General features: G+C 42.6%; 39 protein-coding genes, 1 tRNA gene and 1 rRNA gene (1 of these 41 cut by a window edge). 19 read left to right on the top strand and 22 right to left on the bottom strand.

The window, feature by feature from the left end; translation table 11 throughout:
• From GX654_18335 to GX654_18300, 8 genes are all read right to left on the bottom strand, one after another.
• Positions 1 to 1,120 (bottom strand): 16S ribosomal RNA (locus GX654_18335); the annotation flags it as partial.
• A gap of 206 nt (positions 1,121 to 1,326) precedes the next feature.
• The gene (locus GX654_18330; GenBank protein ID NLD38822.1) at positions 1,327 to 2,478 is read right to left on the bottom strand and encodes a DegT/DnrJ/EryC1/StrS family aminotransferase; all 1,152 of its coding nucleotides are present in this window, start codon (positions 2,476 to 2,478) and stop codon (positions 1,327 to 1,329) included.
• A gap of 297 nt (positions 2,479 to 2,775) precedes the next feature.
• Entirely contained in the window at positions 2,776 to 3,942 is a 1,167-nt protein-coding gene (locus tag GX654_18325) for a divergent polysaccharide deacetylase family protein (protein NLD38821.1), read from the bottom strand.
• An 18-nt stretch (positions 3,943 to 3,960) separates the two neighbouring features.
• Positions 3,961 to 5,427 carry a S41 family peptidase gene (locus GX654_18320; protein NLD38820.1) on the bottom strand — a complete coding sequence of 489 codons (1,467 nt, stop codon included), beginning with the start codon at positions 5,425 to 5,427 and terminating at the stop codon, positions 3,961 to 3,963.
• A 61-nt stretch (positions 5,428 to 5,488) separates the two neighbouring features.
• The gene (locus tag GX654_18315) at positions 5,489 to 6,568 is read right to left on the bottom strand and encodes a peptidoglycan DD-metalloendopeptidase family protein (GenBank protein NLD38819.1); all 1,080 of its coding nucleotides are present in this window, start codon (positions 6,566 to 6,568) and stop codon (positions 5,489 to 5,491) included.
• A 133-nt stretch (positions 6,569 to 6,701) separates the two neighbouring features.
• The gene (locus GX654_18310) at positions 6,702 to 7,595 is read right to left on the bottom strand and encodes an ABC transporter permease (protein ID NLD38818.1); all 894 of its coding nucleotides are present in this window, start codon (positions 7,593 to 7,595) and stop codon (positions 6,702 to 6,704) included.
• Entirely contained in the window at positions 7,596 to 8,255 is a 660-nt protein-coding gene (gene ftsE, locus GX654_18305; GenBank protein NLD38817.1) for a cell division ATP-binding protein FtsE, read from the bottom strand.
• A 228-nt stretch (positions 8,256 to 8,483) separates the two neighbouring features.
• The gene (locus tag GX654_18300; protein NLD38816.1) at positions 8,484 to 9,836 is read right to left on the bottom strand and encodes a TolC family protein; all 1,353 of its coding nucleotides are present in this window, start codon (positions 9,834 to 9,836) and stop codon (positions 8,484 to 8,486) included.
• A 249-nt stretch (positions 9,837 to 10,085) separates the two neighbouring features.
• Here GX654_18300 and GX654_18295 point away from each other — a divergent pair, with 249 nt between their 5' ends.
• The 8 genes from GX654_18295 (at position 10,086) to mtaB (ending at position 17,817) form a co-directional block, all read left to right on the top strand.
• Complete coding sequence (locus GX654_18295; protein ID NLD38815.1) at positions 10,086 to 11,249, top strand: trypsin-like serine protease; 1,164 nt, start codon at positions 10,086 to 10,088, stop codon at positions 11,247 to 11,249.
• A gap of 21 nt (positions 11,250 to 11,270) precedes the next feature.
• The gene (locus GX654_18290) at positions 11,271 to 12,179 is read left to right on the top strand and encodes a LysR family transcriptional regulator (protein ID NLD38814.1); all 909 of its coding nucleotides are present in this window, start codon (positions 11,271 to 11,273) and stop codon (positions 12,177 to 12,179) included.
• Positions 12,180 to 12,204: 25 nt separating this feature from the next.
• Positions 12,205 to 13,080 (top strand): HesA/MoeB/ThiF family protein, encoded by an 876-nt coding sequence (locus GX654_18285; GenBank protein NLD38813.1) that lies wholly within the window; start codon positions 12,205 to 12,207, stop codon positions 13,078 to 13,080.
• Positions 13,081 to 13,302: 222 nt separating this feature from the next.
• Positions 13,303 to 13,896, top strand: a complete 594-nt coding sequence (gene yedF, locus GX654_18280) for a sulfurtransferase-like selenium metabolism protein YedF (protein ID NLD38812.1) — start codon at positions 13,303 to 13,305, stop codon at positions 13,894 to 13,896.
• Between the two features lie 185 nt (positions 13,897 to 14,081).
• The gene (locus GX654_18275) at positions 14,082 to 14,615 is read left to right on the top strand and encodes a peptidylprolyl isomerase (GenBank protein ID NLD38811.1); all 534 of its coding nucleotides are present in this window, start codon (positions 14,082 to 14,084) and stop codon (positions 14,613 to 14,615) included.
• A gap of 274 nt (positions 14,616 to 14,889) precedes the next feature.
• A complete protein-coding gene (locus GX654_18270; protein ID NLD38810.1) occupies positions 14,890 to 16,071 on the top strand; it encodes a pyridoxal phosphate-dependent aminotransferase in 1,182 nt (393 codons plus the stop codon).
• A gap of 14 nt (positions 16,072 to 16,085) precedes the next feature.
• The gene (locus tag GX654_18265; protein ID NLD38809.1) at positions 16,086 to 16,511 is read left to right on the top strand and encodes a 4Fe-4S binding protein; all 426 of its coding nucleotides are present in this window, start codon (positions 16,086 to 16,088) and stop codon (positions 16,509 to 16,511) included.
• The gene (gene mtaB, locus GX654_18260) at positions 16,504 to 17,817 is read left to right on the top strand and encodes a tRNA (N(6)-L-threonylcarbamoyladenosine(37)-C(2))-methylthiotransferase MtaB (GenBank protein ID NLD38808.1); all 1,314 of its coding nucleotides are present in this window, start codon (positions 16,504 to 16,506) and stop codon (positions 17,815 to 17,817) included. Before GX654_18265 ends, mtaB begins: the two co-directional genes overlap by 8 nt.
• Before the next feature lie 65 nt (positions 17,818 to 17,882).
• Here mtaB and GX654_18255 read toward each other — a convergent pair whose 3' ends face one another.
• Both GX654_18255 and GX654_18250 read right to left on the bottom strand, forming a co-directional pair.
• Positions 17,883 to 18,575, bottom strand: a complete 693-nt coding sequence (locus GX654_18255) for a hypothetical protein (protein NLD38807.1) — start codon at positions 18,573 to 18,575, stop codon at positions 17,883 to 17,885.
• 109 nt (positions 18,576 to 18,684) lie between these two features.
• The gene (locus tag GX654_18250) at positions 18,685 to 19,587 is read right to left on the bottom strand and encodes an FHA domain-containing protein (GenBank protein ID NLD38806.1); all 903 of its coding nucleotides are present in this window, start codon (positions 19,585 to 19,587) and stop codon (positions 18,685 to 18,687) included.
• Between the two features lie 260 nt (positions 19,588 to 19,847).
• On the opposite strand from GX654_18250, the gene GX654_18245 reads away from it, so the two are divergent.
• The 3 genes from GX654_18245 to GX654_18235 all read left to right on the top strand — a co-directional run bounded on the left by GX654_18245 (position 19,848) and on the right by GX654_18235 (position 24,883).
• Entirely contained in the window at positions 19,848 to 20,807 is a 960-nt protein-coding gene (locus GX654_18245) for a peptidylprolyl isomerase (GenBank protein ID NLD38805.1), read from the top strand.
• Positions 20,808 to 20,819: 12 nt separating this feature from the next.
• Positions 20,820 to 24,566: a hypothetical protein gene (locus tag GX654_18240; protein NLD38804.1), complete on the top strand. Its 3,747-nt coding sequence runs from the start codon at positions 20,820 to 20,822 to the stop codon at positions 24,564 to 24,566.
• Positions 24,567 to 24,807: 241 nt separating this feature from the next.
• A tRNA-Thr gene (locus tag GX654_18235) sits at positions 24,808 to 24,883 on the top strand.
• Between the two features lie 14 nt (positions 24,884 to 24,897).
• Here GX654_18235 and GX654_18230 read toward each other — a convergent pair.
• Positions 24,898 to 26,034: a site-specific integrase gene (locus tag GX654_18230; protein NLD38803.1), complete on the bottom strand. Its 1,137-nt coding sequence runs from the start codon at positions 26,032 to 26,034 to the stop codon at positions 24,898 to 24,900.
• A gap of 138 nt (positions 26,035 to 26,172) precedes the next feature.
• Between GX654_18230 and GX654_18225 the strand changes: the two genes are divergently transcribed.
• The 3 genes from GX654_18225 (at position 26,173) to GX654_18215 (ending at position 28,619) form a co-directional block, all read left to right on the top strand.
• Positions 26,173 to 26,328: a ribbon-helix-helix protein, CopG family gene (locus GX654_18225; protein NLD38802.1), complete on the top strand. Its 156-nt coding sequence runs from the start codon at positions 26,173 to 26,175 to the stop codon at positions 26,326 to 26,328.
• 294 nt (positions 26,329 to 26,622) lie between these two features.
• Positions 26,623 to 27,828 carry an RDD family protein gene (locus GX654_18220; protein NLD38801.1) on the top strand — a complete coding sequence of 402 codons (1,206 nt, stop codon included), beginning with the start codon at positions 26,623 to 26,625 and terminating at the stop codon, positions 27,826 to 27,828.
• 68 nt (positions 27,829 to 27,896) lie between these two features.
• Positions 27,897 to 28,619, top strand: coding sequence for a DUF1566 domain-containing protein (locus GX654_18215; protein ID NLD38800.1), 723 nt, complete (start codon positions 27,897 to 27,899; stop codon positions 28,617 to 28,619).
• Between the two features lie 1,024 nt (positions 28,620 to 29,643).
• Here GX654_18215 and GX654_18210 read toward each other — a convergent pair.
• From GX654_18210 to arfB, 4 genes are all read right to left on the bottom strand, one after another.
• A complete protein-coding gene (locus GX654_18210) occupies positions 29,644 to 30,129 on the bottom strand; it encodes a hypothetical protein (GenBank protein ID NLD38799.1) in 486 nt (161 codons plus the stop codon).
• 310 nt (positions 30,130 to 30,439) lie between these two features.
• Positions 30,440 to 30,628: a helix-turn-helix domain-containing protein gene (locus GX654_18205; protein ID NLD38798.1), complete on the bottom strand. Its 189-nt coding sequence runs from the start codon at positions 30,626 to 30,628 to the stop codon at positions 30,440 to 30,442.
• Positions 30,629 to 30,851: 223 nt separating this feature from the next.
• Entirely contained in the window at positions 30,852 to 31,499 is a 648-nt protein-coding gene (locus GX654_18200; GenBank protein ID NLD38797.1) for a hypothetical protein, read from the bottom strand.
• A 255-nt stretch (positions 31,500 to 31,754) separates the two neighbouring features.
• A complete protein-coding gene (gene arfB, locus GX654_18195) occupies positions 31,755 to 32,183 on the bottom strand; it encodes an aminoacyl-tRNA hydrolase (protein NLD38796.1) in 429 nt (142 codons plus the stop codon).
• A 177-nt stretch (positions 32,184 to 32,360) separates the two neighbouring features.
• Here arfB and GX654_18190 point away from each other — a divergent pair, with 177 nt between their 5' ends.
• On the top strand, positions 32,361 to 33,461 hold the full coding sequence (locus GX654_18190; GenBank protein NLD38795.1) for an NAD(P)-dependent alcohol dehydrogenase: 1,101 nt from the start codon (positions 32,361 to 32,363) through the stop codon (positions 33,459 to 33,461).
• Between the two features lie 59 nt (positions 33,462 to 33,520).
• Here the strand turns inward: GX654_18190 and GX654_18185 are convergent, their stop codons facing one another.
• On the bottom strand, positions 33,521 to 33,748 hold the full coding sequence (locus tag GX654_18185) for a hypothetical protein (protein ID NLD38794.1): 228 nt from the start codon (positions 33,746 to 33,748) through the stop codon (positions 33,521 to 33,523).
• Positions 33,749 to 33,770: 22 nt separating this feature from the next.
• Complete coding sequence (locus GX654_18180) at positions 33,771 to 35,489, bottom strand: aldehyde ferredoxin oxidoreductase (GenBank protein ID NLD38793.1); 1,719 nt, start codon at positions 35,487 to 35,489, stop codon at positions 33,771 to 33,773.
• A 593-nt stretch (positions 35,490 to 36,082) separates the two neighbouring features.
• On the opposite strand from GX654_18180, the gene GX654_18175 reads away from it, so the two are divergent.
• Positions 36,083 to 38,746: a response regulator gene (locus GX654_18175; GenBank protein ID NLD38792.1), complete on the top strand. Its 2,664-nt coding sequence runs from the start codon at positions 36,083 to 36,085 to the stop codon at positions 38,744 to 38,746.
• A 52-nt stretch (positions 38,747 to 38,798) separates the two neighbouring features.
• Here the strand turns inward: GX654_18175 and GX654_18170 are convergent, their stop codons facing one another.
• Genes GX654_18170 through GX654_18160 form a run of 3 tightly spaced genes read right to left on the bottom strand, consistent with a single transcriptional unit; the run spans position 38,799 to position 40,786 of the window.
• Positions 38,799 to 39,458, bottom strand: coding sequence for a DUF3795 domain-containing protein (locus tag GX654_18170; GenBank protein NLD38791.1), 660 nt, complete (start codon positions 39,456 to 39,458; stop codon positions 38,799 to 38,801).
• A gap of 31 nt (positions 39,459 to 39,489) precedes the next feature.
• Complete coding sequence (locus GX654_18165) at positions 39,490 to 40,257, bottom strand: glucose 1-dehydrogenase (protein NLD38790.1); 768 nt, start codon at positions 40,255 to 40,257, stop codon at positions 39,490 to 39,492.
• Positions 40,258 to 40,285: 28 nt separating this feature from the next.
• Positions 40,286 to 40,786 carry a C_GCAxxG_C_C family protein gene (locus GX654_18160; GenBank protein ID NLD38789.1) on the bottom strand — a complete coding sequence of 167 codons (501 nt, stop codon included), beginning with the start codon at positions 40,784 to 40,786 and terminating at the stop codon, positions 40,286 to 40,288.
• 264 nt (positions 40,787 to 41,050) lie between these two features.
• Here GX654_18160 and GX654_18155 point away from each other — a divergent pair, with 264 nt between their 5' ends.
• The 3 genes from GX654_18155 (at position 41,051) to GX654_18145 (ending at position 44,195) form a co-directional block, all read left to right on the top strand.
• Positions 41,051 to 42,178, top strand: coding sequence for a (Fe-S)-binding protein (locus GX654_18155; GenBank protein ID NLD38788.1), 1,128 nt, complete (start codon positions 41,051 to 41,053; stop codon positions 42,176 to 42,178).
• Positions 42,179 to 42,349: 171 nt separating this feature from the next.
• On the top strand, positions 42,350 to 43,111 hold the full coding sequence (locus GX654_18150; GenBank protein ID NLD38787.1) for a hypothetical protein: 762 nt from the start codon (positions 42,350 to 42,352) through the stop codon (positions 43,109 to 43,111).
• Positions 43,112 to 43,175: 64 nt separating this feature from the next.
• Positions 43,176 to 44,195: a uroporphyrinogen decarboxylase (URO-D) gene (locus GX654_18145; GenBank protein ID NLD38786.1), complete on the top strand. Its 1,020-nt coding sequence runs from the start codon at positions 43,176 to 43,178 to the stop codon at positions 44,193 to 44,195.
• Positions 44,196 to 44,226: 31 nt separating this feature from the next.
• Here GX654_18145 and GX654_18140 read toward each other — a convergent pair whose 3' ends face one another.
• Both GX654_18140 and GX654_18135 read right to left on the bottom strand, forming a co-directional pair.
• Complete coding sequence (locus GX654_18140) at positions 44,227 to 46,254, bottom strand: PAS domain S-box protein (protein NLD38785.1); 2,028 nt, start codon at positions 46,252 to 46,254, stop codon at positions 44,227 to 44,229.
• A 183-nt stretch (positions 46,255 to 46,437) separates the two neighbouring features.
• Positions 46,438 to 46,716, bottom strand: the end of a protein-coding gene (locus tag GX654_18135) for a 4Fe-4S binding protein (GenBank protein NLD38784.1). Its footprint extends 732 nt past the window's final position; the window shows 279 of its 1,011 coding nt (coding positions 733–1,011); its start codon lies off the right edge, out of view; it ends in the stop codon at positions 46,438 to 46,440.

Here is a 46,716-nt window from a genome sequence, read left to right as displayed (position 1 = left end):
TGCGGGACTTAACCCAACATCTCACGACACGAGCTGACGACAGCCATGCAGCACCTTGTTTTGGGTCCGGTTGCCCGGACGGACGCTGTTAGACGCCCTTCCCTCACATTCTAGTCCAGGTAAGGTTCTTCGCGTTGCGTCGAATTAAACCACATGCTCCACCGCTTGTGCGGGTCCCCGTCAATTCCTTTGAGTTTTAGCCTTGCGGCCGTACTCCCCAGGCGGAGAACTTAATGCGTTAGCTTCGGCACAGCAGGGGTCAATACCCGCTACACCTAGTTCTCATAGTTTACAGCGTGGACTACCAGGGTATCTAATCCTGTTTGCTCCCCACGCTTTCGCGTCTCAGCGTCAGTATTGGTCCAGAGAGTCGCCTTCGCCACGGGTGTTCCTCCCAATATCTACGAATTTCACTTCTACACTGGGAATTCCACTCTCCTCTCCCATACTCAAGAATGATAGTTTCAAATGCACTTCCTAGGTTAAGCCCAGGGCTTTCACATCTGACTTATCATACCGCCTACACGCTCTTTACGCCCAATAATTCCGAACAACGCTTGCACCCTCCGTATTACCGCGGCTGCTGGCACGGAGTTAGCCGGTGCTTCCTCTGACGGTACCATCAGATTCATATACTATTAATAAATGAACTTTTTTCCCATCTGACAGAGCTTTACGACCCGAAAGCCTTCTTCACTCACGCGGCGTTGCTGCGTCAGGGTTTCCCCCATTGCGCAAAATTCCTCACTGCTGCCTCCCGTAGGAGTCTGGACCGTGTTTCAGTTCCAGTGTGGCTGATCATCCTCTCAGACCAGCTAACCATCGTAGCCTTGGTAGGCCATTACCCTACCAACTAGCTAATGGTGCGCGGGCCCATCCTTAAACGGCAACTTTCAAGAAGAGGTCACCTTTCATAATTTAAACCGGGGTTAAAATCATAATATTCGGTATTAGCGTCGCTTTCGCGAAGTTATCCCAAATTCAAGGGTAGGTTACCCACGTGTTACTCACCCGTGCGCCACTTTACTCTCTCCTGCAAGCAGGAAATTTCTCGTTCGACTTGCATGTGTTAGGCACGCCGCCAGCGTTCATTCTGAGCCAGGATCAAACTCTCCAATTATGTCGAGTTATATTATTTAAAGCCAAAACTTGGCTTTTACATCTATTTGACCCAAGCGGTTACACTATTTAGTTTTCAAAGAACAATCTGCCTGAATCTCTAGTCAGACACTGTTTTGGTCATTCCTCCAAAAGAAGAAAACGAACTTTACCTTTTTTATTTTTTACTGTCAAGCAATTTATTTTATTTTTTTAAGAATTTTTTTATTAATTCTTTTTAAAAAAATTGCTTACGATATCAACGATATATTCCTGTTCTTCTTTGTTCAACTCTGGGTAAACAGGGATTGCTAATGATGTTTTTGATGCTTTTACAGATACCGGAAAATCGTCTGATTTATAGCCAAGGTATGAAAAACATTTTTGTTCATGTAGCGGCACAGGATAATAGACCTCACAGCCTATTTCATTCTTTTGAAGATACTCTTTTAAGAAATCTCTTCTTTCTCCTGCGTTAATAACATATTGATGATATATGTGGCGCTCTTCCTTTTGAAAGGGCAACCTGATATCGTTTACGTTTTTTTCTTCAAAGAGCGTTTTGTAACTGGACGCGTTATATATTCTTCCATCGGTCCATTTGTCAAGATATTTTAATTTTATTTTTAATATTACCGCCTGCAGGGCGTCAAGCCGGAAATTACCCCCTACAAAATCATGGTAGTATCTTTTGACATCACCATGATTGCGATAAATCCTGAGCATTCTATTAAGGGCTTCATCATTACAGGTGATTAACCCTCCTTCACCAAAAGCCCCAAGGTTCTTTGTCGGATAAAAACTAAAACAGCCGTAATCACCCATTGTGCCGGCCCTTTTTACACTTCCATCACTGAACCTGTATTCAGCCCCTATGGCCTGGGCTGCATCTTCAATAACAATGAGGCCATATTCCTTCGCAATAGCTAAAATAGGCTCCATGTCTGCGCACTGTCCATAAAGATGGACAGGGATTATTCCTTTGAGATGCGACCTCTCTTCATCGGAGCAACCTGAAATATACTCCCTTATCTTATCCGGATCTATATTGTAGGTATCTTTATCAATATCTACAAAAACCGGCCTTGCGCCAACCCTGGCTATTGCGCCGGCAGTAGCAAAAAAGGTATATGGTGTAGTGATAACAGAATCACCCTGACCTATACCTGCCACCATCAGTGATAATATTAAGGCGTCACTCCCTGAGGAGACGCCTACCGCGTATTCGCAGCCACAGTAATCAGCAATTTTCCTTTCGAAATCTTCGACATTAGGACCGCCGATAAAGTACTGGGTTTCAAACACCTCTAAGGCAGCGGATACCACCTCATCTCTGATAGAGTCATACTGCTTCTGTAAATCCAGCAAGGGAACTTTCAATTAAAATTACCTCGAATTATTTTCCCGAAAGAACGAATGTACTAATCAGATGCATTCAGGAGCCGGGATATTTAACAGAGCGACATAAAATAGTCAATAGAAAAAACTATTAAAAACAAAAAAGAGAATACAGAAAAGAGGAAATTTAAATTGGAGATCATAAATCAGATATCAGAGATCAGCAGCTCAAGAGCCTGAGAGCTAACATGCCGGTAAAAGCCCTGCTGACTTCCAGCCTCTCACTTCTTATCTCTCGCTTTCCTCTTTCCTATTTCCTGTTTCCTGTTTTCTCTGTACTCATCTAACAAGCTCAGACACAGGGACTACTTCGAACTCTTTCATCAATTGCTCTGTATATTTTTTTAAAATATTCAGAGTTTTAAGATGCGGGTGACCTATGCCTATGGCCTCTCCTCTGTTTCTGGCTATGCCTAAAAGACGTTCCATCTGATAGACGAGTGTTTTTTCATTAAGATCATTATCTATAAAAAGACTTTTCTCGGCAGCTGGTATTCCTAATGCCTTTGCAACCTTGAAGGCCACTGTAAGGTTTGTTGTACGGCTGTCTATGTAGTAAAGATCGTGCTTCTTTATCTCATCAAGCACATATTTCATTCTGATATAATCCTCGGAAAAGAGAGACCCCATATGGTGATTTACCCCCTTTAAGCCAGGGAGTTTTTTTATATCTTCCCTTACTATTTTCTGAATGGTCTCCCTGTCCATATTAAGCATAAGCGCATCCTGCCCAGGATTAATACCTGGGTATCCTTTAGGCTCCATAGGGAGATGAAGAAGCATCTCCTTTTTTCTCTTTACTATATTTTGTGCAATCTCTTTTGAATAGGGCGTATCAGGCAACACAGAAAGGCATACAGGTATTTTAAGCCCCATAAAGGCATCTGCAATGGCACTATCATAACCGATATCATCTATAATAAAGGCTACCCTGGGCAGTTTAGCTATCTTCTTTGTTGTATTAGCAGTCCTGAGGTGCAACTTCAGCCTGTGTGTTGGAAGGTTAAAAACAGTTATACTTAAAACAGCCAGGTCACCAGAAGATTTTTCTGTCTTAAGGATGACATCATGACCCAGCATAACTATTTTTTTTGTTATTATTGTTTCAAGCCTGTTAATGAAATCCGGGTTATCTATAATAACTGAGAGTTCGGTAAAGTCCCAGTCAAGGTTGGTTTCATGCCTGGGAACAACCTTTGAAAATGAAATCGCCTCTTTTTTTATCCCAAGACTGTATACTGATTCATAGATTACATGATCGACCTTATCAATAGTCTGCTTTAACCGGCTTGATATAACATGCTCTTCTTCAAAAGCGGGGGGTGGGGATATTAACCTGCGAGCATGATTAAAAATAAAGAGGCCTGCTGCAATAACAAGAACCAGTAGAACCAGTATTACCTTTATTTTATTAACAGCAGAACCTTTTTCCCTCTTTTTTTTCATATTCAGGCAGATACTTAACTATGGTTTACCGGAAGGCCCACCAGATTCTATCTGTTGTATCACACCCCAGGATTTCAACACCTGCACTGCCATTCTTATCTGGTTATCCCTGTCAAGCCGTTCCATATAAAGGGTATCATCATCCTTTTCTTCTCTGGCATTAGCCGGGTCTTTTTCTTTAACACCTTCACCCTTTTCCTCTTCTTTACCTTTTCCAGGTGATTTTTCTATTTTCTGTTTCAGGCGGTCAGGGGCAGATTCCTTTTTTGTATCAATAGTGGCATCCTGCGTATCTTCATTTTCATTTATCATATGATTATCAAGATCCTCTTCTCTCATGAGAAGAGACACTTCATCTTCCTCTTTTTCTTCAACCGGGGCATACTCAAGCTCGATATCAGGGTCTATCCCGCTTACCTGTATTGATCTGCCGCTCGGGGTATAATATCGCGCACTGGTCAGCCTGAGGCCTGAGCCGTCTGACAGTGGCACAATGGTTTGAACAGAGCCCTTTCCGAATGTCTTTGTGCCCAGGATTAACGCCCTTTTGTTATCCTGCAGTGCCCCAGCCACAATCTCAGATGCACTGGCGCTTCCTCCGCTGACAACAACAATCATTGGCCACTTTCTGTCTGAGGGGCTTTTTGTGGCAGATTCAATGATATCCTGCTCTTTAATCCTGCCCTTAGTGCTTACAATGGCTCCCGATTCAAGGAAGACATCAGAAACCCCTATGGCCTGTGTGAGCAGGCCGCCCGGATTATCCCTGAGGTCAAGGATAAGCCCCTTTAACGGTTTTTCCTTTTCCAGTTTTTCAAGGGCAGTTAGGAGCTCCTCTGTGGTATTGCCCTGGAAATTTTTTATGCGAACATAACCGATTTCATGATCAAGCCTGTAACTCCTTATGCTCTGAAGAGGAATAACATCCCTTATGAGGTTAAAGACAAGGGGTTTATCAACGCCTTTGCGGCTGATGGTGATTTTTACTGTGCTGCCTTTTGGCCCTCTTATCAGCTTTACCGCCTCGGTGGAGGTCATATCAATTGTAGTTTTATCATCAATCTTTAATATCCTGTCCCCTGACTTGATACCGGCCTTGTAAGCAGGGGTATCTTCAATGGGTGATATTACAGTCAGGACATCATCCTTTACGGTAATCTGCATCCCCACACCTGTAAAGCTTCCCTGGGTTTCAACCCTTAGATCGTCATGTTCTTCCTTTGTCATGTATGTTGAATGGGGGTCAAGGCTCTGCAGCATTCCTTTTATAGCCCCTTCTATAAGCTTTTTCGTTTCCTGAGGCTCAACATAATTTTCCTCCACCTGACGCAGCACCTCGGTGAAAAGCTCTATATTTCTGTAAACATCGTCTGCATCTTTGTTGTCCTTAGCATCACCACTGTAGCCATTTGCTAAAAGTACAGCTACCAGAACAAGTAAAATGGTAAATAGGCCTGTGATCAGTCTTTTCATGAGAAAACGCATAATTAACTCCTGTCAGGATCAGATTAAAAGAAAATATTCTACCCCACAAAATTTAAAAAGGTCAATTAACTTTTAACCAGTTTAGAGGATTCAGGTTTTCATCCCCTTTTCGGATTTCAAAGTATAATGCCGGCCCGGTTGAAAGCCCTGCCTCGCCCACATACCCTATTACATCGCCAACCGAAACCATGTCTCCCTTGTTTTTATCAAGTTCATGAAGATATGCTGAAATTGTGAAATACCTATCTCCGTGATTGATAACTATAACCTGTCCATACCCCTTTAAGACCCCCGAATAGTCAATCCTGCCTGGAAATACGGCCATTACCTGGGAGCCTGAGGGCGCATCAATGTATATGCCTTTAGTATTTTCAATCGCCCTTTCCCCTGTTTTTTTAATATTCTTCAATATCTTCCCCTTGAGCGGGAGGGGCAACTTCCCCTTTGATCTTCCAAAATCAGATGGCAGCCTGATTTTCTCTCTCTTTGAGATGTTCTCAAGGTTTGCAATTGTCTCCTTCATGCTGTCAGCGGCTGATTGCAGCTCATTAACAGCTACCCCGTAAAATTCCTTTTCGCTGTGTATCCTGGCAAGAAGAAGCACCTCCTTTTCAAGTACCTGCCTCAATTCATTCAGGTTTTGACTTTCAGCCTCTTCAAGACCTGAAACAGCTGCAATCTGTCTCTTAATTTCAACTAACTGGTGGCTGTATTCGGCTTTACGGAGGGCAAGGGTATTCATAATCTTTCGATCTTCATGCATTATAACCCTGAGGTACTTCATAATATGATTCAAAACATTGAGGTCATCAGTTGATAGCAAAACCCTTAGATAGCCCCTTTTTGCATTCTTATAAAAGGCGACCATCCTCTGTGCAAGCACCTCTTCAGAAATATTTAATTCCCCTTGGATTTCATTCAGGATTTTCTGCTGCCTGCTGAGTTCTTTTTTTTTGGTGCTTATTTCAGATTCCAGTTCGCCAAGTCTTTTCTTTTTTTCACTGATCTCCGTTTCAATATTGGTAAGCTCCTCAAGAATATCCTTTTCCTTCACATCATATTTAAGATATTTTTCCTTTTCCAATTTAAGGTCATTTTCTATCTGCTCTATCTGTTTTTTTTTGATTTCAGCCTCGGTCAACTTACCGGCAGCAGTAAACGGAAGGAAATAAATAATTAAAATCAGGGCAATTGATAAATTTTTTTTACATAATAAAGACATTTGTATTACCGGTAAGATGGTAAACATACTGACATTTGCAAAGATATAATGCTCATTCCCTGAAAAACCTGCCTATGGCCACCAAACCGCCAATAAAGCCCAGAATCAAACTGAGGCCAATAACAGCTATTGAATACGTAAGTGGTAAAAATTGAAAATCAATCAGGGGAAGCCCGAATACCTGAATGGTCTTTAATGAAAACAGTGAATAGATACCTAGAAGTATCCCATATGAAAAAATGCCCCCGAGTAATCCCTGTATAGTGCCTTCAATCAGGTACGGAACCCTGACAAACCAGTCAGTAGCTCCCACCAGCTTATATATCTCAATCTCATCATGCCGTGAGTATATGGTTAGTTTTATGGTATTGGTGGTAATAAACAGTACAGCAGTGCAAAGGAATCCCCCTGTTATCATGCCTATTACCCTGAGCATGTCCATTACCCCCTGAAAACGCTCTATCCACTGTTTGTTGTACTGCACCTCATCAACACCATTTATCTGTTCAAGGTCTATCTTTATCTTTTCTGGGTCCACCCTGTAATCCTCTGTTTCATGAAAGATTACCTCATATGACCCTGGTAAGGGATTTATCTTCAGACCTTCAAGGAGACCGGCCTGATCTCCAAGATGGTCCTTCAGGCTGGCCATAGCCTGCTCTTTTGTGATGAACTCCTTTATTTCTGACCCTTTCAACCCTTTTATTGCAGACTCGATCTTTACCCTGCCCGCTTCATCAATCTCATTTTCAATATAGACAGACATTGAAAGGGCCTCCCCCCAGTCGCCCAGCCAGTTTTTGATATTCACAGACAAGAGCAGAAAAAAGCCGAGGAGGAGCATGGAGATGGTTATTGTCCCGATGCTGATCATATGAACAAGCCGGTTATACATGATATTGGAAAGCGCTGTTCTTAAAAAATATATGCTTCTTCTTATAATCATCTAATTGATCTCTTTAATAATCTGTCCGCCTTTAAGTATGATTATCCTCTGCTCTGTATTTTCCAGCAGTTCCCGTGAGTGTGTGGCAATAACTACAGTAGTGCCGTTCATATTAATAGTTCTGAAAAGGAGCATAATATCCTTTGTAATATCAGGGTCAAGGTTGCCAGTGGGCTCATCAGCCACGAGGATCAGTGGATTATTAATAATGGCCCGTGCAATTGCAACTCTCTGCTGCTCACCGCCTGACAGCTGAAGGGGAAATGCCTTTTCCTTCTTTTCAAGCCCTACAGCCTTGAGCGCCTGATGCACCTTCTTTCTAATAACTGCGGGCCTCTCCTCACTTACCTCAAGGGCAAGGGCCACATTCTGATACACAGTCTTGCTGTTCAGGAGCTTAAAGTCCTGAAATACAAAGCCAATCTTTCTTCGTAACAGATCCAGGTTCTTTCTTTTAATTCTTATAAGATTGATATTATTTATAAGTATCTGACCCGATGTCGGGGTATCAGCACCAAATATGAGCCTAAGCAGAGTGGTCTTGCCCGCACCGCTCGGGCCAGTAACAAAGACAAATTCGCCCCTGTGTATATGAAGGCTGACATCATCTATAGCCTTGCTGACACCATAACTTTTTGTAACTCTGAATATCTGGATCATGGGAGATCGTACCTTACAAAGATCTATCACAGATAATAATGTAACAGCTATTAATATGAATTTTACTTACACAACCCGGCGCAAGGCACAGGGCTCAAGGCACAAGGAAAAGGCTTTCATATTTTTTCCCCTGCGCTCTGAGCCTTGTGCCCTGCACCAGATTATCCCACCTCTTAGCCTCCACAGGCAACTCAGTTTAAACAACCAACAATGCCAACTATACCGACCTTAATACTCCCCCAGCGCCCTTAACAGGGCCGCCTTTGCCAGGGAATGATCATACAGGGCGCTGTAATAATTCACCCTTGCCTGTGTTAAAAGGGTCTGGGCATCAAGTACCTCGGTTGAGGTTGTAACCTGCGCCTTATACCGCTCATTACTTACCCTCAGGTTTTCCTCTCCCTGTTCAACTGCCTTTTTTGCAGATGGTATCCTTTTTTCTGTCTCCTCAAGATTCAAAACTGCAATTTTTATCTCAAGCTTTATCCCGTCTTCAATTGACCTTCTTGTATTAATAAGCTGCTCTTTATTCAGCTCTTTCTGTCGCACCGAGTAGTGATCACTGCCCCAGTTCCAGATATTCCATGACAGATTGGCCATTGCCTGCCACCCGCTCGAATCAAGCAGTGCAGATGACCCGCTCACAGATGGTGAATCTCCTGATTTTGTATAGTTATATGTGAGTGAGACCTCGGGGTAATATTTGCTTTTAGCGAGCCTTATCTGCTGGTCTATCTGCTGATCATTAATCTCAACAGACCTTATCTCCGGTCGTTTTTGAAGGGCCTGATCATAAAACCTGTCAAAATCAATTGGCTCAATGGTATAGTCCTTGATGTCCAGCACCTCAACAGGGGTGTTAATCGGTCTTGAAAGAACAATATTAAAAGAGGCCCTTGCCAGTTTTGCGCCGTTCTGTGCCTTTATCAGGTTCTGCTCGGAATTGGCCAGCTCCACCTCTGCCTTTAAAAGATCATTAACCGGGATCATCCCCACATCATAAAAATTCTGTGCGACCTTCAGATGCTCCTCGAGCGACTCCACTGCGCTTTGAGCGACCAGAACCGCCTTATCCGCCTTCAGGATATTGAAATATGCCTCTTTGGCATTAAGGGCAATATCCAGCTTTTCTATATCAAGCTCCATATTGCCCAGGTCTATCCCGAGTCTGGATAGTTCATACGCGCTTGTAAGTGCAAACCCTGTGAAAATGGGCTGGGTTATTGTCCCCTGCCACTGGTAATTGTTTTTTGTACCAAGCGGAACACTGATAGTAGCATTAGGATCATCCGGGGACTGCATGTCCCATGTATTTACCTCCCCTTCCCTCCTGTAACTGTATGTGGTGCTGAACCTTGGCAACAGGTCTGCCCTTGCCTTTTTCTTGCCATACTGCGCCTCTTCTATTGCCTGCTCCTTTATTTTTACCCCCCAGTTTTTGTCTATGGCCTCTTTCACACTCTTCTCAAGGGTAAAAACCTCTGAGTTCGTATCATCTGCTGAAACCGCAGCAACAGTAAAACCATATGTAAATGCTATGAATAGTGCGATCATTAGTAATTTCTTTATATATCCTGACATTATCTGCCCCCGTACACTCTTTATCTGTAATATATTTATATCCAGAGTTACCTTTATAATTAATCATATGAATGGAATAAATGTAATTCCATAAAACAGCATATCAAATATGTCAATGTCATTCATACCTTTCCAGGGGGAATGGTGAATAATTCAGACAATTTGATCCTGCAGTTTACTTGACTTAAAAAGAGAGAGAATTTACATTGAAGCAGTTTTAAACAATATTTGTCATTAGAGGGGTTATATATGGATAAAAGAATAATCAAACAGCTTATCCTGGTTGCAATCCTCCTTTTCATATTTATATGGGTAAAAAGAGATGACCTCATATCATATGCAGGTATAAGACCGGCTGATGAAACCCTTGATTTAAAAGGGAAGGATAAGAGCTCTGAAAACCGTCCGATTATCTTATCAAATGATGAAGAGATAAATATAAGGGTGTTTGAAGAGAGCCATCCGGCTGTTGTGAATATCTCCACTGTTACCCTGAGCGTTAATTTCTGGCGGCAGATCACCCCAAGGGAGGGGCAGGGATCAGGGTTCATAATAGACAAAGGTGGTTACATACTCACAAATAACCATGTAATAGAAAAGGCCAGAGAAATCAGGGTCACCCTTGCAGACGGTCAAAAACTGCCTGCCGAGCTGATAGGCCGCGACCCATATTCTGATATTGCTGTTATAAAAATAGCTCAGGACAAGATTAATGTTGTGGTGCCTCTTGGTGATTCAGACAAAACCAAGGTGGGGCAGAAGGCTATTGCCATCGGAAACCCCTTCGGCCTTTCTCACACCCTTACAACCGGGATTATCAGCGCCCTTGGCAGGTCAATAGAAACAGCAGACGGGATCGAGATAGATGAGATTATCCAGACAGACGCGGCAATCAACCCTGGCAACTCAGGCGGGCCTTTATTAAATTCCAATGGCGAGGTTATAGGTATCAATACCGCCATATTCAGCATGTCAGGTGGTAACCAGGGGATAGGGTTTGCGATCCCCATAAACAGGGCTAAAGAAATAGCAAATAATATAATCACGAATGGCCGGGTCCCCCGCCCATGGCTCGGTATTGAGAGCGTCGCTATTGATGATCAGCTCGCCTATGCATTAGGTTTTCCAACTGGTTACGGACTGCTCGTACAAAAAGTATTTCCGAACAGCCCCGCAGATCAGGCAGGATTACGTGGCGGGGACAGGTATGCAATCATTGGTGGCATGCAGATAGTAATTGGTGGAGACCTTGTTGTTTCCATAGATAATGAAAAGATCACCGATAACAGGAGACTGGTAAGTATCCTCAACAGGAAAAAGATAGGGCAGAAGATAGCAGTTGAATTCTACAGGGGAAAGAACCTAATGAAGCAGGAGATAGTGCTTGCTGAAAGGGACAGGACATCCATTTGAAATCAGGAAAGATAAATACAGATGTTAAAAATAGATTTTGATTTAAGGCAACTGGAAATCTTCTGTCGGGTTGTGGAGCTTAAAAGTTTTTCAAGGGCCGCTGATGCTGTATTTCTTGCACAGGCATCTGTGAGTGAGAGGATTGCAAACCTTGAAAAAGGTGTTGGCACCGTGCTTCTTGACCGAATGGGCAGACAGATTGTGCCGACAAAGGCGGGGGAACTGCTTTATAAACATGCAACCCGCATGCTTGATATGAAAAAATCGGTAAAACTTGAGATGGAAAAATTCTTAGGCCTGAAACAGGGGGAGATACTCCTTGGCGGGAGCACCATCCCCGGTGAATACATACTCCCCCGCATGATAGGCAGATTTTATGAACAATACCCATTTATATCTGTGATACTGACCGTTGCTGGAACCGGGGAGATCGAAGAGATGGTAGCAAATGGTGACCTGGAACTTGGTATTGTTGGGGCAGACGATTTCAATAAGGATATTGAAGGCCAGAAAATCCTGAACGATGAGCTTGTGCTTGTGATCAATAAAAACCACAGATGGGCAGCAAAAAAAACCATAACTCCCGATGAACTGAGCCAGGAGCCATTTATCTTACGTGAGAAAGGCTCAGGCACATTAAAGATTATGGAACAATATCTTAAGACCTGCCTGCATAAAGGTGTTGATGGGCTCAATGTTGTTGCAAGGCTGGGGACATCCACGGCCATAAAAGAGGTGATCAAGGCTAATTTTGGCGTCTCCATATTATCTTCACAGGCAATAGAAACAGAGGTGAAGGCAGGGATTTTAAAGACTGTAAAGATAAAGGATATGCCTCCTATGACAAGGCCATTCTACCTTATAAGGGATAAAAGAAGGGTGGCATCGCCCCTTTGCAAGGCAATGATCGATTTTCTTGTAAAGGTTTGATTTACAGGTTTTCTGAGATCAATTAATGCCAGCAAAAATAATATTAATAAAGGATATAACCGGACAGGTTGAAATCCTTCCTGATCAGGCAGGCAGGGACAGGCGCGTTATCAGGGAAGAAAAAGCGCAGGGTATTGCCCAAAGGCATAATATGAGCCTTTATGAGGTTTATCTTACCGCACTTAAAATGGAAATCCTGCCATATCGATATATAAGAAACCTGGACTCTATCACCTTAAATGATCAGCTTACCCTTGCACGGTCAGGGGTGTGCATAATTGGCGCAGGGGGGTTGGGTGGCCAGATTATACTGCTGCTTGCAAGGCTCGGAATCGGCAACATGATAATTGTTGATGGCGATAATTTTGATGAAACAAACCTGAACCGGCAGGCATTAAGCAGCACGGACTCCCTTTGCAGACCAAAGGCACTGGTAGCAAAGGAAGCGGTTGCAAAAATAAACCCTGCTGTTAATGTTACAGCATATAACGAGCGGCTCACTAAGAATAATGCAAAGGAGATATTTTTTAGTTCACAGGTTATTGTTGATGCGCTGGACAATATCCCTGACCGATTTATACTTGAGACTACCGCTAAAAAGATAGGAATACCCCTTGTTCACGGGGCGGTAGCAGGGTTTATTGGCCAGGTCATGACAATCTTCCCGGATGATGCTGGTATTAGAAATATCTATGATAAAGACAGGGGAGCAATACCTCCTGAAAAGAATCCGGCCTTAAAACTGGGGGTACCAGCTGTAACACCTGCAATAATAGCCTCTTACCAGGTAATGGAGACAATAAAGATATTGCTTGATAGAAAAAGGCAGTTAAGAAATACCATGCTTTACCTTGATGCCTCAAAATCCGAAGCCAGAAAACTTATTTTTCAGAAGGAATAAGAATATTTGCCACGGAGGACACGGAGAGCACGGGGTAAAAACTTAAAAAATTAACCTCCGTGACCTCCGTGGCGAAAGATGTTTTGTTTTTTTCACACACTGCATTGCTTCTATCGGCATTCCCTATCACAATATCATATTCAATCGGCTTTTCCAGCTTGACTTAAAACCTGTTCTCAAAGAGATTATTCAAAAATAAAATCTTATAGGCGGATAAATACTATGAAAGAGATAGATTGCAGAGGATTAAACTGCCCTGCCCCGGTGCTTAAGACAAAAGAGGCCATTGAAAAGGCGGGTTTAACCGGAATAACAGTAATAGTGGATAATGAAGTTGCCAAACAGAATGTTTCAAGATTCCTTCAGACCAAAAACTTTTCACCATCCGTGCGTGAAGAGGGGAGCAATTTTTATATTTCAGGTTCCCTGGAAAAAGAGTCAATGAGTCATGATGATACTCTACCCCAAAAAGAGGTTGGAACCTATAGGATATTTCTGATGATAACCTCCGATTGCATGGGACATGGAGATGATGAGCTGGGTAAAAGGCTCATGGTAAACTTTATCAAGACCGTAAAAGAGATGGATAATCTGTGGCAGATAGTCTTTATGAACGGTGGTGTCAAACTTACGCTCGACACATCTGATGCCTATGAAGCTCTCCTGAACCTTGAGGGAAATGGGGTACGCATACTATCCTGCGGGACATGTCTTTCGCACTTTAACCTTCTTGATAAAAAAAGGGCTGGAGAGACCACCAATATGCTGGATGTAGTAACAGCTATGCAGGTGGCGGATAAGGTGATAACGGTGTAAGAAGTCTATAGACTGTAGGCTGAAGGCTGAAGGCCAAAAACCACAGCCTAAAGCCTGCTATCGCCTATAACCTATCACCCATTACCCATTACCTACCGCCTATATCCCAAACCGCTATATTCATTGACATAAAACCCCATATTCCCTATAATCCCCTAAATTTTATATCAAATCCCGGAGGACAAATGGCAAACAAAACAGATTACAAAGAGGAATTAGACAGGGCGGTGGCGATATTTGACACCAACATGGGCACATTTGAGATCGAACTATTTATTAAGGAATGCCCCGAAACAGTATGGAATTTTATCAACCTTGCAGAGGGCAGGCAGGAGACCTCACGCAAGGGTAACTTCTATGACAAACTCACATTCCACAGGGTTATTGATGAATTCATGATCCAGGGCGGATGCCCCATAGGTAATGGCACCGGCGGACCAGGATATACATTCAAGGATGAATTCAACCCCGCGTTAAAGCATGATAGCGCAGGTATACTTTCCATGGCAAACGCTGGACCGAACACAAACGGAAGCCAGTTTTTTATTACCCTTGATCCCACACCTCACCTGGATAACCGCCATACGGTTTTTGGAAAGGTTATAAAAGGGATGGAAGTTGTTCAAAATATTGGCAAGATTGAAACCGGGCAGAATGACCGACCAAGAAAAGCGGTAATTATCAACACCGTGACAATAGAACGCAACCCGCAGGCGTAACAGCAGCACTGTTTTAATATAATCCGGAGGGCAGAAATCAGAAATGGTTTCTGCCCTCTCAATTTTCTTCTTGTACCTACGTTAACCGATGTGATGGGTAACAGTTTAGGCGCCAATTATCCCCTAGTCCAAAGCAAAAGTCATTGAATGCTTTACAAAATCTAAAAAACCAACTATTTTACCTGCTTTACAAATTCCGGGTTTTATATGTAAAGGTGATAATCCTCATATTTCAGATGAATTCCAGATAAAAATCCGGGCCAAAAGGAGAAACATGTCAGCTTCAAAGAAGATACAGGCCGCTATAACGCAGGCATCATGGATAAGAAAGATGTTTGAAGAGGGGGCAAAGAGAAAGGCCATTTATGGTGCAGATAAGGTCTTTGACTTCAGCATAGGAAACCCGAATATTGAACCGCCTTCAGAATTTAAAGAGATAATGAAGGAACTCATAAATGATACCTGCAAGGGGCAGCACTGCTACATGTCAAACGCAGGTTATGAAGATACCAGAAACATTGTTGCGGAATACCTCTCCACGCAACATAAAAAGATATTCTCCCGTGACGATATAGTGATGACAGTGGGTGCTGGCGGGGCGCTCAATATAATACTCAAGGCCATCCTTGATCCGAGCGATGAGGTAATAATACCTACCCCATGTTTTATGGAATACAGGTTTTATGTTGATAACCACCAGGGCATTCCAAAGTTTGTAACAAGCAAACCTGATTTTTCCATTGATCTTGATGCCATTAAAAATGCAATGACAGATAAAACAAAGGCAGTACTGATCAATTCGCCCAACAACCCCACAGGAAGAGTCTATCCGAGGGAGGAGCTGGATGCCCTTGCCTCGCTTCTAAAAGAATACAGTGAAAAAAAGGGAGAGACTATTAATCTTATTTCTGATGAACCCTATAAAAAGATCATCTTTGATGGCATAAAGGTGCCGAGCATATTCGAGGTGTACAAGGATAGTTTTATTGCCACCTCCTTTTCAAAGGACCTCTCCCTTCCCGGTGAAAGGATAGGTTATGCCGCCCTTAACCCTGATATGGATGACAGAGTAACTGTATCGTCAGCCCTTGTCCTTGCCAACAGGATACTTGGTTTTGTTAATGCCCCTGCCCTTATGCAGAGGGTGATTAACAGGCTTTTAAATGTGAGCATAGATGTGAGTATATACCAGAAAAAAAGGGATCTCCTGTGCGATGGCCTTGCCTCACTTGGTTATGAATTTTTCAGGCCCCAGGGAGCCTTTTATCTCTTCCCGAAAAGTCCGATAAAAGATGATATTGCATTTGTATCTGCGCTCAAGGATGAGAACATACTCACAGTACCTGGCACAGGTTGTGGAGGGCCTGGCCATTTCAGGATAGCCTATTGCGTTTCCGATGAAACAATAATAAACTCCATGCCAGGCTTTGAAAGGGCAATAAAGAAGTTCAAATAAAACAGGAGGTACCGATGTATTCAAAAATGTTATCTTTGAGATTCCCTGTAGAGGTGGTTAATGAACCCATTGTTGTAAATCTGGTCAAAGATTTTTATCTCTCCTTCAATATATTAAAGGCCACTGTCTACCCCAGAAAAGAGGGGTTAATGGTGCTTGAACTATCCGGCCACAAGAGCAACTATCTGAAGGGTATCAAATACCTCAAAGGCCTGGGCATAGATGTAAAAAGCATTGGTCATGATGTCAGGAGGGATGAAACAAAATGTTTCCAGTGCGGGGCCTGCACAGCAGTATGCCCGACCGGCGCGCTCTATATAAAACGACCCCAGATGGAGGTAATCTTTGACAACAGCAAGTGCAGCGCCTGTGAACTCTGTGTTGCAGCATGCCCGGCAAAGGCCATGGAGGTAAACTTTGACAGGAGCCTGCTTGAGTAAAAGGTATAAGATTATAACCCTGGGCTGCAAGGTCAACCAGTGTGAAACAGCCTCCATCCAGGAAAGACTTGCCTCGGAAGGTTACCAGCCAACAGAAGATTCTTTGAGAGCCAATATCATTATTGTAAACACCTGCATTGTAACACAGAGGGCATCATACCAGTCACGGCAGGCCATAAGAAGGGCCATTAAGGAGAACCCTAGTGCAAGGATTGCTGTTGTGGGCTGTTACCCGCAGGTCTTCCCGGAAGAGCTGAAGAAGATAGAGGGCATACATCTGCTTGCAGGTAACACTGACAAGCCTGGTATTGTCGATATCCTCATCAACCCCGATCCTGCCCCTTTAAATTCAGGCCATGTAAGAGGTGCCAGCGAAAAAAACCTCTTTGACACACCACCGGCAAAGAGGTTCATGGAGCGCACAAGGGCCTTTCTCAAGGTGCAGGACGGGTGTGACTCCTTTTGCAGCTACTGCATTGTCCCCTATGCGCGCGGCCCGATTAAAAGCATGAAGAATGATGATGTAATAAGAGCAATCAGCGCATTTGAGCAGGAGGGTTACAAAGAGATTGTGCTCACTGGCATACACCTTGGAAAATATGGAAAAGAGATCTCAGGGAAATCAGAGCTTGTCCCGCTATTAAGGCTGATAGCAAGGCAGAATCCATCTGTAAGGGTAAGGCTGAGTTCCCTTGAACCGGGGGAGATCGCCGATGAACTGATAGAAATGGTGGCCAGTGAGCCCTGGCTCTGCCGCCATTTCCATATACCCCTCCAGAGCGGTGACAAAGAAATACTGAAGAGAATGAACCGCCATTACACCCCTGACTATTATCAGCGGCTTGTTGCAAGAATACATGCGGCCATCCCTGATGCCGCAATAGGCGCGGATATTATTACCGGTTTTCCAGGTGAAGATAAGAAAGCATTTAACAATGGTTATTCGCTCATAGAAGACTCACCCATATCATATCTGCATGTATTCCCCTTTTCCCCCAGAAAGGGTACGCCCGCAGCTGGTTTTAAAGAACAGGTAGATACAGAAATAATAAAAGAAAGGGCCAGGCAATTAAGGGAGCTTGGTAAAAAAAAGAAAAACCTGTTCTATCGGTCATTCATAGGCAAGGAGCTGACCGTGCTTACCGAGGGGTGGGAGTCCGAACAGGATAAGACCATAAAGGGGTTGACCGATAACTACATCAAGATAGTGACTCATTCTGAAAAACCGATCAGGAATGAATTTATCAGGGTAACAGCAGAAAGGGTTCACAGGGATTATCTTGTAGGAATAAAAATTAATAATTAACCACGGAATACACGGAGAGCACGGAGAAAATTTTTATATTTATGCTAATGGCACCCACAGAAGAGTCACCCCTTTCTCCTCATGCCCCTTACCTCCTCTTTCCACCCCCTCTTTTTACGCCCCTTTACCCTTCTGGATTTATCAGGGTCATTGATGATATCAAGAAAAAATGAACCGGGGCTAAACTCCTTTACCTTCTCTTTTTTAACGGGGGGAGCTGCCTCTCTCTCCTGCAAGGCAGCCTTTGGCACAGGCGGCCCGGCGATAAACCTTTCCGGGATTTCATCTGCAAGATAAAGCCCCCCGAACATGGAGATATGCACCCCATCATGAACGGCCCTGCGGCTCATTACCTCTATTAACACAGGCATTTGATCCTTTCTTTTGCCTATCCTTTCAGCCATCTCTTTATCAGGTGAAAGGATATAAAAGTGATCCTCTCTCTTTATTAACCCATTCTCAATTACACTGACATGAGCCCTTCTTCTGACAGGGGTAAAAAGGATAGAAGGAATATCTGTGGTTTGAAGAGTTGTATCTAGAACCCAGTGCCTTGACAGGGCGCGGATATTCTTCCCATCTGTTTCAAAAATTCCCCTTTCTCCACTTACCAGCACCTCATTTATGCTGCCCTCGCTGGCATGCGGCATATCAGGCTCTTCATGCATCACCCTCACGAGATCCTTTATGGCCACAAACCCCTCAGGGTCAGGGACAATACCAAACTCATGGGGGCTGTGCCCGAGTATATAAACCATTAACCTGCTGAGGCTATTTGTCTTTATCCTGCTTTTCTGCACCGGTATGTATCAGCCTTTTTGATTGGAAAAGATATTAAAGCCAAATTATCCGTGATCAACCCCTGGTTCACCTGCCTGTATCATTAGCAAGAAAGGGCTCTATGGATTTTGCTGTGAGAGAACCAAGCTCCGTGATAAGGGCCAGGTCATCATCCCTGAACCCGTAAGGCTTTTCATGGGAATCTATATAAAGAACCCCCATAAGCCTGTTATCCTTTATTATAGGGGCGCACATGACAGAACCGATCTTTAAAAGTTTCAGGGTGCCTGACAGCTCAAGCTCCTTTTCATTTGTCACATTGGGGACTATAAGGGGTGTCCTGCTGGAGATCACCCTGTCAACGATCATCCTGCTGAATCCACCCTCCTGCTTCTCTTTCCCTGACCTTGATCTTGAGATAACCGTCTCCACCATTTTGCCGCTTGAGTTTTCAGTGCAAAGAATAATCACAACCCTGTCAACCCTCAGAAAATGGTTGAGTATGTGGTCAAGGAGCCTTCCTGCTACCTCGTCAACATCTGATGCAACATGAAATACATTATTTATGTTTGTGATCAGCTCCCTGTTCTTGATATCTGTGAATGGCCTGAAAAAGGTGGTGGCGCCAGGGTCTAATTCCTCCCTACCTGAGTGGCTATTTAATGACCCCAGAAATGACCTGATATGGTCAGGGCACATCTTTCCAATGCATATGAGTGTCATGCCTATTACAATAGGACAGTTTTCCTTTATCTCATAATATTCATCAGGGTTTATCCGGGTGCCATTCACATATGTCCCATTCTGGCTGTTAAGGTCCTTTACGAAAAAACTGCCGTCCTTTTCCATGATATTGAGATGGGTTCGGGAAACAGACATATCTGATATCTGTATGTCATTATCCTCTGAACGCCCGATATTGACACTGCTTCCAACAAGCTCAAAAGACTGGTTATGTCCATACCCAGAAAATATAAACAATTTTGCCATGACAACCACACCTTAAATAAGAAGAGCGATACTCGCTGATGCAATTATTTTTAAGCATGGAATATATCAGCCCTTTCCCTACAAGTCAAAGTCATTCTCAAAGGCTGTTTTTGTCTATACTTAAGACAATTTTTCAAAAAAAGACTTTTATTATCTGTCAATAGAGGTATAGTCATTTCTGACAAATTAACACCTGAAAATGCGCCCCTGAAGGGGTTCTTTTTAAAGGAAAATAACCTATTGTTTAAAGGAGCAATAAAATGTGTAGAAAAATGGCAGCCGCCCTCCCGGTTACCCTGATGGTCATTATGATGTTTTTCTCTATAGCATTAGCAGATGCTGACAGGGTTGCCATCGTTAATGGCAAGGATATCCCTAAAGATGAGTATGAAAGGGAGATTTCAAGGATCAAAAATCAGATATCTGCCCAGGGTGGAGAGATTGCCGAATCGGAAATGGCCGAGTTAAAAAAACAGGTTATGGAAAACCTTATCAGCATGGAGCTTTTATACCAGACCTCCCTTGAAAGAGGGGGCACAGTGGATCAGGCATTGATAGATAATGAGTGGGCACAGGTCACATCCAGATATCCTGACAGGAATGACCTGAAAAAGGCCCTGGATGATTTAAAGATAACAGAGGAGATAATAAAGGCCCAGATTAAAAAGGGGCTTACAGTTAATACATTTATTGAAAAGAATTTTGTTGAAAAAACAGTGATACCTGAGAGCGAGGCAAAGGCATACTATGACAACAATGCAGAGCGGTTTAATAAACCTGAATCGGTTAGAGCAAGCCATATTTTAATCAAGGTGGAACCTGCTGAAGATGAAACAAAGAAAAAGGCTGCCAGGGCAGAGATAGAAAAGATACAGGCAAAGGTTAAGGCAGGTGAGGATTTTGCCGCCCTGGCAAAGGAAACCTCCCAGTGCCCGAGCAGCAAGGAGGGTGGAGACCTGGGTGTATTTACAAGGGGTCAGATGGTTAAGCCCTTTGAAGAAGCCGCATTTGCCCTTGCACAGGGCGCTGTGAGCGACATTGTGGAAACCGAGTTTGGGTATCACCTCATAAAGGTTACTGAAAAACAGGCTGCAGGCAAATACAGCTTTGACGAGGTAAAGGTTAACCTTACAAATTACCTGAAGGAAACAAAGGTCAAAAAAGATTTGAGTGACTTTGTTAAAGGGCTCAGGGATAAGGCAAAGATAGAGACCTTTTAATTAACAAATTGTATGGCAAAAATCTGCTATCTTTCCGGTAAGACCGTCTCGGCCAGGCATAAACTCCTGTTGAAAATGATGGGGGAATCAGCTGGCCGTGGTTTTCTTCACATAGTCCCTACAAAAGGGCGTGTAATGGAGCTTGAGACAGACCCCGATTTCTGGATCAGGCGTGAGGTCAACACCCTTACAGGGGTGGTCCACCGTATATTTGAAGAGGATATAAGAGTTGACAAATATGCGGATCATTTTGCCATAGACCAAATGGCCTCCGAGATGCTCATCATGAAGGCCATCCAGGAGAGGGCTGGTGATTCTCACGGCCTTGCCTATTTCAACGCCCTTTTCACAGGGGATCAGAATAACAGCGAATTCACAGGTATCTGCCGGAACATCGTAAACTTCATTTCCACTATCTACCAGAACAATTATGAAGATATATATGCAAATGACCTTGGCGGCAGGATAATAAAAGCGGAGGCAAAAAGGCCCGGGACATCGAATGAAGGATATGCACTTGAGGAAGACCTCCTGTGGTTAATGGGCGACTATGAGGAGCTCAAAAGGGAGATCAGGGGATATGACAGCGATGACATATTTAAAGAAGTGCGGGATTTCCTTAAGGGGAAAAACCGGCCATCATGCATAAAACAGATTGACATAATCATACTGGATAGCCTCGCACACATAACAAGGATAGAAGAAGAGATACTCTTTTACCTGGCCGGTATCTCGAATGAACTCTGGTGGCTGATAGATTATGACAGTGATGGCCCGGACCCCATCACTGAATATAAAATAGCCTGCGGGAGCGAGGCAAAAAGAGGCGTTCCAGCCATTAAGGGGGAGCATGAGTCAAGCAGGGCATACTATTCCCTTGTCTCACTTATGGATAAACTCCATGAAAGCGGGGCACAGGCGACTACCTTGAGAGCTGTTGACGTGACTTATCCAAACCCATATGCAGGCACAATCTATTCAAACATGGATGACAGCACAGCCTGCGAATGCAACAGCCTCAAGATAGGGGCCTTTGCCACACAGACAGATGAGGTTAAGGCCATTGCATCAAGGATCAAGCAGATATTGTGCAAAAAAGAGGTTAATGGCCCTGTCAGCCCTGGTAACATCAGGGTGATATTCCCTGACCTTACCAATTATGCCCCGATTGTCTCTGAGATATTCACTGAGTATGGGCTCCCCTTCAGCCTCACAAAGGGGATACCCCTCTCTTCACACCCCCTCTCAGACCTCTTTTTGAGGATATTGGAACTCCCCATCCACGGCTTTAAGAGGGAGGATATATTCGGCCTCTTTTCATCAGCAATAATAAAGCACAAGTTTATGGGGTTTAAGCCCCCTGATTTCTCGCCTGATCTCCTTTCTGAAGAGATACTGCTACCTGGTGATAGTTTAGAGACCGTTTCCTCTTTCATGAATAGTGTGACCCCTGAAAATCCATATACCCTGAATATTCACCTGTTTGATACTGCCATGCAAAGGTGCGGCATGGAGAGGCTTGGCAAAAGGCTTGAAGAGATAAACGATGAAAGACCAGCTTATTTTAAAGAGATCTACATTGCCGCTATATCAGGGACAAAGAGCCGGGAAGAAAAGGATGGGCTTAAGAGGGAATATTATTCCTTTATTTTCCAGCGCATCCTGTTCATGAGAATGCTTGATCCCTTTATCTCTTTAACAGAAAAGGAAACCCCTGAAGGTATAGTTGAGGCATATAAAGAGATACTAACCCTTCTGGGTTTCCCGGCGAATATCATTTCTACTGGTAAAGGGGATAACGGGCTAACACCTGATATAAAAAGGGTGTTACTGAAAAGGGATATCAGGGCATTCACCCTGCTCAATGAACTCCTTGTTACAAGCCAGAAGGAGGTAAAGCTGGCACAGCGTTTATTTGACACAAAAAAGGGGGATATTGCCCCACTCTTTTTAAAGAGTTACAGGAACAGGATCAATGACAGGTATCTGCTTGATGAAAGAAACCCTGATGTAATACGCGTTTCACAGTGGCTTGAAACAAGGGGCCGCTCCTTTGACTACCTTTTTGCAGGCGGGCTCACATCAGGCAGTTTCCCTTCAAGAGAGCGGCCTGACTTTATCATACCGGAGGCATCAAGAGGCATATTCAGGATCATTGACCCGGTTGATCAGTCAAAACAGCTCTTTTGCAGTATACTCAAAAACTATGAGAAGGGGCTTTTTTTATCATACCCGTTGAGTATCTCAGAAAAACCTGTGCAGCCTTCACAGGTGATACAGGACCTCTATGCCCTTGTTAAAAACATGGACAATAAAGGCATATCAGGTGATGGGCTGATATGGGGGGCAGAAAAAGAGTATACCTCCAGGTCAGAGCTGCTTGATGCAAACAGGGCAAAGGCATTGACAAATGTGAATGGCGCGGATGCAGTGCTGAAGAATATCATTATAAGGGACAGATCAAATGAAGAGGATATCATAAGGGGTATAAGGTCAATTGCCTCAAGGATGGCGGCAAACGGCCTTTTTGAGTATGATGGCATAGTTAAAGATGCAGGTGCGTTTACTGATTTTATCAAAGATAACAGGAGGGTTTATTCATCCTCAAGCATTGAGACCCTTGCAAACTGCCCCATGAAATATCTTTTCCAGTATATCTATAATATTAAAGACCCGGATGAATTGACTGTTGATACCACCATGAGGGATTTTGGCCTGATTACACATGAGATACTGAGCCGGTTTTTTAACAAATTAATAGCGCTTGATACAAATATCAACAGCATGGGTATTGAGAAGGCCTTTGCCCTTGCATTGGATATTATAGAAAAATACATAAACAGCTGCCCTGACATGGGTCATCTTGATTTTACTGAGTATTTCATACAGGAACTCACAGCAGGGCTAATCCCTGATAAAGAGGCTGGCATGAGGCAGGGCATTATGGCATCCCTTATACGCTTTGAAAATGATGAATTTAAAGAGAGGGCGCCTCATGGGGTGGAGTATGAATTCGGTTTGGGAGAGAGGGAGGTAAGGATCGGGGATATTCGCATAAAGGGGTATATTGACCGGTTTGACAGGGATACGGTTTCCCCTGACAGGCTCCATATATATGATTACAAGACAGGCCGGATAAAACCCTCATCAAATATCAAAAAGGGGCTCGCATTCCAGTTACCCTTTTATATAAAGGCCATTCAGTCTGTAAAGAGTGAGGCCATGATATCCGCCTCGTTCTATACCCTAAAAAGGGATGCCTTTCTTGAAAAGGATGTATTGAAACAGCAGGCTGCCACAGGCGGCCCTTCGGGCGGGGTCGATATAACAGGGGTAACCCTTATAGATGAATTTGTTTTAAAACTCGCGGGGCTTATTGACAAAGGGCTTTTCCACCATTCAGCAGACGGGCTTACATGCGAATACTGCACTTACAGGTATGCATGTTACAGGAACAACAGGAGGATGGATTTTCTTATTGAAACCCCTTCAGGAAAGGGCATTTACTCCGGTGCAATGAATCTTTTGAGGTGGCAGGAGGTGGATGAATTCAGGAAGGAATGGAAGGGTATCAGGCAGAGCATGGAAAAGGCAGAGACACTCAAGACACCATCAGCAAGATTAAGACACACAGATGCGGTTAAGGGGTTCAGGAATGATCTGAATCAAAGGAAAACAGGGCTCCCCTTTACAACAGAGTACATGGATAGCCTTATGGCGGAGTTAGACCGGTTTTTATGCAGGTATAACCAGCCATAAGCAGAAGAATAAACAGATGCTACTTCCTGATCTTATTCTTCAGACAGTGCTCCCCCAGGTATGACAATATGATTACTGCCGCAAGTATCAGGATAAGGGGGTCGCTTATTATTTTTACAATAGTATCCATAAACAGCATATCGGCATAAAATACTGCCGGCTTTAACCTTTGGGCAGGTAAAAAGGAAAATTTTATGGACAGCCAAAAAAAAAGGTAATATATTCGACTTCCTTTTGTAAGGCCACTGTAGCTCAGTTGGTAGAGCACCTCACTCGTAATGAGGGGGTCAGCGGTTCGATTCCGCTCAGTGGCTCCAGTGATAACAAGCACTTACAGATTTATCACTTTTGCCTTCTCCTCATTTGCTACCAAATTGCTACCATTATTTTTAAAAATCACAGAATCAAGCCGTTTAGCAGACTCCTGATTGACAGTGTTCATAAGGTGTCCATATACATCCATCGTGACATTTATTGATGAGTGCCCCAACTGGTTTTGGATATATTTCGGGTGTTCGCCCTGATCTATTAAAAGGCTTGCAAAGGTATGCCTTAAATCATGAAAGCGTATCCTCCTGAGCCCTGCCCTTCTCAATGCGGGTTCATAATACCGCTTTACAAGGTTATTTTTGTCAATGGGCATCCCTTCTTCATTGGAGAAAACAAGATCAAGGTCATTAGGCTTGCTTGCCAATTTCCATTTTTTCAATTGAGTCATTACAGTTGGGCCTATATCAATCTTCCTTTTTGATGTTTCGCTTTTAGGCTCATAGAACCTGCCATGCTGAAAAGTTCTTTTTATTATTAACTGGGAGTTGTACCAGTCAATATCAGCCCATTTAAGTCCCAATATTTCACCCTGTCGCGCTCCCGACATAACAGCCACCATAAAGAGAGTCTTGTATTTTAAACCTTCAGTATTATCAAATAACTGCCTGATTTCATCCGGCCTGAAAATATCCATTTCATCCGATTCATTATACCTTGAATGCCCCTTTGGTTTTTCAACATCCTGAACAGGGTTATAATCTATATACCTCTGCCTTACAGCATACTTCATAATTCCATTAAGCATAATCAGGGATTTCTTAATATGGGGTATTGAAGCTCCCCTCTCTGTCTCATAGGAAATGAATTTTGTTATAGAGGGATAGTTTATCCATGTAATTTTAGTAGTGCCAAAGAAGGGTTGAAGATTTCTTCTTACATGGCATTCATATGCATCAAAGGTATGCTCTCTAAGTGATATTTTCTTATTCTTAAGCCATTGTTCTGCAACCTTTTCAAAGGAAGGAATCTTTTTATCAGGTAAATATGACCCATGATCAACCTGTTTTAAAATATCCTGCATGACTTTATTTGCTTCTGTTTTTGTTGCCCCTTCCTTTAATGTGCTCCACCTTCTCTTTCCATGCTGGTCATAAAAATCAATGACCCAGCGCCCCCGCCTCTTTTTTATGCACGCCATATTTTCTCCTTCTGAAAATTAATGTTTAACAGTTATTAAAAGATATATTGTAAGAATGTTTTATATATTATATTATATCATGTTGTATGTCAATTGATGTCTTGCTTTCTTATTAATAAAGATGTAATTATTACACTCATGGGAGAAAAAAAAATATTCAGCACAAGAGTTGATGATGACCGCATCAAGGACTTAAAACACCTTGCTGTTGATACGGATAAGTCTTTAGGCGAATTACTTGAAGAAGCCATTGAAGATATCGTCAAGAAGTATGAGAAGAAAATAAAGAAATAACCTACATAAGGTTGTTTATGTCTGCCAAACTATACTTTTTCCCGAGTGACCCCCAACTAAGGGAAAAGCTTGAAAAAATGTCTACTGATAAAAGGGTAAAATACCTTTTTCAGATTAATCAGCTACAAAGAAAAAGATACGCAATCTTGAAAAATAGACTCAGAATGATTTTGGCTCAAAGAGAAAGTCAGAAAAAATAGATAGTATACTGTGAGATAATTTATTCTGATTATTTAAAAATATTATTTATCAAATTACCACCATTCACAAAAAAAATTAAGGTAAGGGGAAAAGATGAATTATAAACAAAAAATCATTCTCTCAGTAATGATTGCGGCTATTTTTCTTATGCTATTGTTCCCACCGTTTCATGTTATTATCAAAGGTACTACATTAAACAAGGGTTATGGATTACTCTTTTCACCACCTAAACATGCCGACAATTTATATGCATCAGTTAATATAGGTATGTTAATAGTTCAATGGTTAGCTGTTTTAATCCTGGGAGGTTTATCATTATTCATATTTGATAGAGACAAAATACCTTCCCCAAAGAAGGATAAAAAAGCTGAAAATTATTCCAATATTGATGAGAGTAAAAAATTTTTTGGGGGCATATATCATCCATGGCGAAGATTTTTTGCACGCACATTGGACATATCTATTCTTGGATTAGGTATTCTTTTTATTTTATCTGAATTTTTACGGGTTATCTCACCAGATATTGTAGAGTATTTACAGGGCTATATTGGAAGTCCTTTCATATTAAGTGTAATAATATATATCATATGGCTACCTTTTGAAGCAGCCTTTATTTCTATTCTGGGTACAACTCCGTTCAAGTGGCTTTTCGGTATCCATGTTTTAACGAAAAGCGGTGCGAAACTTAAGTTTTCGAAAGCATTTACACGCACGTACATTGTTTGGGCTTATGGTGAGGGCCTTGGTATTCCCTTCCTATTAATTTTCACCCGTTTATTTTTTTATTACCGACTCACAAAAAAAGGAACAACTTTTTGGGATAATTCTGTCGATTCAGTGGTAACGCATAAAAGTTGGGGGCCTTTACGAATAGTCACCTGCACACTCGCCGTTATCGCAATATTATTCGCTTATAGTTTATTGAATACGATCAATAATCACAAAAATAATAATTCCGAATCATTCTCCCAAAATATAAAAGCCTTTAGTGTGGCTCAAGAAAGTTTTTATCGCCACAATTCTACATATACAGATGATATTAACGAGTTATCAGACTATGGATATAATGCCATAGATGGTGTAAATATTTATGTACTTCATGCTGATGAAAAATGCTATTATTCTAGAGTCTATTATAATTCCAGATTTAAGTTTCATGTATACGGACCTGATCTTATAATAGCGGAAGATGATGAAACTCACGAAAAAATATCCGATAAATTAAAAAATCTGGACTGGATAGATAGAAAAAAAATTGCTGAAAGAGCAGTTGAAGCAGTTATTCGTCATAATAATTGATTAAATATTTTAAATTAAACTATATCCATTTTCTAGTTAGGTTTCTTATCAATAATAGGAGGATACAGATGAAAAAAATATTTCACTCTTTTATTATTTTATGCTGTCTTCTTGTGGCTAACATTGCCAATGCAACTCTTTGGAATCGTGGAGGAGGATTGGTTTACGATGATGTATTAGACATCACATGGCTACAAAATACGAATTTGGGAGCAGGATCACTTTATGACAATGGTGATTCGGCTACTGACGGTCGGATGACTTGGTCTAATGCTGTGGCATGGGCTGAAAATTTAGTTTATTATGATTCAACCCGAGGGGTCTATTTAGATAACTGGAGATTGCCAAATATAGAACCAGTAAATGGCCTCTCGTGGAATCCAAGTTTCAGCTATGATGGTTCTACTGATTTCTCATTTAATATCTTAAGTGAAAATAGTGAAATGGCATATATGTATCATTCCAATCTCGGAAATTTAAGCTATTATGACTTACAGGGGAATACCCAGGATAACTATGGTTTGAAAAATACTTATATTTTTCAAGAGTTACAGCCATATGCCTACTGGTCCAGTGTTTGGGGATCTGCTGATGAAGGGTGGGGAGGAGCACCTTTAGGTTTTCATTTTGAAAACGGATTGCAAGATGAGGGATACAAAGGGAATCAAAATTATGCTTGGGCAGTTCGTGATGGTGATGTCTCCCCTGTACCTGAACCAGCAACAATTTACCTTTTAGGTTCAGCGATATTGGGGCTAGCAGGGGTCAGGCGTAAATTGCGTAATTCATGATCGTATTTATAAAAAAAATACAAAACTAAAATAAAAAGCCATTTTTCGGTTAGGCTCCCTACCTGCCTTGACAGGGCACGGTGTTTCATCAGGTTTTCTTCCGTGATTTACAACCGATTTCTGGCTGGTTGTTATCTCACCTTTTTTCTATTTTCAAAGATCAAAATGGTATATCCAATCGGATTCGATTTTGATCCGATCGGAAATTATCCGGATATAAAATCTACTAAGATTCAGCCAAGGTTTTAATAGGGTTTTAAAATTCCCAACTTCCTCCTTCCCATTAAATGGTTTATCCCGACATATGGGGGTTTGTTGTGAACATTAAATATATTATACACGCATTAAATCTCGTACTCGGTTCGAACCTTTTCTCCATTTCTTACGCGTGGGAGTGGCAACCAAGCTGGAAACTTCATTTTCGGAACATGTCCATTTTTCCAGGGGAGCTTCCCTTGTTAATATATGGTGTTGCTTTAGTGTTGCGATACCATTTCCTTAATCCGATTGATTCCATCTTTTTGATTTATCAAATTTCCTTAATCGGGTTTTCCCCATTAGATCAATAAAACGAATTTTCGGCGATTTGATTTTTTATCATTTCTGTTTTCGTCCTCGCGTATAGGGTGCGCAAAATCCTGTGCACAGAATAAATTATTTATCGAATTTACCACCCTCATTCTCACTTCTTAGTATAGGTGGTAATTTTTCTGGTAACCAAATAGAGCACTCACGCATAAGGGTGTTTCCGATTGTGTTTCCATTTTCTAAGTAAGCCACTTTAAAGTATCATTTTTTAACCATCCATTTCTCGTTTCCCACCAGGTCATAATAGAGAAGCACATCTTTTAAATCTGTGCCTGCTAATGCCCCATATACATGGTATACTATAGAATGTTATCATTATTGATAAACCATACATAAATTCTCCTTGATAGCTAAAATCCAAGCATATCAAGGAGTTCATAAATAAACACCATTCGGTGAATTATCATTATTGATACATGATTCACTTTAATAACCTCTATGGATTATCAGAATTGATAACGGATGGATTATCTTTTTTGTTACCGGAATTTGATTTTTTGTTCCTCCAAAAAACCGCGAATCCCCTTCCGAGCCTTCCGTCTTTTTGACGAGATGCTTCAATAAAATCATCCGTTCCCCATTTCCTCCAACGATCACTTATTGAATATAAGGACTTATCTCCTTTCACGCCTCCATTTCCGCTATGAGCAATGTCAATAAATCCATTTGATACTAGTGTGTCTATTGCACGCATAAATGTCGCTCTTGGAATCCCCTTTTTTTCTGCCTCTGAATAGCAATATTCTATTTTCCCATTATTTGTAATTATCCATTCAGCTTTGCGGCCTGGTTTTGTGTTTATCTTTTGAAACGTACGTTTCATTAAGAAATCAAGTAGAACTGTTTTTTCAGTACCATTTAATGTACGGAAAGCCTCTGATTTTAGAAGGGCTCTCTCAATGGAAATTGTTTCCTGCGCCATTACCAATATGTCCCAGATTTTATATTAAAAAAATGTCACCCATAATAACATACCACTTAATAACCGTTCGCTTAAAGTCAGCCTTTTCATTGCCACATAGAACGACATCAGCATGTACTTTCAGGTGTGTCATAAGTACGAAAAGGCCATAGAGAACATAACTTTGAATTACACCGCCTGACTTCAAAAGTATTAAAGCCCATACACTCCTTGCAATGTTCAATAATTGCTCTGCGTGCTGTCAGTTTTATAATTTTCGTTTTACCATTTCCGTTTGATCTTATTTGATGTTGAACAGCCATTTTCCCTCCTATTCTGATTCATTCTGATCTTTTATCCATTGCAATACTTTATCAGGTTCAAAACGAAGGTATTTTCCCACTTTAATTCTTGGGATAGTGTCAGGTCCAGTTTCTCTTGTGCGCGAATAAATCCAGGACTTAGGCACTTTTAAGGTTTCTGCTATTTCGTCGATTGTGAGATAAGAATTTCTTTCCATATCAATCCCCCTTTTAAAATAAAAAAATAATAGTTTTTAATATACGCGATTCTTTATTGATGCCTGAATTTTAAGGATTGTTGATGTATTTAGGAAATGTACAAATAAAAGGAATATGGTGGAAATATGTCCATAAAGTTTACGAGAAATGGAAAGATTATGCGGGATTATTTTAAATAAAGTATTTTCAAAGCTTAAATATTTTTAAAATAGGGGTATGAAATCATCTACTTGACAAAAGGAGGTCTTTTTTCGCTTCTTTAGATAATTTTTTAATTTCCCTTTGTATCTTTTTTCCCATTGTTGGGTTGGTTGGAAGTGGTTTATAACCAAATACTTTTAAGGAATCATATGTATAATTAAAAAAATGGCCTTTATATATACAATCGACAGGGTCATATGTTAATGTAGGAAAGTCTTCAGTAAAACTTTTCCAGACATCAATCATTCCTCTAATATATTGATTCAATAAATAATCTGGTTTTCGACCGCGTTTTTGATTATCAGTAACGATATTGGAAGTTAATTGGAGAAAAACGGTATTTTTTAAAGTTAGCATATTCAGCTTGTTAATCAAAATTTCTGAGTCTTCCTTGTCCAGTAAGAGTCCTATCCCATTTAAGTCTTCAATATATTCTAACATATCATTACATAGCTTATTGAATTTAGAAATTTTAATATACAGATCCTTGTCAGACAGACTTTTGGAGGATGCTGGCTTTTTCAGCAGACTTAAATAGAGTGACCGAGCCACAGATTTAGATAGTTCATCATCAATGCTGGGTACCCACCCCTTATCTCGAATATGAACTTCTCCTAAATTAGGATCAATATAGGATTCATTACAGGATTTTTTTTGTTTCTTAATCATTAAATTTTCTGAAACCCTAGTTATAAGTAAGCATAATTTAACAAAACAATCATATACTGACTTGCAACCATTTTGCTACCATAACATGAAAAAACACCATAAAATAAAAGATGTCAAGAAACAATAACCTGACCTCTAAATCTTTGGTAGCATTGCATATTTTTATATCTAAGTATCTGTTATTATTCCTATATTACAGACTCGTAATGAGGGGGTCAGCGGTTCGATTCCGCTCAGTGGCTCCAGAAAGGGATTTTAAATGAATTCTTCTAAAGAAACCCTCCCCCTGAATTTCTTAATTTTCCCTCTCTTCTGCTTTGTATCTATCCTTTTTTCCTTTGAGGCAAACGACGGTACGGTTTTTACGCGGTACTTCGGCACCTTTGACGCCTCCACTATCAGGGCGGCAAGCCTCTCTATTGCATCCCTCCTGTTCTGCTCCCTTGTACGATGCCTTTCTGCCTTGATAATGAGCACCCCATCCTTTGTCATGCGGCTTCCGGCAAGATTGATAAGCCGTCTCCTGATGCTGTCAGGTAACGAGGATGTATTTTTCACGTCAAACCTGAGTTGTACAGCCGTGGAGACCTTGTTCACATTCTGCCCCCCTGGTCCGCTTGAACGTATAAAATCCTCTTTCAACTCGCTGTCCGGTATATGTATATCACTTGTAATCTCTATCATGGCACAACACTACCTCTCTATATTTTGAGAACTCTTTTATAAAAGAATTCATTATCAGGGCAGTGATTGTCAACAGTTTTATGCCTCAGACAGTTTTATATTGACATACAGAACTTAACTCCATATAATTCCTACTCAAAAAAGATGTCTAATTTCAATTAGTTAAGGAGGAAGGGTATGAAAATCAAGGCAGCAATAGTAAAAAAAGCGTCTGATCCATTTGTAATAGAAGAGGTAGAGCTGGATGAACCCAGAGATAATGAAATACTGGTGCGCATAAAGGGGTGCGGGCTTTGCCACACAGACCTTTCAGGGCAGCATGGATACCTCCCGGTAAAATTTCCCGGTGTATTCGGCCACGAAGGTGCAGGTGTTGTTGAAAAGGTGGGCAAGCTGGTAAAAAAGGTTGTACCGGGTGATCATGTAGCAATGAGTTATATCTCCTGCGGCACATGCGGGCCATGCACAAAGGGTCATCCAACCCATTGTGACTGCTTTTTCCCATTCAACTTTTTCGGGACCCGCCCTGATGGCAGCACATACATGAAACAGGGAAGCCAGACCGTGTACGGCTCATTTTTCGGCCAGTCTTCATTTGCCACTTATGCGATTGCCTCAGAGCGCAATGTAGTAAAGGTACCCAAGGATGTGCCTGTAGAGATGTTAGGGCCTCTTGGTTGCGCACTACAGACAGGCGTGGGCGGTGTGTTTTACTCACTTCAGGTTAAACCAGGCTCATCTATTGCCATATTCGGCGGCACAGGTTCCGTTGGTGTAAGCGCCATTATGGCTGCGGTTGTGAGTGGCGCCACCAAGATAATCGTCGTGAGCAGGAGCGATGAAAAGATGAAGAACACCCTGCAGTTCGGCGCAACCCATCTGGTAAACTCCGGCAAGTGTGACCCTGTTGAAGAGATCAGGAAGATCACCGGCGGCGGCGCAGATTACTCTCTTGAATGTACAGCCATACCTGAGATACTGAGCCAGGCAGTAGACTGTCTCCGCATGGGCGGTAAATGCGGGCTTATAGGAGCAGCGCCAATGGGTGTAAGGGCAAGCCTTGATATGCAGAGCATCCTCAATGGCCGCACAATCACAGGTATTGTTGAAGGTGATGCAATATCTGATATCCTGCTTCCAGTCATGATAGATCTTTACAAACAGGGACGCATGCCCTTTGACAAGATGATCAAATATTATCCCTTTGAAAAGATCAATGAAGCAGTTGCAGACGTTGAAAAGGGAAAGACATTAAAGGCCATTTTAAAGTTCGACTAAAAGGCCAGTCCTAGCATAAAAGGGCGGGGATACCCCGCCCTTTTTTTTACTAAAACAGATCACCCTCCGTGAACTGACTGAAAAATCCTGATATCAGCGCCATCTAGCAACATGTCTTCAGGCCTTAACAAACGGCTGTTCATTGCAATAGCAGGCGCCCAGTCATCAGGGATACCCAGGGTTTGAAGAAGGTCCCCTGCTGTTGCCCCATCATTGAGTTCGACCTCAACCCCCTTAACAGAACTGTAATGAGGAAGCTTTCTGCCCAGGAGACCGAATAACTGCACTCTTACCTTCATAGCCATAAAACTAAAAATTGTGAACGCTGTCGAGCTCTGCATCTGTAAATGGGAAAACCACATTATGCGGCGGCAGAGGCTCTTTCATAAAAAATTCAGGCAATCTGTCATCCTTTGCTGTAAGGCCCGCCTTTTTGTTGAACTCCTTTTCTGCACTGAGGATACGCACGCCAATGGCCCGCAAATCTTCGACCTTCCAGCTTTCGCCCAACCTTGCGTTAATAAGTTTAATAAACATCTCCTTTGCATCAGGCGATGCAATGGAATACATTGCAAAGAGGCAGAGGCCCATGCTGTCAGCCATTGCGCAGAATATCTGGTTTTCCCTTGAGTTCTCAAGCTGCCCCTCTTTTTTGAGAGGATCAAGTATATGGCCCAGGTACATGGCCACCATATTTCCTGATGTGTGGTCAGCCCCCATGGTTGAGGTGGCGAATGTAACACCATTACCAATCATGCCCCTCGGGTCATAGGCCGCAATAGACTGATTTTTGACTGCTGCAACCCTGGGGTTATTAAAATGCTTTCCAACCGCAGACGGGCCGTCACCAAATATCCTGCCCATCTCAGTCCCCTTTGCTATCTCTTCCATTATCTCTATGGGCGCATTCTTATCACCGAACTTTCTGTAGCCTGAATCCATTGCAACCGCTATTGCGACACCTGTGTTCATTGTATCAAGACCAATATCATCACAGAGAAAATCCATTCGGGCCACAACATCAAGATCATCTATACCGCACATACCGCCCATTGCCCATACAGTTTCATACTCTATGGAGCTTGAAACATATTTACCATTCTTGTCATTATATACATTGGAACACCTTATGATACACTGTGAGCATCCCACATGACCGGTCTGGCCACCTCTCTCCTTTATTGTGTTTGCAAGGGCCTCCCCGCTTATCTTCTGCCACCCTTCAAACTCACCCTTTGTTGCGTTATAGCATGGGAATGCGCCCATCAGGTTTACAGGGGCTACCAGCGCAGGGGTGCCAAATGCAGGCAGGAGTTCGCCCTCAAACGGGTTTGCCTTGACCATGGCTGCAAATGTCTTTGTCGCCTCGTTGAAGCTCTCTTTATCAACCACAGGATCAGCCTTTTTCCCGTTCTGTGGAATAATAACCGCCTTTAAACCCTTTGACCCCATTACAGCGCCTATGCCTCCCCTTGCCGCTGCCCTGCATGGTCTTTTATCAACATCACTCCCCTGGATAGATGCAGACTTCATCATATATTCACCGGCAGGCCCTATGCAGAGAACCGCATTTTTATCTCCATACTTTGCATGGAGTTTTTCTACAAGGGCATAGGTCCTCATTCCTCTGTATTCACTTGCATCAATCAGCTCCGCCTTGCCTTCGAGGTCAAACTTCAGGATACTTAAATCACCTGCCTTTGGCTTCCCATCAACTATAATCGCTGCAATACCAAGCTTCCCCAGTGCTGCGCCAGCCGTACCGCCTGCATTGGCCTCCTTGATGCCTCCTGTTAACGGGCTCTTTGCGCCTATGGATACCCTGCTTGAATTAAACATGCTTGTACCGCAAAACATACCAGTCGCAAAAATAAGTTTATTTTCAGGACCTAGCGGATCACACCCTGCGGGTACATCTTTATTGATCATTATAGAGGTAAGCCCTCTACCACCAATACCCTTATATTCTTCAGGCACCGCCTCAATAGCTACTGACTTTGTATTCATATTTACTTTAATAAAATTCATCCTGCTCTCCTCCTGTTCGATATTTATAGAAGTTTTTTAAAATTGCACAAAAGTATATAAACTACTGGTGTTCAAGTCAATGCAAATATTCTATTTTATCTTGTAATATCAATATATTAGGTCATTTTTGATATAAGGCATTAGATAATGTCCATCCACAAAGAGACAAATTACGGATGGAGCTTTCAGCAGCCAGCGATCAGCGGTCAGCCAATTCTTTGTTTTTAATGCCTTTTGCTGAAAGCTGAATGCTGAGGGCTGACCGCTTGAATCCAAAAACGACAGTTTTTGGATGTACACTAGATAATTTGCCCGACCGGCTTTTAACCGAACACTGTATCAACACTGACAAAATAATGGCACCCATTAAGATTATGACAGTTAAAATCCTTTTATAAAATCCATAATGATTATAAAAATATGATATTAATAGACAATTAACTCAGCAAATCTTATCTGTAACAGGGCATATTAATTGCATATTTATAAATATCTCTTGATAGAGTCCCAGGTGTTATCAATATTTATGCGGGGTTATTTACCTTTAACAGCCCTTTCGATCGCAGATATCACCACCTTTAAGGAGTAGGACAATGAGCGCAATGACACCCTCCAGAAAACCTGCCCTTTTACGCCTTTATGGCGTTTACATGATACTGGCCTGGACTCTGGTTATGGCCATAACCATAACATGGACAATCTATCAGCATTATGATGAAGTAACACGGATTGCGGGAGATAGCGCATTATCCGATTTTCAGAGACATATTCTATCCTTAACTTTCCTGTATCTTGCCATATGGATAATGGGGTTCATTGGTATTATTTACTGGAAAAACAGGGTTAAAGCCTATGAAGAGAGATTAATCAAGAGTAACAGCCGTATGGAGACTATTCTAAATTCCATACAGAGCGGTGTACTCCTGATAGATGCAGGATCACATACTATTATCGATGCCAACCAGGCAGCGTGCGCCATTCTAGGTATAGAAAAAAAGGCCATTACAGGCAAGAGATGCTACAATTTTATATGCCCTTTTGATAAGGAGACCTGCCCTGTCAAGGATGCGGAAAATGCGGTTTACAACGCGGAGGCAGAGGTCATCAGGGGTAACAATGACAGGGCATGTATAATCCAGACAGTAACCCCCATCTCAATAGAAAACCAGCCTTACCTTCTGAAAAGCTTTATTGACATCAGTGAGCGTAAACAGATGGAAAATAAAATGAAAAGTCTCAACATCGAGCTGGAACAGGCCATCATATCAACTGAGGCACTCAAAACAAAGGCAGAGGCCGCCAGCTCTGCAAAAAGCCAGTTCCTTTCAAACATGAGTCATGAGATCAGGACACCGATGAATGGTATTATAGGTATTGCCGAGATACTCTTCGGCACTGAGCTGACAAATGAACAGGGAGAGCTGCTTGATATCATCAGAAGCAGCGGCGATGCCCTGCTTACAATAGTCAATGACATACTGGATTATTCAAAATTCGAGGAAGGCAGGTTTACCCTTGAAAACATAGATTTTGACCTGAGATCCGCAATAGAAGATATCAATGGTCTCTTGTCAGAAAAGGCAAAGGAAAAGGGGCTTGAGTACACCTCTACCATCTCCCCGGATGTCCCCTCTCTTCTTCATGGTGATCCGGGCAGGATAAAGCAGGTAATTATAAATCTTATCGGTAATGCCATTAAATTTACCAAACAGGGAGACATTGAATTTGAGGTCACACTCATAAGCGAGTCAACATCCAGGGCAGTCATCCAGTTCAGTGTGATGGATACGGGCATAGGCATCCCTGTAAACAAACAGGCAATGATCTTTGACTCCTTTGTGCAGATAGACGGCTCTACCACGAGGCGATACGGTGGCACAGGTATTGGGCTAGCCATTTCAAAACAGATCATAGAGGCGATGGGTGGTGAAATCGTGGTAGAGAGCGAAGAGGGAAAAGGCTCCATATTCCGGGTTATCTTAACCCTTGAAAGGCAGAGTGAAAAGGACAAATCTTCTATTAATGTATCAACCAGCCTCAGAGGTAAACGGGTATTGATTATTTCAGATACAGAGACAGGCAGAAATTGCCTGATGGATTATATGAACAAATGGGGATGCACATATGGAACAGCTTCAGATACACCGGGCGCCTTTGAGGAATTAAGGTTTGCCCACGACTGCAAAGCCCCATATGAAATAGCGGTTATTGATATACAGTTATCTGACATGGATGGAGAGACGCTGGGGGCAAATATCAAGAAAGACCCTGACCTGAAAAATACAAATCTTATAATGCTCGCCTCCCAAGGCTGCAGAGGTGATGCCTCAAGGTTGAAGGAGACCGGTTTTTCAGCCTACCTTACAAAACCTATTGATGAGGCCCAGTTATATGAATGTCTTTCCATTGTCAAAGATAGGAGAAGAGAGGTAAAAATGGAAAGCCCTGTTGAGATCATTACCAGGCATTCCATCTCTGAGGATAAAAAACGCAGGCTTCGCATACTGGTGGCAGAAGATGATGCTATCAACCAAAAGGTAATAAAAAGCATCATGGCAAAGATCGGGTATACGGCAAAGGTTGTTACAAACGGGCAGGAGGTGATCAGGGAGCTTGAACAGGAATCATATGACCTGGTACTTATGGACTGCCAGATGCCTGTAATGGATGGCTATGAGGCCACCGCAATAATACGCAGGCAGGATTCAAGGGTTAAGGATCACGATGTACCTGTAATAGCGCTCACAGGTCACGCACTGGATGACGACATGGAAAAGTGCATTAAGGCCGGCATGGATGACTATCTGTCAAAACCCGTAAAGCCCCAGGAAATGGCTGATATGATAGATAAGTGGTTGTCAAACCAGGAACCGGTTCAGGATAAAGCGGCGTCCGCTGTTAATATGGATACAGAGGATGATGTATTTGACCTCTCTGTGCTCATGAGCAACTTCTCTGAAGATAAGGGCCTTATCAACAATTTATTGAATGACTTCTGTGAATATCTCCCTGGTAAAATAAACGCATTAAAGGATGCCTGGGCAAATAATGATGTCCCTCTTATAAGGCACGAGGCTCACACCATAAAAGGCTCTTCGGGAAATATCGGGGCGATCGCTCTGCAAAAAACAGCCAGACAGATAGAAAACGCCGCAAAATCGGGGGATATCACAGCCGCAGGCCCGCTCATCAAACAGCTTGTTGAGCAATCGGAAATACTGTTAACAGCCATAAAAGGGTTAATGTCACAGGAGTAAAACAGATGGATATCGCCCTGTAAAAAGCTGACCCTTTTTCCTTTGTGAGTTATTATTCAGTCAATGCAAACACACGCCCTGACCTTGCCTCCCCGCATCGTATGCATTCGCTATCGTACCAGCTCATGGGCATCCCGCACTTCGGGCAGCGCCATCGCTCCTCTTCGTATTTGACCCACTCTTCAAGGCCCATCTCATGTATCTTTTTAAGGTTTGGCACATATTCCTTTCGATGCAGAAACCCGCCCATATTTATTAAATTCATAATACGATTGCATGGCATCTCTTTGCAGCCCGAACAGCGTGAATTAGCCTGAGTTTCCAGTGCGTGCAGCCTGATATTGCACATCTGGCAATGGCCGGCAAGCTTGCCGCCGCTTACGCAGCCGTCGCAAACAAGACCATTCATCCAGTTGGATGGCGGAATACCCTTTACTGATTTTGTGGGAGCGGATGAAGATATCTTCTGCCGTTTGATTTTCATCTGCTCATCCTCACCGTGTTTGGCAAGGTAAGCCGGGCATGCACCGCAATATATCCCGCATGCACCTGCCAGGTGTATTTTTGCATTGCTGTCGTTAACTTTTATATCTTCTTTCACTTCTAAGGCTGCAAGACGATCCAGCGGAAGACATGCACAGCAGAGAGCCACACCTGCTGCCCCTTTAACAAACCCTCTTCTTGTTATTTTCTCGTTATTAAAGAAATTCATATTTACCCCCGCTCTTTTATGTATGTTTATTTTACCATGCTATCCAGCCGCCATCAATAACCATCTCTGCGCCTGTGACCATCCTGGACTCATCAGATGCAAGATACAGAACGCCATAGGCAATATCAATCGGTTTTCCAAGGGTGCCTATCGGATGGGCCTTTTCCACGGTCTCCCTGATAACCTCGTCCTTTAGCATGCCTGATATCATAGGCGTTTCCATTGCCCCTGGATGGACTGAGTTAACACGGATATTATAGTTACGCCCTGCCTTTGAACACTCTAAGGCCGCTGCCTTGGTAAAGGCCCTTACACCCCCTTTGGCTGCACAATATGCACTGGTGCTGTCAACAGTGCCTACAATACCTACAACAGAGGAGATGTTGATAATTGATCCGCCCCCTGTCTTTTTCATGGCCCTTATGGCGTGCTTGGTGCCCAGAAAGACACCGTCCAGGCAGATGCTCATTAACCTTCGCCAGTCTTCAAGCGGGGTATCCTCAAGCTCCTTCACATATTGAATCCCGGCATTATTAACAAGGACATCCAGTTTTTTAAACTCTGCGATGGTTTTAGCTATTGCATCCTCCCACTCATCTTCTTTCGAAACATCGAGCCTTACAAAGAGTGCCTTTCCTCCCTCCTTAACTATTTTATCTGCCACACTCTGCCCTTTTCTCTCATTGATGTCTGCCACAACAATTGATGCGCCCTCTTGTGCAAGTAATAGTGCGCTCGCTTCACCAAGCCCGCTTGCAGCCCCTGTGATAAGGGCTGTTTTACCTTTAACTCGGCCCATCTTTACCCTCCCTGTTTTATAACAGTTATTAACTGGTTTGATTATCTCTCCTGCTTATTATCTCCGCAACCCACCCGCATACCCGGCTCATCTTTTCAGTGCATTTTTGCCTTGCTTCTGGTGAATCTTTAAATGCCTGAAACTGGACAGGGTCCCGGAAGTCAAAACCGGTAAGTTCACAACAGCTAATAGTATGGTATTCATTAATAAAGCGGTCTATAAGTTCCATTGCCGGATTAACTGCCTCTTCCTTTTCCTCAGCGCCATCCTCCTTTTTACCCGGCCCATACTTTATGCCGAGTATGATCAACCCCCCGGATATAGCACCACAGGTCAGACATCGTTTTGAGCCGCCGGCAAAAAAAGAGGCGGCCAATAAAACCTGGTCATTTACAATGCCCAGGATCTCCATAAGCGTCCCTGCAACAACCTGTGCACATCCCTGGAATTCAGGGCCATATGAGGCTCCCAGCTCCTCGGCAATCTTTTTAAACTGTTCAGGATATTTAGTGATTCTCATCTCTGTCATGGAAGGACCTCCTAAAATTTATAAATTGATATGTTTAACAAAAAATAAAGTCAATCATATTTCGCCAGATAACCTATATTTTATAAGAATGATTAAATCAAATGGGAGAAGGTAAAAATTGGGAAGAAAAATTATTCGACCTGCATTTATGTAGAGACAAGGCATGCCTTGTCTCTAGAAGGCGGTGGATTTTCCCTTTTCCCGAAATGAACAATGTGGTATTCATTCACCGGATTTAAAAATAATCATTACATGGAGGGTTACATGGTGAGCAAGAGTTACCTGGATGGATTTATTCCCGCAAAAGCAGAGCATAATGAATGCGTCAGATGCGGTATATGCCTTCAAAAATGCCCGGTTATGAAAATGGGACAGGAAGAAGCAAAGGCTGAGATATCCCGGTTACTTAATGGTGAAGAAACGAGGCGTGTACTGAATGAGTGCACCTTCTGTTTCACATGCAACCAATATTGCCCCAATGGTTTAAGGCCATATAACCTGATCATGGAAAGAATGGCTGAACATAATAAAAGGAATAAGAAAGGGCTGCATCCCTTTGCCACATACATGATTAATGGAAGACATGAGCCTGGTTTTTTTAATAACGAATATGAAAAATCCTCTGATGAAGATAAGGCCATTTTAAAGAGATGGAGTGAAATCCCGGCCATGTCAAAGGAGATATTGTTTGTCGGTTGCGCGGGTCGTATCACCCCCTCTGTTATTGAGCATTTAAAGGTATTAAAAGAGCTGCCCAAATATGGCCCCAGGGATATCTGCTGCGGGGATATCCCTTACAGGTTCGGTGATTATCAGGCATTCAGCGAGATAGTGGAAAAGGCATTTAATCAATTATCATTATTAAAAACCGACCGCCTTATATGTTACTGCCCCTCCTGTGCAAACTATTTTGGCAATATCTGGCCCAGGTCACACGGGCTCAGGCTCCCCTTTGAGATCATATCTTTATATGAGTGGTTATGGGAAAAATACCAGCAGGGAGAGTTACAGATTCAAAAAAAGGTAAATCAGGATATCGTGCTTTCCGATTCATGCCATGCAGGTGAACTGGGAGATGGTTTCATGAATGCAGTCCGGGGGCTTTATGAGGCAGCGGGCATGCGTGTGGTTGAATTAAAGAACAACAGGCACGATTCCCTGTGCTGTGGTTTTGCGAGTTACATGCGGGGCTGGGAAAATCAGTCAGGGGTTAAAGAGGATACTCAAAGGAAGATGAAGCAGATCATGGATACAGGTATTCATGATGTAAGTTTCAACTGCCACGGCTGCAGGTCACACCTGACGCCTGAGGTGGAAGGGACAAACATCAGGCTCCATCTTGCCCTGGATGATATCCTTGAGGCATTTGGAGGACAAAGAATAGTGGGTTAAAGAGCAAGGAAATGGAATCTAAATATATTTCTCCCACTCTTTGTATATGAATTTTCCTTTTTATAAAAACTTACAAAAAGATTCATCTATTTCATTGACACCGGTATCATAAATTGATTGAATCCGGTGATTAAAATCATTATTTAAAAATAAATTATAGGGGGGATGAGTATGAAAACTGAACTTTCACGAAGGAGAATGCTGCAGATTGGTGGCGTAGCTCTCGGAGGTGTGATCCTGGGAAGCGCAGACCGGATTGTCAGGGCAGAGGCTCCAAAACCAGCGCAGTGGGTATGGAAACCCATGAAACCTGAATCTGTCCAGGAAAGGGCATACCAGTCGGCATGGGCTAAAATCGGCTGTATGTACGGTATTGTAGAATCTATTATGGGCACTCTTGCTGATAAATACGGCGCCCCATACAATACATTCCCGGTCGCCTCAACCGTTTATGGCAGCGGGGGCATAGGCGGTGTTGGCTCCCTTTGCGGGACAGTAAACGCGGGTGGCCTTCTCTTTGGCATCTTTGTAGAAAAACAGGAAGATCTCTTTGCGCTCTGCAATGAGCTTTCACTGTGGTATGAAAAGACGGCTATGCCCGTTTATAAACCCGTTAAACCGAATCAGGATATACCGATTGTAACCTCTGTATCGGGTTCAAATCTCTGTCATATCTCCTGCACAAAATGGTCAAAGGCATCAGGCCATAAGCTGATGACTATGCCCCATTTTGAACGATGCAACCGTATGGTATCGGATGTGGCAATGAAGGTGGTGAGCATGCTCAATGATTACACAGCCGGCAAGATAAAATATTCAGAGACCCTGAATGATTTTTCAAAAGGCTGCCTTGAATGCCACGGGCATGATAAGGATAAAGGGAATGTTTCAGCCAATATGTCATGCGATACATGCCATGAAAACCCGCACTAATATCTATATCACGAAGTAGCGGTTATAAGAGAGCAGTAAGCCATTAAAGAATAAGGAGAGTGCCATGAATATACACGATTACCCGATTACACCAAGAGAAAATTATCTGCGGCTCATGAAGAATGATAGCCCTCAGTATCTCTGCAATGAACATCTCTATACAAACGGCTTTTTCTTTGATTCCATACTGCTCTCTTCTCCTCAGCGGGTTGAAGGCGAGACTGTAAAAGACAGCTGGGGGGTATCTTGGAAATGGTTAAAGGGCCATTTTGCAGCTAACCCGCATATTACTGAAGAGACAAAGGTAATAAAGGATATAACCAAATGGGAAAAGTATGTAAATGTGCCCTGGCCCTCAAAAATAGTAAAGAGCTGGGAAGAGTCAAAGGCGCGTGCAGAGGCCTTTGACCGCAAGAACCAGCTCCTCATGTGCGTCTGTTTCGGCGGCCTTTTTGAGATGTCCCACCACCTTATGGGGTTTGAAGATGCCCTCATGAATTACCTGGCTGAACCCGAGGCAATGACCGAGCTTCTCACCGTGATTGCCGATTACAAGATAGAATATGTAAAACTGCTGATCGATAACCTCAACCCTGACATGATCCATTTTCATGATGACTGGGGCAATAAACGAAGCCTTTTTATGTCGCCTGAGACATGGCGAAAGATGTTAAAGCCCCATTATGAACGCATCTACGGGTACATAAGATCAAGAGGCGTGCTCATTCAGCATCATGCCGACTGTGTCTGCGCCCCGATTGTAGAGGACATGGTAGACCTCGGTATAGACGTGTGGCAGGGGATTATACCGCAGAATAATATCCAGGATGTTCAGAAGAGGGTAAAAGGAGGCATGGCGCTTCAGGGCGGGATAGATGGCGCGGTGTTTGATTTTAAAAACTGGAATGAGGCGGATGTGCGCAAAGAGGTCAGAAGGGCATGTGATGATTATGTGCCTGCAGGGAACTTTATACCCTGTATTCCTAACGGTGTACCTTTAACCCCGGGCATCAATGATGTCGTTGTAGATGAGATAGACACCTATGGCAGGGATTTCTTTAAACGGCTGAAAGAAAAAAAATAACAGGACTGTTTATAAAAAAACTATAAAGTGATCAGGATTTTTTCAATTCCTCTTTTATGGCCATACCAATAGCCTGGAGCATAAATGGTTTTTTAACAAATTGACCTGCCCCAAGCCTCATGGTTTGCTTTACATCTTCTGTTTCAGCAAATCCGCTTACAATAACAGCCTTCTGTAAGGGGTTGATCTTTTTTATCCTCTCATAGGTCTCCCGGCCGTTTAATCCGGGGTCCATAATCATATCCAGGATGATCAGATCCACTGAGTTTTCTTTAAGGTATTCAACCGCCTCTTCGCCACTGGCTGCACTGTGTGCTCTGTAGCCGAGTTTTTCCAGCATACTGCAGGAGATCTCCCGCTGGCTCTCTATGTCATCAACAACAAGTATTCTTTCACCCTTTCCAAGCAGGGAATCCATGGGTATTTCAACATCAGAGTCTGATATCACGCCTCTTGTTATTGGGAAATACAAATCAAAGGAGGTGCCATTACCATCACTTGTAACATTGATATAGCCTTCGTGCTCCCTCATCACATTCCAGACAACGGCCAGACCCAGGCCTGTGCCGCTTCTGCCCATAACCTTTTTTGAATAGAAGGGTTCAAATATTCGGTTCAGGTCGGCCTGCGATATCCCGGTCCCATTATCCGATACGGTTAACAGAGCATATTCCCCTGTCTTCACATCATCATACCCCTTAAGCGGACGGTCAAGATACCTGTTTGATGTGGATATACTGACACATCCTGTCTCCTCGATTGCATCAGAGGCGTTTGAAACCAGGTTCATCACTATTTTTTTCAGGTGTATGTATGATCCGTTTATGTTCAAAAGGGAGTTGTCCAGTTCATATTTAAATGTGATTGCAGGATTATGCGCTTCAATCTGCCTGAACTCAGGTGATTTGAAATATTCGTTTATCAGACTGTTCAGATTTATTGTTTTTTTCGGGGTTGCCACACTGCGTGCAATAGTTAAAAGGTCCTGCACAATTGCAACCGCCCTCTTACCTGATTCCATAATGGTAATAATAGGTTTTCTGAGATTGCTCTCCTGGGGCAGGTCCAGAAGAAGCAGTTCAGGATAGCTAACTATGCCTGAGAGCACATTATTAAGGTCGTGAGCAACACCTCCTGCCAGAAGGCCCAATGATTCCATCTTCTGTGACCGGTGCAGTTTTTCCTCTAACTTATGCTTTTCCTCCTCTGCATTTTTACGGTCTGTAATGTCAACCATGGTCTCAAGTGAATAGCTCATGGCGCCATCTTTATATATGGGAGTGATGCTTATCTCTGACCAGGCATATTCCCCGCTCTTTTTCCTGAAACGCCTTTCCGTTGGTTTGACCCCTAAGGGAAACTGTTTTTTCTTCTCCTCAAGCGTGCCATATTCCGGGTCATCAACCCACCAGGGATATGGGATTTTATAGCCTATCACTTCAGAAGATTTATAACCGGTCATCTCTTCAAAAAATCGGTTTACATACCTGATTGAGGTATCAGGATTCAATACCAGTATTGCATTTGGTGAATTATCAAGCAGGCTTATGTTAAATTCATTGCTCTCCCTGAGAGCGGTTTCACTCTTTTTGTATCCGGTTATGTTCCTTGTGATCTCAATAAAGCCAGTTACCACTTCACCATTTTCTACGGGGCAGAATATGGTCTCAAAAAATGAGTCTCCTGTGTCTGTTACGGCAGAAGATTCTGCCTTGAGTTTTTCACCCTTTAATACCTTTTCCCGAAGCATCTCCCATCTCTTTACCAGTTCAGGGGGGCCGGCCTTATAGGGTTGCATACCCGGCTTGATATCCTGTTTCAAGTAAAGTTCCATTACATCCCTGTAACTGTTGTTATATGCGAGGGCATTACCATCACAGTCACAAATCAAAATAAAATCATCTGTATACTGCATAATGGTATCATAGTGCTTACAGCTCTGGTTAAGCTTCCTGATCTCATCAAGCAATTCGATTTCCTTTTGATTCTGTGCCTGAATAACACCTTCAAGCTCTTTTATCTTTTGTTCCAGTTCTTTAGCGCCCTGCTCTTTTTCCATTTTAAAACCTGTTTAATGTTTACAAGGTATGTATTTTTTAGATGGTAAGACAATAATTCGCTTTTAAGCCATTGAGCGGGCACATATACAGATTGGAGGATTTTACGGCTGAAAAGTCTGCCTAATATAATCAATTGCTGAGTAAATAGCAATATTTTGCAATTTAAATAACAATACCCTGTATTATCTGTTAATTCCGGGGTGTGCATATTCAGGAATATCAATGGAGCGGAGCCTCATCCTGAATTCATGTTCACTGACATTACTTTTCCAGTGTCCTGTAACCTGAGCAATATATACAATCAGGAAAAAAAGCAATGTGAGTATCATTGCCAACCTGGATGGTGTTATTACAGTTTTCAAACCTTTCATATGCAGGGTGTTTTCAACAGGGCATGCATTAACACATTCCATGCATCCGTTACATTCCGGGCTTGAGGTGCTTGTTTTTATATTTACAGG

The organism is Desulfatiglans sp. (assembly GCA_012513605.1).
Taxonomy (GTDB): Bacteria; Desulfobacterota; DSM-4660; order Desulfatiglandales; family HGW-15; genus JAAZBV01.
The sequence above is the reverse complement of the archived record's forward strand: the minus strand, read 5'-3'. Positions and strand labels throughout refer to the sequence as shown.

What these genes read in the sequence shown, in the direction of transcription:
- GX654_18325 (NLD38821.1), bottom strand. Translation starts at nt 3,942, where the DNA reads ATGAAAAAAAAGAGGGAAAAAGGTTCTGCTGTTAATAAAATAAAGGTA.
- GX654_18320 (NLD38820.1), bottom strand. Translation starts at nt 5,427, where the DNA reads ATGCGTTTTCTCATGAAAAGACTGATCACAGGCCTATTTACCATTTTA.
- GX654_18310 (NLD38818.1), bottom strand. Translation starts at nt 7,595, where the DNA reads ATGATTATAAGAAGAAGCATATATTTTTTAAGAACAGCGCTTTCCAAT.
- ftsE (NLD38817.1), bottom strand. Translation starts at nt 8,255, where the DNA reads ATGATCCAGATATTCAGAGTTACAAAAAGTTATGGTGTCAGCAAGGCT.
- GX654_18300 (NLD38816.1), bottom strand. Translation starts at nt 9,836, where the DNA reads ATGTCAGGATATATAAAGAAATTACTAATGATCGCACTATTCATAGCA.
- GX654_18295 (NLD38815.1), top strand. Translation starts at nt 10,086, where the DNA reads ATGGATAAAAGAATAATCAAACAGCTTATCCTGGTTGCAATCCTCCTT.
- GX654_18290 (NLD38814.1), top strand. Translation starts at nt 11,271, where the DNA reads ATGTTAAAAATAGATTTTGATTTAAGGCAACTGGAAATCTTCTGTCGG.
- GX654_18285 (NLD38813.1), top strand. Translation starts at nt 12,205, where the DNA reads ATGCCAGCAAAAATAATATTAATAAAGGATATAACCGGACAGGTTGAA.
- yedF (NLD38812.1), top strand. Translation starts at nt 13,303, where the DNA reads ATGAAAGAGATAGATTGCAGAGGATTAAACTGCCCTGCCCCGGTGCTT.
- GX654_18275 (NLD38811.1), top strand. Translation starts at nt 14,082, where the DNA reads ATGGCAAACAAAACAGATTACAAAGAGGAATTAGACAGGGCGGTGGCG.
- GX654_18270 (NLD38810.1), top strand. Translation starts at nt 14,890, where the DNA reads ATGTCAGCTTCAAAGAAGATACAGGCCGCTATAACGCAGGCATCATGG.
- GX654_18265 (NLD38809.1), top strand. Translation starts at nt 16,086, where the DNA reads ATGTATTCAAAAATGTTATCTTTGAGATTCCCTGTAGAGGTGGTTAAT.
- GX654_18255 (NLD38807.1), bottom strand. Translation starts at nt 18,575, where the DNA reads ATGGTTTATATACTCGGGCACAGCCCCCATGAGTTTGGTATTGTCCCT.
- GX654_18250 (NLD38806.1), bottom strand. Translation starts at nt 19,587, where the DNA reads ATGGCAAAATTGTTTATATTTTCTGGGTATGGACATAACCAGTCTTTT.
- GX654_18245 (NLD38805.1), top strand. Translation starts at nt 19,848, where the DNA reads ATGTGTAGAAAAATGGCAGCCGCCCTCCCGGTTACCCTGATGGTCATT.
- GX654_18240 (NLD38804.1), top strand. Translation starts at nt 20,820, where the DNA reads ATGGCAAAAATCTGCTATCTTTCCGGTAAGACCGTCTCGGCCAGGCAT.
- GX654_18230 (NLD38803.1), bottom strand. Translation starts at nt 26,034, where the DNA reads ATGGCGTGCATAAAAAAGAGGCGGGGGCGCTGGGTCATTGATTTTTAT.
- GX654_18225 (NLD38802.1), top strand. Translation starts at nt 26,173, where the DNA reads ATGGGAGAAAAAAAAATATTCAGCACAAGAGTTGATGATGACCGCATC.
- GX654_18220 (NLD38801.1), top strand. Translation starts at nt 26,623, where the DNA reads ATGAATTATAAACAAAAAATCATTCTCTCAGTAATGATTGCGGCTATT.
- GX654_18215 (NLD38800.1), top strand. Translation starts at nt 27,897, where the DNA reads ATGAAAAAAATATTTCACTCTTTTATTATTTTATGCTGTCTTCTTGTG.
- GX654_18210 (NLD38799.1), bottom strand. Translation starts at nt 30,129, where the DNA reads ATGGCGCAGGAAACAATTTCCATTGAGAGAGCCCTTCTAAAATCAGAG.
- GX654_18205 (NLD38798.1), bottom strand. Translation starts at nt 30,628, where the DNA reads ATGGAAAGAAATTCTTATCTCACAATCGACGAAATAGCAGAAACCTTA.
- GX654_18200 (NLD38797.1), bottom strand. Translation starts at nt 31,499, where the DNA reads ATGATTAAGAAACAAAAAAAATCCTGTAATGAATCCTATATTGATCCT.
- arfB (NLD38796.1), bottom strand. Translation starts at nt 32,183, where the DNA reads ATGATAGAGATTACAAGTGATATACATATACCGGACAGCGAGTTGAAA.
- GX654_18190 (NLD38795.1), top strand. Translation starts at nt 32,361, where the DNA reads ATGAAAATCAAGGCAGCAATAGTAAAAAAAGCGTCTGATCCATTTGTA.
- GX654_18180 (NLD38793.1), bottom strand. Translation starts at nt 35,489, where the DNA reads ATGAATTTTATTAAAGTAAATATGAATACAAAGTCAGTAGCTATTGAG.
- GX654_18175 (NLD38792.1), top strand. Translation starts at nt 36,083, where the DNA reads ATGAGCGCAATGACACCCTCCAGAAAACCTGCCCTTTTACGCCTTTAT.
- GX654_18170 (NLD38791.1), bottom strand. Translation starts at nt 39,458, where the DNA reads ATGAATTTCTTTAATAACGAGAAAATAACAAGAAGAGGGTTTGTTAAA.
- GX654_18165 (NLD38790.1), bottom strand. Translation starts at nt 40,257, where the DNA reads ATGGGCCGAGTTAAAGGTAAAACAGCCCTTATCACAGGGGCTGCAAGC.
- GX654_18160 (NLD38789.1), bottom strand. Translation starts at nt 40,786, where the DNA reads ATGACAGAGATGAGAATCACTAAATATCCTGAACAGTTTAAAAAGATT.
- GX654_18155 (NLD38788.1), top strand. Translation starts at nt 41,051, where the DNA reads ATGGTGAGCAAGAGTTACCTGGATGGATTTATTCCCGCAAAAGCAGAG.
- GX654_18150 (NLD38787.1), top strand. Translation starts at nt 42,350, where the DNA reads ATGAAAACTGAACTTTCACGAAGGAGAATGCTGCAGATTGGTGGCGTA.
- GX654_18145 (NLD38786.1), top strand. Translation starts at nt 43,176, where the DNA reads ATGAATATACACGATTACCCGATTACACCAAGAGAAAATTATCTGCGG.
- GX654_18140 (NLD38785.1), bottom strand. Translation starts at nt 46,254, where the DNA reads ATGGAAAAAGAGCAGGGCGCTAAAGAACTGGAACAAAAGATAAAAGAG.